The sequence below is a fragment of the Cognatundibacterium griseum genome, assembly GCF_014284195.1.
Lineage (GTDB): Bacteria > Pseudomonadota > Gammaproteobacteria > Burkholderiales > Burkholderiaceae_D > Undibacterium > Undibacterium griseum.
In genome coordinates, this window is the sequence record NZ_JACOGC010000001.1 from 917,776 (window position 1) to 973,998 (window position 56,223).

The 56,223-nt window shown below is 51.8% G+C and carries 60 protein-coding genes (2 of these 60 cut by a window edge); 36 read left to right on the forward strand and 24 right to left on the reverse strand.

Features of this window, described 5'->3' with window-relative positions:
• From H8K27_RS04110 to H8K27_RS04120, 3 genes are all read left to right on the forward strand, one after another.
• Nucleotides 1-322, forward strand: partial view of a S41 family peptidase gene (locus H8K27_RS04110; RefSeq protein ID WP_186861900.1) — the 3' end only. The gene continues 1,127 nt to the left of window position 1, outside the view; the window shows 322 of its 1,449 coding nt (coding positions 1,128-1,449); its start codon lies beyond the left edge, outside the window; its stop codon occupies nt 320-322.
• Entirely contained in the window at nt 319-687 is a 369-nt protein-coding gene (locus H8K27_RS04115) for a hypothetical protein (protein ID WP_186861901.1), read from the forward strand. Before H8K27_RS04110 ends, H8K27_RS04115 begins: the two co-directional genes overlap by 4 nt.
• A gap of 134 nt (nt 688-821) precedes the next feature.
• On the forward strand, nt 822-1,373 hold the full coding sequence (locus H8K27_RS04120) for a DNA-3-methyladenine glycosylase I (RefSeq protein WP_186861902.1): 552 nt from the start codon (nt 822-824) through the stop codon (nt 1,371-1,373).
• Between the two features lie 14 nt (nt 1,374-1,387).
• Here the strand turns inward: H8K27_RS04120 and H8K27_RS04125 are convergent, their stop codons facing one another.
• The 16 genes from H8K27_RS04125 to H8K27_RS04200 all read right to left on the reverse strand — a co-directional run bounded on the left by H8K27_RS04125 (nt 1,388) and on the right by H8K27_RS04200 (nt 20,453).
• Nucleotides 1,388-2,269 (reverse strand): proteasome-type protease, encoded by an 882-nt coding sequence (locus H8K27_RS04125; RefSeq protein ID WP_230418859.1) that lies wholly within the window; start codon nt 2,267-2,269, stop codon nt 1,388-1,390.
• A 75-nt stretch (nt 2,270-2,344) separates the two neighbouring features.
• Nucleotides 2,345-3,157: a transglutaminase family protein gene (locus H8K27_RS04130; RefSeq protein WP_186861903.1), complete on the reverse strand. Its 813-nt coding sequence runs from the start codon at nt 3,155-3,157 to the stop codon at nt 2,345-2,347.
• Between the two features lie 49 nt (nt 3,158-3,206).
• Nucleotides 3,207-4,154: an alpha-E domain-containing protein gene (locus tag H8K27_RS04135; protein ID WP_186861904.1), complete on the reverse strand. Its 948-nt coding sequence runs from the start codon at nt 4,152-4,154 to the stop codon at nt 3,207-3,209.
• Nucleotides 4,155-4,167: 13 nt separating this feature from the next.
• Complete coding sequence (locus H8K27_RS04140) at nt 4,168-5,595, reverse strand: circularly permuted type 2 ATP-grasp protein (protein WP_186861905.1); 1,428 nt, start codon at nt 5,593-5,595, stop codon at nt 4,168-4,170.
• Between the two features lie 77 nt (nt 5,596-5,672).
• Nucleotides 5,673-7,712 carry a sodium:solute symporter family protein gene (locus H8K27_RS04145; RefSeq protein WP_186861906.1) on the reverse strand — a complete coding sequence of 680 codons (2,040 nt, stop codon included), beginning with the start codon at nt 7,710-7,712 and terminating at the stop codon, nt 5,673-5,675.
• Nucleotides 7,713-7,720: 8 nt separating this feature from the next.
• Nucleotides 7,721-7,990, reverse strand: coding sequence for a DUF4212 domain-containing protein (locus H8K27_RS04150; protein ID WP_186861907.1), 270 nt, complete (start codon nt 7,988-7,990; stop codon nt 7,721-7,723).
• A gap of 1 nt (nt 7,991) precedes the next feature.
• Nucleotides 7,992-9,524 carry a sensor histidine kinase gene (locus tag H8K27_RS04155; protein ID WP_186861908.1) on the reverse strand — a complete coding sequence of 511 codons (1,533 nt, stop codon included), beginning with the start codon at nt 9,522-9,524 and terminating at the stop codon, nt 7,992-7,994.
• The gene (locus tag H8K27_RS04160) at nt 9,521-10,234 is read right to left on the reverse strand and encodes a response regulator transcription factor (RefSeq protein ID WP_186861909.1); all 714 of its coding nucleotides are present in this window, start codon (nt 10,232-10,234) and stop codon (nt 9,521-9,523) included. Before H8K27_RS04160 ends, H8K27_RS04155 begins: the two co-directional genes overlap by 4 nt.
• 392 nt (nt 10,235-10,626) lie before the next feature.
• Nucleotides 10,627-11,169: a DUF2846 domain-containing protein gene (locus H8K27_RS04165; protein ID WP_186861910.1), complete on the reverse strand. Its 543-nt coding sequence runs from the start codon at nt 11,167-11,169 to the stop codon at nt 10,627-10,629.
• Nucleotides 11,170-14,250 (reverse strand): efflux RND transporter permease subunit, encoded by a 3,081-nt coding sequence (locus H8K27_RS04170; protein WP_186861911.1) that lies wholly within the window; start codon nt 14,248-14,250, stop codon nt 11,170-11,172.
• Nucleotides 14,240-15,391, reverse strand: coding sequence for an efflux RND transporter periplasmic adaptor subunit (locus tag H8K27_RS04175; protein ID WP_186861912.1), 1,152 nt, complete (start codon nt 15,389-15,391; stop codon nt 14,240-14,242). The genes H8K27_RS04170 and H8K27_RS04175 overlap by 11 nt, the downstream gene beginning before the upstream one ends.
• Nucleotides 15,388-16,770, reverse strand: coding sequence for a TolC family protein (locus tag H8K27_RS04180; protein ID WP_186861913.1), 1,383 nt, complete (start codon nt 16,768-16,770; stop codon nt 15,388-15,390). The genes H8K27_RS04175 and H8K27_RS04180 overlap by 4 nt, the downstream gene beginning before the upstream one ends.
• Nucleotides 16,771-16,894: 124 nt before the next feature.
• Complete coding sequence (locus H8K27_RS04185) at nt 16,895-18,295, reverse strand: sensor histidine kinase (RefSeq protein ID WP_186861914.1); 1,401 nt, start codon at nt 18,293-18,295, stop codon at nt 16,895-16,897.
• 15 nt (nt 18,296-18,310) lie between these two features.
• Nucleotides 18,311-18,979: a response regulator transcription factor gene (locus H8K27_RS04190; RefSeq protein WP_186861915.1), complete on the reverse strand. Its 669-nt coding sequence runs from the start codon at nt 18,977-18,979 to the stop codon at nt 18,311-18,313.
• A 207-nt stretch (nt 18,980-19,186) separates the two neighbouring features.
• Nucleotides 19,187-19,600, reverse strand: a complete 414-nt coding sequence (locus H8K27_RS04195; protein WP_186861916.1) for an SRPBCC family protein — start codon at nt 19,598-19,600, stop codon at nt 19,187-19,189.
• A gap of 232 nt (nt 19,601-19,832) precedes the next feature.
• Nucleotides 19,833-20,453 (reverse strand): carboxymuconolactone decarboxylase family protein, encoded by a 621-nt coding sequence (locus tag H8K27_RS04200; RefSeq protein WP_186862025.1) that lies wholly within the window; start codon nt 20,451-20,453, stop codon nt 19,833-19,835.
• A 323-nt stretch (nt 20,454-20,776) separates the two neighbouring features.
• Between H8K27_RS04200 and recA the strand changes: the two genes are divergently transcribed.
• From recA to tfpZ, 11 genes are all read left to right on the forward strand, one after another.
• The gene (recA, locus tag H8K27_RS04205) at nt 20,777-21,823 is read left to right on the forward strand and encodes a recombinase RecA (protein WP_186861917.1); all 1,047 of its coding nucleotides are present in this window, start codon (nt 20,777-20,779) and stop codon (nt 21,821-21,823) included.
• 59 nt (nt 21,824-21,882) lie between these two features.
• Nucleotides 21,883-22,341 (forward strand): recombination regulator RecX, encoded by a 459-nt coding sequence (recX, locus tag H8K27_RS04210; protein WP_186861918.1) that lies wholly within the window; start codon nt 21,883-21,885, stop codon nt 22,339-22,341.
• A gap of 180 nt (nt 22,342-22,521) precedes the next feature.
• On the forward strand, nt 22,522-23,103 hold the full coding sequence (locus H8K27_RS04215; RefSeq protein ID WP_186862026.1) for a DUF2889 domain-containing protein: 582 nt from the start codon (nt 22,522-22,524) through the stop codon (nt 23,101-23,103).
• A gap of 30 nt (nt 23,104-23,133) precedes the next feature.
• On the forward strand, nt 23,134-24,318 hold the full coding sequence (gene sucC, locus H8K27_RS04220; RefSeq protein WP_268977032.1) for an ADP-forming succinate--CoA ligase subunit beta: 1,185 nt from the start codon (nt 23,134-23,136) through the stop codon (nt 24,316-24,318).
• An 18-nt stretch (nt 24,319-24,336) separates the two neighbouring features.
• Nucleotides 24,337-25,218, forward strand: a complete 882-nt coding sequence (sucD, locus tag H8K27_RS04225; RefSeq protein ID WP_186861920.1) for a succinate--CoA ligase subunit alpha — start codon at nt 24,337-24,339, stop codon at nt 25,216-25,218.
• A gap of 348 nt (nt 25,219-25,566) precedes the next feature.
• The gene (locus H8K27_RS04230) at nt 25,567-26,373 is read left to right on the forward strand and encodes a Stp1/IreP family PP2C-type Ser/Thr phosphatase (RefSeq protein WP_186861921.1); all 807 of its coding nucleotides are present in this window, start codon (nt 25,567-25,569) and stop codon (nt 26,371-26,373) included.
• A gap of 27 nt (nt 26,374-26,400) precedes the next feature.
• Nucleotides 26,401-27,003, forward strand: coding sequence for an FHA domain-containing protein (locus H8K27_RS04235; RefSeq protein WP_186861922.1), 603 nt, complete (start codon nt 26,401-26,403; stop codon nt 27,001-27,003).
• Nucleotides 27,004-27,188: 185 nt separating this feature from the next.
• Complete coding sequence (locus tag H8K27_RS04240; protein WP_186861923.1) at nt 27,189-27,638, forward strand: pilin; 450 nt, start codon at nt 27,189-27,191, stop codon at nt 27,636-27,638.
• Between the two features lie 286 nt (nt 27,639-27,924).
• Nucleotides 27,925-28,377: a pilin gene (locus tag H8K27_RS16470; RefSeq protein WP_186861924.1), complete on the forward strand. Its 453-nt coding sequence runs from the start codon at nt 27,925-27,927 to the stop codon at nt 28,375-28,377.
• 119 nt (nt 28,378-28,496) lie between these two features.
• Nucleotides 28,497-28,973 carry a pilin gene (locus tag H8K27_RS16480; RefSeq protein ID WP_186861925.1) on the forward strand — a complete coding sequence of 159 codons (477 nt, stop codon included), beginning with the start codon at nt 28,497-28,499 and terminating at the stop codon, nt 28,971-28,973.
• A gap of 71 nt (nt 28,974-29,044) precedes the next feature.
• On the forward strand, nt 29,045-29,812 hold the full coding sequence (gene tfpZ, locus H8K27_RS04255) for a TfpX/TfpZ family type IV pilin accessory protein (protein WP_186861926.1): 768 nt from the start codon (nt 29,045-29,047) through the stop codon (nt 29,810-29,812).
• Nucleotides 29,813-29,828: 16 nt separating this feature from the next.
• Here tfpZ and H8K27_RS04260 read toward each other — a convergent pair whose 3' ends face one another.
• Nucleotides 29,829-29,990, reverse strand: coding sequence for a hypothetical protein (locus H8K27_RS04260; RefSeq protein WP_186861927.1), 162 nt, complete (start codon nt 29,988-29,990; stop codon nt 29,829-29,831).
• Here H8K27_RS04260 and H8K27_RS04265 point away from each other — a divergent pair.
• Entirely contained in the window at nt 29,989-31,752 is a 1,764-nt protein-coding gene (locus H8K27_RS04265) for a PglL family O-oligosaccharyltransferase (RefSeq protein ID WP_186861928.1), read from the forward strand. The two genes, H8K27_RS04260 and H8K27_RS04265, sit on opposite strands and share 2 nt — an antisense overlap.
• 22 nt (nt 31,753-31,774) lie before the next feature.
• On the opposite strand, the gene moaC is transcribed toward H8K27_RS04265, so the two are convergent.
• Entirely contained in the window at nt 31,775-32,275 is a 501-nt protein-coding gene (moaC, locus tag H8K27_RS04270; protein ID WP_186861929.1) for a cyclic pyranopterin monophosphate synthase MoaC, read from the reverse strand.
• Between the two features lie 87 nt (nt 32,276-32,362).
• On the opposite strand from moaC, the gene H8K27_RS04275 reads away from it, so the two are divergent.
• The 9 genes from H8K27_RS04275 to H8K27_RS04315 all read left to right on the forward strand — a co-directional run bounded on the left by H8K27_RS04275 (nt 32,363) and on the right by H8K27_RS04315 (nt 41,264).
• A complete protein-coding gene (locus tag H8K27_RS04275; RefSeq protein ID WP_329604335.1) occupies nt 32,363-33,892 on the forward strand; it encodes a M48 family metallopeptidase in 1,530 nt (509 codons plus the stop codon).
• 56 nt (nt 33,893-33,948) lie between these two features.
• The gene (locus H8K27_RS04280) at nt 33,949-34,248 is read left to right on the forward strand and encodes a hypothetical protein (RefSeq protein WP_186861931.1); all 300 of its coding nucleotides are present in this window, start codon (nt 33,949-33,951) and stop codon (nt 34,246-34,248) included.
• Nucleotides 34,173-36,299, forward strand: a complete 2,127-nt coding sequence (locus tag H8K27_RS04285) for an O-linked N-acetylglucosamine transferase, SPINDLY family protein (protein ID WP_186861932.1) — start codon at nt 34,173-34,175, stop codon at nt 36,297-36,299. The genes H8K27_RS04280 and H8K27_RS04285 overlap by 76 nt, the downstream gene beginning before the upstream one ends.
• The gene (locus H8K27_RS04290; RefSeq protein WP_186861933.1) at nt 36,292-37,404 is read left to right on the forward strand and encodes a DegT/DnrJ/EryC1/StrS family aminotransferase; all 1,113 of its coding nucleotides are present in this window, start codon (nt 36,292-36,294) and stop codon (nt 37,402-37,404) included. The genes H8K27_RS04285 and H8K27_RS04290 overlap by 8 nt, the downstream gene beginning before the upstream one ends.
• 32 nt (nt 37,405-37,436) lie before the next feature.
• A complete protein-coding gene (locus tag H8K27_RS04295) occupies nt 37,437-38,135 on the forward strand; it encodes a WbqC family protein (protein ID WP_186861934.1) in 699 nt (232 codons plus the stop codon).
• A gap of 3 nt (nt 38,136-38,138) precedes the next feature.
• A complete protein-coding gene (locus H8K27_RS04300) occupies nt 38,139-39,101 on the forward strand; it encodes a glycoside hydrolase family protein (protein ID WP_186861935.1) in 963 nt (320 codons plus the stop codon).
• Nucleotides 39,102-39,191: 90 nt separating this feature from the next.
• Nucleotides 39,192-40,052 (forward strand): glycoside hydrolase family protein, encoded by an 861-nt coding sequence (locus tag H8K27_RS04305; RefSeq protein WP_222610573.1) that lies wholly within the window; start codon nt 39,192-39,194, stop codon nt 40,050-40,052.
• Complete coding sequence (locus tag H8K27_RS04310) at nt 40,049-40,513, forward strand: GNAT family N-acetyltransferase (RefSeq protein WP_186861937.1); 465 nt, start codon at nt 40,049-40,051, stop codon at nt 40,511-40,513. The genes H8K27_RS04305 and H8K27_RS04310 overlap by 4 nt, the downstream gene beginning before the upstream one ends.
• Entirely contained in the window at nt 40,506-41,264 is a 759-nt protein-coding gene (locus tag H8K27_RS04315; RefSeq protein WP_230418860.1) for a class I SAM-dependent methyltransferase, read from the forward strand. The genes H8K27_RS04310 and H8K27_RS04315 overlap by 8 nt, the downstream gene beginning before the upstream one ends.
• A 36-nt stretch (nt 41,265-41,300) precedes the next feature.
• Here the strand turns inward: H8K27_RS04315 and H8K27_RS04320 are convergent, their stop codons facing one another.
• From H8K27_RS04320 to H8K27_RS04335, 4 genes are read right to left on the reverse strand one after another with little or no spacing between them, the layout of a single operon-like run.
• Nucleotides 41,301-41,921 (reverse strand): DUF2946 family protein, encoded by a 621-nt coding sequence (locus tag H8K27_RS04320; protein WP_186861939.1) that lies wholly within the window; start codon nt 41,919-41,921, stop codon nt 41,301-41,303.
• A gap of 2 nt (nt 41,922-41,923) precedes the next feature.
• Nucleotides 41,924-42,877 (reverse strand): YheT family hydrolase, encoded by a 954-nt coding sequence (locus H8K27_RS04325; protein WP_186861940.1) that lies wholly within the window; start codon nt 42,875-42,877, stop codon nt 41,924-41,926.
• A gap of 14 nt (nt 42,878-42,891) precedes the next feature.
• Nucleotides 42,892-43,323 (reverse strand): YybH family protein, encoded by a 432-nt coding sequence (locus H8K27_RS04330; RefSeq protein ID WP_186861941.1) that lies wholly within the window; start codon nt 43,321-43,323, stop codon nt 42,892-42,894.
• A gap of 12 nt (nt 43,324-43,335) precedes the next feature.
• Entirely contained in the window at nt 43,336-43,536 is a 201-nt protein-coding gene (locus H8K27_RS04335) for a zinc-finger domain-containing protein (protein WP_176803976.1), read from the reverse strand.
• Nucleotides 43,537-43,661: 125 nt separating this feature from the next.
• Between H8K27_RS04335 and H8K27_RS04340 the strand changes: the two genes are divergently transcribed.
• The 9 genes from H8K27_RS04340 to H8K27_RS04380 all read left to right on the forward strand — a co-directional run bounded on the left by H8K27_RS04340 (nt 43,662) and on the right by H8K27_RS04380 (nt 52,909).
• Nucleotides 43,662-44,393 carry an AzlC family ABC transporter permease gene (locus tag H8K27_RS04340; RefSeq protein ID WP_186861942.1) on the forward strand — a complete coding sequence of 244 codons (732 nt, stop codon included), beginning with the start codon at nt 43,662-43,664 and terminating at the stop codon, nt 44,391-44,393.
• Nucleotides 44,380-44,703: an AzlD domain-containing protein gene (locus H8K27_RS04345; protein ID WP_186861943.1), complete on the forward strand. Its 324-nt coding sequence runs from the start codon at nt 44,380-44,382 to the stop codon at nt 44,701-44,703. Before H8K27_RS04340 ends, H8K27_RS04345 begins: the two co-directional genes overlap by 14 nt.
• A gap of 254 nt (nt 44,704-44,957) precedes the next feature.
• Nucleotides 44,958-46,151 carry a phosphoglycerate kinase gene (locus H8K27_RS04350; RefSeq protein WP_186861944.1) on the forward strand — a complete coding sequence of 398 codons (1,194 nt, stop codon included), beginning with the start codon at nt 44,958-44,960 and terminating at the stop codon, nt 46,149-46,151.
• Nucleotides 46,152-46,232: 81 nt separating this feature from the next.
• Nucleotides 46,233-47,669: a pyruvate kinase gene (pyk, locus tag H8K27_RS04355; protein ID WP_186861945.1), complete on the forward strand. Its 1,437-nt coding sequence runs from the start codon at nt 46,233-46,235 to the stop codon at nt 47,667-47,669.
• A 96-nt stretch (nt 47,670-47,765) separates the two neighbouring features.
• Nucleotides 47,766-48,830, forward strand: a complete 1,065-nt coding sequence (gene fba, locus H8K27_RS04360; RefSeq protein WP_176803971.1) for a class II fructose-bisphosphate aldolase — start codon at nt 47,766-47,768, stop codon at nt 48,828-48,830.
• Between the two features lie 85 nt (nt 48,831-48,915).
• Entirely contained in the window at nt 48,916-49,812 is an 897-nt protein-coding gene (locus H8K27_RS04365; protein WP_186861946.1) for a phosphoribosylaminoimidazolesuccinocarboxamide synthase, read from the forward strand.
• A 2-nt stretch (nt 49,813-49,814) separates the two neighbouring features.
• On the forward strand, nt 49,815-50,321 hold the full coding sequence (gene purE, locus H8K27_RS04370) for a 5-(carboxyamino)imidazole ribonucleotide mutase (RefSeq protein WP_186861947.1): 507 nt from the start codon (nt 49,815-49,817) through the stop codon (nt 50,319-50,321).
• A gap of 333 nt (nt 50,322-50,654) precedes the next feature.
• The gene (locus H8K27_RS04375; RefSeq protein WP_186861948.1) at nt 50,655-51,872 is read left to right on the forward strand and encodes a 5-(carboxyamino)imidazole ribonucleotide synthase; all 1,218 of its coding nucleotides are present in this window, start codon (nt 50,655-50,657) and stop codon (nt 51,870-51,872) included.
• On the forward strand, nt 51,869-52,909 hold the full coding sequence (locus tag H8K27_RS04380; protein WP_186861949.1) for an L-threonylcarbamoyladenylate synthase: 1,041 nt from the start codon (nt 51,869-51,871) through the stop codon (nt 52,907-52,909). Before H8K27_RS04375 ends, H8K27_RS04380 begins: the two co-directional genes overlap by 4 nt.
• A gap of 40 nt (nt 52,910-52,949) precedes the next feature.
• On the opposite strand, the gene H8K27_RS04385 is transcribed toward H8K27_RS04380, so the two are convergent.
• The gene (locus H8K27_RS04385) at nt 52,950-53,207 is read right to left on the reverse strand and encodes a SemiSWEET transporter (RefSeq protein WP_329604336.1); all 258 of its coding nucleotides are present in this window, start codon (nt 53,205-53,207) and stop codon (nt 52,950-52,952) included.
• A 12-nt stretch (nt 53,208-53,219) separates the two neighbouring features.
• Nucleotides 53,220-53,729 carry a flavin reductase family protein gene (locus H8K27_RS04390; RefSeq protein WP_186861950.1) on the reverse strand — a complete coding sequence of 170 codons (510 nt, stop codon included), beginning with the start codon at nt 53,727-53,729 and terminating at the stop codon, nt 53,220-53,222.
• A 180-nt stretch (nt 53,730-53,909) separates the two neighbouring features.
• On the opposite strand from H8K27_RS04390, the gene H8K27_RS04395 reads away from it, so the two are divergent.
• The 3 genes from H8K27_RS04395 to H8K27_RS04405 form a co-directional block, all read left to right on the forward strand.
• A complete protein-coding gene (locus H8K27_RS04395; RefSeq protein WP_186861951.1) occupies nt 53,910-54,299 on the forward strand; it encodes a hypothetical protein in 390 nt (129 codons plus the stop codon).
• Nucleotides 54,300-54,375: 76 nt separating this feature from the next.
• Complete coding sequence (gene miaB, locus H8K27_RS04400) at nt 54,376-55,716, forward strand: tRNA (N6-isopentenyl adenosine(37)-C2)-methylthiotransferase MiaB (protein ID WP_186861952.1); 1,341 nt, start codon at nt 54,376-54,378, stop codon at nt 55,714-55,716.
• A protein-coding gene (locus H8K27_RS04405) for a PhoH family protein (RefSeq protein ID WP_186861953.1) crosses the window boundary here: on the forward strand, nt 55,716-56,223 show its 5' portion. The gene runs 593 nt beyond the window's last position; only the first 508 of its 1,101 coding nucleotides appear in the window; its start codon is at nt 55,716-55,718; the stop codon falls past the right edge of the window. The genes miaB and H8K27_RS04405 overlap by 1 nt, the downstream gene beginning before the upstream one ends.

The window sequence follows — 56,223 nt, forward strand, 5'->3', positions numbered from 1 at the left end:
ACGTGGCAAACCGTATGGCTTTGTACCTCAGGATAATTGCGGTTACACCTATTTCAGCATCCAGTTCAAGGGTGTGAATGACAAAGGTTTCGGAGATTATGCAGATGGCTTCACACCGACCTGCAAAGCGGCGGATGACTACACGCATTTGCGTGGTGATACATCAGAAACCATGCTCAAGACTGCGCTGAGTTATCGCCAGACAGGTATTTGCCCGGCCAATACAGCCGGCGCCAGCATCCTGGGCAATGAAGCAGGTTATGAACTGGTGCGTCCGGCAACGCAGGAAATGCGCATCGTCACACCGATGCCACGCTCATGAAAACCGGATCGATATTCAGCCTGCTGTTGCTGGTATCTGCCTGCCAGATGCCGCAACCAGCATCCGGACAGGCGGCAGTCCTGACGGCACCTGATGCAGACGCGCGGCAGGAGTTGCAGCAGCACATACAGACAATGAGCGGATTCAGTCATGTGCTGCTGTCTGCAAATGATCTGGTACAGAGCAGCGAGCTGGTCATTGAGCGCCGACAGCAGGCGACTCCTCAGGGAGACCTGCTGCAGGGCCGGGATCTGGAAATGCCACATCGTTTCCGTTTGCTGGCGCGCGATGGCCAGTGCTGGCTGGTGCATCTGAATTCAGGGGAGCAGCGCTTATTGGCCAGGGCGAAGTGTCACGTACAATAAGTACCGTATTCCTTCTTCAGCAAACCCTCTGTATTCCGGAAATACAGAGGGTTTTTCACACAATGCAGGCGATGGTTTTGTGTGGACAGCCTGAAATGAACAATTTTTGAATGATCCCAAATAGCGAGATAACCATGACAGTCAGACGTTGCGCCTGGGCGAATCCCGCCAATCCTGTATATCTTGATTACCATGACCATGAGTGGGGCGTTCCCTGCCATGACGAACGGCGTTTGTTTGAAATGCTGAACCTGGAAGGCGCGCAGGCTGGTCTGAGCTGGGAAACGATCCTGAATAAGCGGGAACATTACCGGCAAGCCTTTGATGGCTGGGATGCTGACAAAATCGCTGCCTACGATGATGTAAAAGTGGCGGAATTGCTTGCTAATCCGGGCATCGTGCGTAATCGCCTCAAAGTTGCCGCCGCCATTCAGAATGCCCGTGCCTATATTCAGCTATGCAAGGATGAGGGTGGACTGGATGCTTATTTGTGGCGGCATGTGGCAGGACAGCCCGTGCGCAATCATGGTGAGCGGATTGTTACAACCGCGCTGTCCGATCAGATATCCAAAGACCTGAAAAAACGCGGCTTTAAATTTGTCGGCTCCACCATTATCTATGCCTACATGCAGGCAATCGGTATGGTGCAGGATCATGCTGCCGACTGCGACTGGCATCAGCGCTGAATTTTACTCAGCGCTCAGTGCTGGCGCGGTGTGTGCGATTGCTCGGCAAATGATTGCCGGCGGATATCTGATGCAGAATCCGGCGCGGCATTCGGATGCGATACCATGACAGGCCTGCTGTTTGCATTGACTGCTGAAAATAATGTCTGCGTGCCCGGGTCCTGTGCCTGTCTGTTCCAGGCAGGCGCCGCAATCTCTTCAAAGACGGCTTTCAGCTGCTGTCCCCAGGTGTCGCGGATCATCTGAAAATACGCATTCTTTTCATCAATCGTCACAAAGCGGGTGACAGCAAGGCGATTGTTTTCATAGACCAGCAAGTCCAGCGGTAGACCGACAGAAATATTCGAGCGCAGAGTGGAGTCCATCGAAATCAGCGCGCATTTTGCCGCATCGTCCAGACTGGTCTGCGGGTTGACGACGCGGTCAATAATCGGTTTTCCATATTTGGCTTCGCCAATCTGGAAATAGGTATTTTCATCATGCGCTTCAATAAAATTTCCGGCGGCATAAATCTGAAACAGACGGCAGCGTTCGGTACCGATCTGCCCGCCGAAGATCATGCTGACGTTGAAATCGATACCAAATTCGGACAGCGAGCGCGCATCGCGCTGATGGATGGTTCGCACGGTTTCACCGAGGATGCGCGCCGCTTCATACATGTCCGGTACATTCCAGATCGTATTGCCATTGGCATCGGTGTAGTCTGACAGCTGTTCCCGGATCGATTGTGAAATAGACAGATTGCCCGCCGTCATCAGCACCATCATCCGTTCGCCAGGATTTTCAAAGACCGACATTTTCCGGAACGTGCCGACCTGATCCACACCGGCATTGGTGCGTGAGTCTGACAGAAAAACGAGTCCGGCGTTGAGGCGCATGCCAACACAATAAGTCATAAATGCAGTTCATGAAAACGAAAGGGAATGGCAGGATTTTACTCCACGATGCAGGTTTTCTGCGCTGTGGCGGGATCAGCCGGTTGTGACCAGTACTTGCGCAGACATCGTCTCCTGGCCGCCGCCGCGCCGGACCCCGCGCACAGGCGCGGCTGAATCATAATCCCGCCCGATCGCCAGCCGGCAATATCCGGTATCCATCAGTCTGGCATGGGTCACATCTATACTGATCCAGCCGTGGTAATCGCCGTCCTGCACCCAGACATCCACCCAGGCATGGGTTTCCGCATGTTCTCCCGACCCCGGATCAATGTAGCCTGAGACATAGCGGGCCGGAATGCCGCGACTGTGGCAGCAGGCAAGGAACAGATGCGCGTGGTCCTGGCAGACGCCGCATCCCTGCACGAAAACCTCGTCTGCGGTGCTGGTGACCTGCGTGGTGCCGGCGCGGTACAACACAGTCTGCTGAATGTGAATCGCCAGTTGTATGGCTTCTGCTGTGCTGATTTCCTGAAGGCGGGGAACAGATTGCTGCGCAAATTCACGGATAGCTGCACCTGCGGCAGTCAGCGTCGTCGATACTGTAAACAGCAGCGGTGACATTCTTTCCTGATCAAGTATGCGGCCATTCAGAAGCGGATGGATTACAACGGTGCCGCTGGCGAGAATGCTGACCCCCTGATGCGGCTGAGTGATCGTCAGCGTGTGCGACAGATTGCCGTAGGCATCGCTGAATTTGCGCAGCTGGCCATTGGTCTGGATACGCCATTCCAGCGTTTGCTGATGCGTTTCAAGGCGCGGCGTCAGTCTTAGCTGTTGTATGGTGTAGGAGGAAGCAGCAGAGTACTGATAGGTTGTCTGATGCCGGATATGGAGTTGCTTGCTCATTCGGATTCCGATTCATTCCAGAAGGCTGTCCTTTTCCGGTGTGCCGGATTCAGGCTGCAAACGGTACCAGAAAATCGCGGCTGATACGGTTACCCAGTTCAAAAATTGCTTCCAGAAATTCTGTCAGCGTATCGTGCAGGCCGGCACTCAGGATATCTTCAATCCGGGCAAAGCGGAGATCGGCATGCAGTTTTCCTGCAAAACGTTCGGTGTCGGCAGAAATATCATTGCGGATATCCGCCAGATTTTGCACCACTTCGTCCATGCAGGCCAACAGGGAGCGAGGCATATCGCCGCGCAACATCAGCAATTCGGCGATCCGCTCCGGCGTGATCACATCACGATAGACTTTGCGGTAAATTTCAAAACCCGATACAGAGCGCAGCAGGGCTGCCCAGTAATAAAAATCTCTCGGAATCTGTTGCCGCAACTCATGACTCTGAGCGCCGTGAAATTTCACATCGAGAATGCGTGCCGTATTGTCCGCCCGTTCCAGGAATGTGCCGAGCCGGATGAAACTGACCGCTTCATCCTTCAGCATCGTACCGAGCGTCACGCCGCGCGACAGATGAGAGCGGAATTTAACCCATTCAAAAAAATGGCTGGGATCCTGTTCCAGAACACCGCTGCCGAGCTTGTCCTGCATGTCCAGCCAGGTGGCATTTTGTGTTTCCCAGACTTCGGTGGTCAGGGTGCCGCGGACAGCGCGTGCATTTTCCCGGGCTTCCTTCAGGCAGGATGCAATCGACGAAGGGTTCATCGGGTCGCGCACCATGAAATCGAGCACATCGGCTTTGGTCAGCAGGCCGTAGTGGTGATCGTATGCCGATTGCAATTCTGAAATTCCCAACATGGCGCGCCAGCCTTTTTCCGCCGCCTCGGCAGATTGCGGCAGCATCGAGGTCTGCACGTGGACATCCAGCATTCTCGCGGTATTTTCAGCCCGTTCGGTATAACGTGCCATCCAGAATAAATGATCTGCAGTACGGCTTAACATGGCGCTGCTCCGTTCAGTTTTCGAGAATCCAGGTGTCTTTGGTACCGCCGCCCTGCGATGAATTGACCACCAGTGAACCTTCCTGCAAGGCTACCCGGGTCAGTCCGCCCGGCACCATCGATACCGACTGGCCTGACAATACAAACGGCCGCAGGTCGATATGACGCGGGGCAATCCCATTTGCCACGAAGGTTGGGCAGGTTGACAGCGCCAGTGTCGGTTGTGCGATGTAAGCGTCCGGTTTAGCGATCAGACGCTGCCGGAAGGCCTCAATCTGCTGCTGCGTGGACGCCGGACCGACCAGCATGCCGTAGCCGCCCGCACCATGCACTTCCTTGACCACCAGCTCAGGCAAATGGGCCAGCGTGTAAGCCAGGTCTTCCGGTTTGCGGCACTGGTAAGTCGGGACGTTGTTCAATACCGGTTGTTCCGACAGATAAAACCGGATCATGTCCGGCACATAAGGGTAAATCGATTTGTCATCGGCCACACCGGTGCCGATGGCATTTGCCAGCGTCACCCTTCCTGCGCGGTAGACTGACAATAAACCGGGCACTCCCAGCGACGAATCCGGTCTGAACGCGAGCGGATCAAGGAAATCGTCATCGATGCGGCGATAGATGACATCGACTCTTTTCGGTCCGCGCGTGGTACGCATGAACACGGTATTGTCATCGATGAATAAGTCCTGCCCCTCAACCAGCTCGACGCCCATCTGCTGCGCCAGAAATGCATGTTCGAAGTAGGCTGAGTTATACATACCCGGCGTCAGCACCACGACTGTCGGGTTGTCGATTCCCATGGGAGCGACGGAGCGTAAATTATCCAGCAGCATGTCCGGATAGTGATCCACCGGCGCGATCCGGTTGCTGGCAAACAGCTCAGGAAACAGCCGCATCATCATTTTCCGGTCTTCCAGCATATAGGAAACACCGGAAGGCACACGCAGATTGTCCTCCAGCACATAAAACTTTCCCTGACCGGCACGCACAATGTCGACGCCGGCAATATGTGCATAAATGTCGGAGGTGACGGAAATCCCCTGCATTTCGGGGCGGTACTGGGCATTTTTAAAAATTTGCTCCGGCGGGATGATGCCGGCACGGATAATGTGCTGTTCATGATAAATATCATGGATGAACATATTGAGCGCCCTGACGCGCTGCACCAGACCACGCTGCAAATGCGTCCATTCGCCGGCAGGAATAATCCGCGGAATCATATCAAACGGAATCAGCCGCTCGGTGCCGGCATCGTCACCGTACACCGCAAACGTAATGCCGACGCGGCGGAATGTCAGATCCGCCTCAGCCCGTTTTCTGCGCAGGCGTTCTTCAGGCTGCTGGCTCAGCCAGTGGCAGAACTCCCGATAATGCGGGCGGGGGACGGCACCGTTGCCAGCGGATTCATCTGCGGTCATTTCATTAAAAAAAGTCGCCATATCCTGCTCTTCCGCTTGTTCTGGTCAACGTAACTTTATCAAGAAACGTGCCAGATCATTCGCCTCAGCCGGCAGCTTCAGGGGGCGCGGATATAATCAATCAGCTCCTGCACCTGCTGATCCGGTCTGGGCGTCAGCAGGCTGACGATGCAGATGGACAAAAAGCCCGCCGGAACGCCGAATACCCCGGCCGAGATGGGCGCAATATTCCACCACTGATTCAGACTGCTGCCGCCGAACAGGGGATGTGTGTGCACCATATAGAACACGCAGACCACAAAGCCGGCAATCATGCCCGCAATTGCACCCTGGCGGTTCGCACGTTTCCAGAAAATGCCCAATACCAGTGCGGGGAACAGCGTTGATGCCGCCACCGAAAATGCCGCGCCGACCAGTGACAGGATATCTGCCGGTTTCAGCGATGCCACATAAGCCGCAATCAGCGCCACCACCAGCAGAAACAGTTTGGAAATAGTGACCCGTTTCTGCGTGGACGCGGTCGGGTCGACGATTTTGTAATAAATATCGTGAGACAGCGAGTTCGAGATCGTGAGCAGTAATCCGTCCGCCGTCGACAGTGCCGCCGCCAGGCCGCCAGCCGCCACCAACCCTGCCACAACATATGGCAGACCGGCAATTTCCGGTGTCGCCAGCACGATGATATCGCCATCAATCGTGATTTCAGACAACTGTACGATGCCGTCTTGATTGATATCGATAATGCTGACTAAGGGATTAATTTTATCGACGTTCGCCCAGTAGGTGACCCAGGAAGGGAGTTTGGAGAATTCGCTGCCGACCAGTGACGTGTAAATATCGTATTTCACGATAATCGCCAATGCCGGTATGGTGATGTACAGCAGCATGATGAAGAACAGCGACCAGAAGACAGAATCCCGGCTTTCTGTCACAGACGGCGTGGTGTAATAACGGGTCAGCAAGTGAGGCAGGGCTGCGGTGCCCATCATGAGACACAACACCAGCGCCATGAAATTATTCCGTTTGTTGTCCGCTTCCGTTTTATCCTTCGCGGCATACGGGGTGTATTGCGCAAAATTTGGCTGGGACTTTTGCAGATACATATTCCTGGTTTCTGCCCAGCGCAATCGCGCTTCTTCCGGCGAGACCGGATAATTCGCCAGATCGCGGCTTGCTGTTTTGATGTCGATCAGCGAGCCATTTCCGGCTTTCAGTTCATCCAGTTTCTTTTGCAATTCATTGCGTCCGCTCTCCCACGATGCGGGTAACTGCTGGATTTTTTTGTCAAACTCACCTGCCCGGGTCTGGTAGATGGCGCGTACCTGTTGCTCTTTCGGATCGTTGGTGAACTGCTTTTCCTTTTTTACCAGCTCCGGTAAAAATGCGCCATACGATATCTGCGGAACAGGATTGTCACTGTGCTTGGCGGACAGCCAGGCAACCGGAATCATGAATGCAATGATGATGATGATGTACTGCGAAACCTGGGTCCAGGTGACTGCCCGCATGCCTCCGAGAAAAGAGCAGACCAGAATGCTTGCCAGACCGAGGAAAATACCTACCGAAAAATCAACCCCGGTGAAACGTGAAGTGATCAGGCCGACACCGTAAATCTGCGCCACGACATAAATGAAAGAAATAAAGACCGTCGCCAGCACGGCCAGAATACGCACCTGATTTTTATCCTCTGCATCAGAAAAACGGGTGCCTAAAAAATCAGCGATTGTGTACTGGCCAAATTTACGGATATACGGCGCGATCAGCATCGCCACCAGACAAAAGCCGCCAGTCCAGCCGATGATGTAGGCCAGCCCGTCAAAGCCCTGCAAATACAGCCCGCCGGCAAGGCTGAGAAAACTTGCCGCTGACATCCAGTCGGCAGCCGTTGCCATGCCGTTGAATACCGCTGGTACCCGCCTGCCTGCAACATAGTATTCCGTGATGTCGGACGTCCGGCTGACCAGCCCGATTCCGGCGTAAATCACAATTGTGGCGAACATGAACAGGTAACCGATCCATGCCCGCGGCACACCTTCTTTTTCCAGAATCGTCAGCACAATCAGGAAGATAAAAAACAACAGGGTGTACCAAAGATAATAACTGGTCAGTCTTTGCGTAAAGCGCTGTTGCGGAGTCATGCTGAGCCTTATGATGTTGAGCGCTGTATCCAGCGCATGCAGACCGAATAGACCGCCAGGATCAGGACATAACTCAGGGTCAGCCCTTGTGCTGCCAGATAAAAAGACACCGGCCAGCCGAAGATCGTCAGGGTCGATAATTCACGGGCAAAAAACAGGCTGCCAAATCCCAGCATAGCCCAGCAAAGCAACAGGAAAATCGTCAGATGCCGGGTACGTCTCCAGTAGCGGGATGGCGCGGTTGCTGGCGCTGATGGCGGATTCGGTGGCGAATTCATATCATGCGGTCTCGTTGACAAATTCATCGTAGGGATTTAAGCGGAATGCAATCCGGAATACGCAGCCGGGAAACTGCGGATCCTGAGGATGTGGGTTATCCAGAATATCAATCTGTGCGCCATGTTTCTGAACGATTTCCCGCACGATGGCCAGCCCCAGTCCGCTGCCCTGGACATTGCTGCCCAATATCCTGTAAAAACGGTCAAACACATGCTCTCGTTCGGCTTCGGGAATGCCGGGACCGTTATCCTCGACTTCAATCAATGCCAGCTCCTGAGGAGCGCTCACGCTGACTCGCACGGTGACACTGTGTCCCGACGGCGTATAACGCAGGGCGTTATCCACCAGATTGCTCAGCATTTCCCGCAGCATGACCGGATCGGCAAAAATTATGACGGCATACTCGGGCTGCTCAAATCCCAGATCGATTTTTTTTGTAAACGAGGCCGGAATCCAGTCGCGCACTACCTGCATCGCCAGTTCATTCAGATTGACTGGTTCAAAAGGTTTGGTTGCCGTGGTTTGGTTTTCGGCTTTTGCCAGTGCCAGCAGCTGATTGACCAGCCGGGTGGCTGCTTCAGAGCTGGTGGACAATTGCAGCAGCGAGCGCCGGATTTCTTCCTGATCCTGCTGGCGCAGAGCCAGTTCAGACTGCATGCGCATACCGGCCAGCGGGGTTTTCATCTGATGCGCAGCGTCGGCAATAAAGCGCTTTTGTATTTCTATCGTTTGCGCCAGACGGGCCAGCATCTCATTGAGCGAATTGACCAGCGGTGTGATTTCTTCCGGCACCTGGCGCGAATCAATCGGGCTCAGGTCATCCGGTCTGCGGGCCCGGATACGTTGTTGCAATTCCGCCAGCGGCGACAGTCCGCGGCTCAGCGCGAACCAGACCAGCGCTAGCGCAATTGGCAGAATAATGAATTGCGGCAGCACCACGCCTTTAATAATCTCATTGGCCAGCACCGCGCGTTTTTCCAGCGTTTCCGCGACCTGTATCAGAATCAGCCGGTTATCCCCGGCAGGCTGACTGAGCGTGGGCCGGATAACATCGACATAGCTGTAAGCAACGCGGAAATCGATGCCACGCAGGGTCAGATTACGGAACTGAATATTGCCTGACAGTGTTTTATCCTCGTCCGGCGGCAGTGGCAGATCGGCATCTCCGTCAATGACTTCCCCGCGCGCATTTTTCACCTGAAAATGCACATGATCCAGATCATCTGCCCGCAGGATATCCCGCGCCGGTTTGGATAGCTGGGTAATCGCCTGGCCATCAAATTCTTTCACCTGTTGCGCCAGCACCAGCACCTTGTCTTCCAGCGCCCGGTCAAAGGGTTGATTGGCGATCGACTTGGCGACCAGATAGGTGATCGCAATACTCATCGGCCATAGCAGCAGCAGGGGAGCCAGCATCCAGTCCAGAATTTCTCCGAACAGTGAACGCTGTACTTTTTCTTCGGGCTGGCTCAGCAATGAATTTTCCGGCGCTCCGGCACTCGCTTCCTGAGGCTGGCGACGGTCTTCTGTCATGGTGTTCCGGAATCTGCAGGCGCAGCCTTGGCCGTGGGCGCGACAAAGAATTTTTCCAGGCAATAGCCCAGACCACGGACCGTGGCGATACGAACGCCATCGATTTCAATTTTCTTGCGCAAACGGTGTACATAGACCTCAATGGCATTATTGCTGACTTCCTCACCCCATTCGCACAGATGATCCACCAGCTGTTCTTTGGAAACGAGACGGCCCGTCCTTTGCAATAACACTTCCAGCAAACCCAGTTCACGCGCCGACAGATCCAGCATCTGATCGTGGATATAGGCGATGCGGCCAACCTGATCGTAACTCAGCGGGCCGTGCCGGATGACGGTGGGGCCGCCGCCAGCCCCGCGCCGGGTCAGCGCGCGGACACGCGCTTCTAGCTCCGACAGGGCAAAAGGTTTTGCCATGTAATCATCCGCACCCAGATCAAGCCCCTTCACACGCTGTTCCACCGAGTCCGCCGCAGTCAGAATCAGCACCGGCAAATGGGAATTGCGTGCCCGCAAGCGCCGTAACACTTCGAGGCCGCTCATTTTAGGCAGCCCCAGATCGAGGATCAGTAAATCAAAATCCTGTGTCGATAGCGCCGAGTCTGCTTCTTGTCCATTACCGACACAATCGGTGGCATAACCGGACTGGCGCAATGAACGGGTCAGCCCGTCCGCCAGAACGCTGTCATCTTCTGCTAACAAAATTCGCATGATGAATATCTAAGTGAGGAGTTGTCTCTGAATTTATTTTTACAGATTATGCAACTTGTGCCGCCCGCTGGGCAATCAATTCCTTGTAAATCAGCATAAGCACTTTCAGCGCGGCAGATTTCCGTGTTGAACAATTAAGGTTCGCAGCGCATGATTGATCAGATGGAAAATATTTTTATGATGAATTGCAAATTCTTCACTTGTTTTCATCTGTTGATTGACAATGAGTACTTTCAGCATGTCGCTGATATCTGGTTCAGTATCGAAGACCGTACGGATATTTTTTGTGGCCGGCACCCTCACAATGAACGCCTGCTGCCTGTGCCTGACCTGGTGCAGCTGGCAGACTCATGCCGGTCAGGATTACCGGCATAACGTGGCAATATATTTTGCTATTGTTTTTCGGTGGCGTTTAGTTTTCCCGCCTGCAGCCTGACCAGCCTGGCCTGGGCAATTTTATCCTTGGCTTCGGGAGCATGTTTGAAACGGATTTGTTCGTTGTTGTTCCAGAATGAACGTTCCAGATCCAGGCTCAGGAAATAGGTACGGCCTTCCTTCAAGGACCAGATCATGTCATTGCCATGGTCTGTTTTTGCCGTCAGGTGATGTTCTCCCGGTGTCAGTTCAACGGCCATGTAGGTTTCTGGTCCCAGTATTGCGACCAGGTGCTCATCAATGTAAATCTGGCTTTTACTTTTTAATTCATTGGCTTCCGGGCGAACCAAATAGACCTTGGCAAATCCGGAGTGAGGAGGAATGAATTTTTTCTGTTCATTGTCTTCCTCATCGTTGGCCAGAGGAACTTTCACACAGTCGTGCCACTGGCCGCCGATTTTGCAGGGAGTCAGATTCTCTTCGGCGTAAGCTGACGGCAAATACCATGCTGTCAGCCCGAAATACAGGCACCTGAATAACTGAACAACTGACCTTCTCATTTACTCCTCTTTGTTTTTATCTTTAAAGATGGTGTAGCTCAGAGGCAGCAGTAATAACGTGAAAATCGTTGCTGAAACAATGCCGCCGACAATGACGACGGCAAACGGACGCTGGGTTTCCGAGCCGATACCATGCGACAGTGCGGCAGGCAGCAGGCCCAGCCCGGCCATCAGCGCCGTCATCAGAATCGGACGCAGACGGGTGACTGCACCTTCGATGGCACTCGATACCGAAAGCTGTTTCTTTTCCAGATCCAGAATCTGTTCCAGCATGATCACGCCGTTTTGCACAGAGATACCCGCAACCGCGATGAAACCGACTGCGGCAGAAACGGAGAAGTGCAGACCTGTCAGCGCCAGTCCGGCGATGCCGCCAATCATGGTGAATGGCACCATGAGCAGGATCAGCAACGATAGCCGTACCGAGCGGAATGCCCAGAACAGTAATGCGAAAATCAGGAAAATCGTAATCGGAATAATGATTTCCAGTCGTTTCACGGCCCGCTGCTGATTCTCAAACTGACCGCCCCAGACGATGTAATAACCGGCAGGCAGGCTGACCTGCTCGGCGACTTTTTTCTGGGCTTCGGCAACGAAACTGCCCTGATCGCGGCCGATCAGATTGGCTTTGACCGAGGCATTGCGGCCACCTGCCTCACGGCTGATCCGGCTGGCGCCCTGTTTCAGTTCGATTTTTGCGACGTCGGCCAGATCAACGGTGCCGGCACCATTCGGAAGATTCACCTGCAAGGCACTGATGCTGTCGATGGACTCACGGTAATCGGCTTTCAGGCGCAGGGTGATGTCAAAACGCTTGTCCCCTTCATAGAAAGTGGAAACCGGCGCATCTGCCAGCGCAGATTGAATCACATTATTCACATCTGAGACATTAATGCCCAGACGTGCAATTTTTTCCCGGTCGATCACGATATTGAGCTGACTCTGACCGCCGATCTTGACCGTATCAACGTCGGCCGCACCCTGTATGCCTTTCAGGATGCTGGCAATTTGCTCGCTTTTCTGCGTCAGAATATCGAGATCGGGGCCGAACACCTTGATTGCAATTTCGCCTTTCACACCGGACAGTGATTCTTCCACGTTATCCTGAATGACCTGAGAGAAATTGGTCGGTACCCCGGGGATGGAATTAATCTTTGCCGTCATGTTTTCAATCAGGCTTTCCTTGTCCGCAAATTTCCACTCTGAACGCGGTTTCAGATCGGCCAGAATTTCCATGCTGTTCGGGCCTTTCGGATCGGTCCCATCATCTGGGCGACCCACGTCGGAAACGACGGTTTTCACTTCGGGGTAGCTCAGCAGGATCGCGCGTACCTGTTTTTCGATTTCCTTGGTTTTTTCGATCGCGGTCGATGGCGGCAGGCTGATGGCAAGCCAGATGTTGCCCTCATCCAGCTTCGGCAGAAATTCGCTGCCGAGGCGGGGAGCCAGCGCGAGCGTGATGGCAAGCAGGATGGAGGATGCAATCATCACCTGACGCTTTTTCTGTTCCGTTTTTTCCAGCAGGGCGCGATAACTGTTTTGCAGACGCACCATCCATTCGCTGTGTTTTTCTGCCAGACTGTGATGCTTCATGGTCAGCGTCAGCAATGTCGGAATGAGTGTCATCGTCAGGATCAGCGCTCCCAGCATGGCAAAGCTCAGCGTCAATGCTACCGGCGAGAAAATTTTTCCTTCGACGCGCTGAAAAGTAAAGATCGGAATGAACGCCAGAATGATGATGGCTTTCGCAAACAGGATAGGATGCCCCATCTCAACGACGGTATCTTTTAATACATGTTTGCGCCACAGGAACAGGCTTTCGTGGCCGTCATGCTGTTTCAGCGTCAGCTTCACCATCAGCGCCTCGACCAGCACCACGGCACTGTCGATAATGATGCCGAAATCAACCGCGCCCAGCGAAATCAGATTGGCAGGAATACCTTTCAGGTCCAGCATGATAAATGCGCATAGCAACGACAGCGGAATGACGGTCACCACAATCAGCGCAGCCCGCCAGTTACGCAGGAAAGCAATCAGTATCGTTGCAACCAGCAGTGCGCCGACAATCAGGTTTTCTGCAACGGTCATCACGGTGTGATGCAGCAGATCGGTGCGGTCATAAATCTGTTTTAACTTGACGCCGGCCGGCAGCTTGGCATTCACCGATTCAATTTTTTTCTTCAGTTCCTTAATGATCTTGGCCGCATTGCCGCCTTTGGTCATCTGTACGATGCCCAGCACATAACTATCACCCTGGTTGTAAGAGACAATACCTGAGCGCGGACGGTTGCCGATGACGACGTCGGCAACATCGGATACCAGCACGGTTTTACCGTTTTTCGCGCTGATGATCACCCGGCCGATATCGTCTTTATCCTTAAACAATCCGACGCCGCGCACAACCAGACCTTCATCGCCGCGTTTCACGGTGCCGCCACCGACGTTATTGCTATTACTGGCGAGCGCCTGATTGACCTGATCCAGCGTAATGCCGAAACGCTTTAACAGATTTGGATTCACCTGTACCTGGTATTCCTTGACGGTGCCGCCAAAGCTGACCACGTCTGCCACGCCGGGAACGATGCGCAACTCCGGACGCACGACCCAGTCCTGCAGTGCACGCACATCGTTTTCAGACATCGTGGCTGGCGCTTCGATGATGTAACGGTAAATTTCTCCAACCGCAGTGGTCAGTGGCGCGATGCTGGGCTGAATTCCAGGTGGTAAATTGACGCCCTGAAGTTTTTCCAGCACCTGTTGCCGTGCAAAATAATCATCCGTGCCATCTTTAAAGGTCAGTGTGATTACCGACAGACCGGTGATGGAGACCGAACGCACCTGGGTCTGATTCGGAACGCCGCTCATCTCACGCTCAATCGGCAAGGTGACGGTACGTTCTACCTCTTCTGCCGCCTGTCCGGGAAACTGTGTGACAACCTGCACCTGCACGTCCTGCACATCGGGAAATGCTTCGATGGGCAGATTCGTCAGTGAGCGGTAACCGAAAACAATCAGCGCAAATGTCAGCACCAGCACGAACACGCGCTGGGTCAGAACAAAATCAACAAACTTATTGAGCATGGGAAGCCACCTCGGAATTCAACAGCAGTGCGCCTTCAGTCACAATTTTCTGACCGGCGGCCAGTCCCTGATCAACGAAGCTGACGTCTTTGCTTTTACGCACCAGATTCACCCGTTGCTTTTGATATTCCCCCTCACGTTTCTCAATGAAGACGTAGTTATGCAGTCCTTCCACAATCAGACTGGCATTCGGAACACGCAGTGCTTTTTTATTGTCTTCGGATAAGAATGAAACCCGCGCAAACATTTCCGGACGCAATTTTTTGTCTTCATTCGGAACGCTGGCGCGTACCTGAATCCGTCGTGTGTTCGGATCCAGCACCAGACCGACACGGTCAACCGTGGCAGGGAAAATCTGGTCTGGATAGGCGTCCAGTTCCATGCCGATTTTCTGGCCCGGCTGAATCTGGCCGATCAGACGTTCCGGGACATCAATCAGGAGCCACAAGCGGCTCAGATTGGAAATGGTGAACAGCGGTCCCGGTGCGTCGGGGCGCGCTTCCATACCCGGATTGACCTGTTTATCTACCAGAATGCCGGCAATCGGCGCTTTCAGTGCAAACTGCCCGTTTTCATTACCGCTGGCGTTCAGATTGCGCATGCGCAGATTGCTGCGCCGGGTTTCTGCCTGTGCCTGCACGTAATCGGCTTCGGCAGATTCATAATCTTTACGGGCAATGACTTCGTGTTCGAATAAACCTCTGGCGCGGTCAAAGGCCAGCTTCTTTTTATATTCATCGGCTTTGGCTTTTGCCCAGTCAGCATCTGCTGTGGCCAGATCCGGGGAATCTAATTGTGCCAGCGTCATATTTTTCGTCACCACGTCACCGATCTCAACGGGAACAGACATAATCCGGCCGAGCACTGGTGAACTGACGCGTGCTGTAATGTTTTCATTAAATGCCAGTTTGCCGTTCATCGCATCGGCAATCGGCAGATTGACTTCCTTGACCGGTGCTACCTTGATAGAAGCAAGTTGTGGCGCATTGACCGGATAACTGATGCTGCCGGGAGACTGTTTTTTCACGGCAGCAGTTTCGGTATTTGCTTCGTTTGCGGTAACAGTTCGTACAGAGTAGACGGCAATACCCGCGCAGCAGAGCAGGCCAGTGATCAGCGAAAGAGAACGGGTGAGTTTCATGGTTTGGATTCCTGTGTACTGATTTGCCAGGCGGTTTGCGCCTTGGCGAAGTCGGATTGGGCATTGATGGTATCGATTTCTGTGGCGCGGAAAACGCGCCGGGCATCCAGCACATCCATCACGCCAAGCGCACCGTTTTTAAACGCAAATTCTGCGGCATCGGCAGACTGACGGGCAGCGGGTTGTACCTGGCTGGTCAGCCTTTGCAGTATGTCCTGCGCACTGCTGGCGGATTCCCACAAGCCGCGCAGCTCCTGTGCTGCTGCTTCCCGCGTTTTTTCCAGCATTTCCCTGGCGCTGTCGACGGCGATTTCGGCTGCCCGGATTTCACCCTGATATTCATACCGGGCGAATAAAGGGATCTGGACCGAGACGCCGTAACTATTGCCTGATCCTTGTGTGTTGGTGGCGCTGGTCGGGTAGTGTTCAAACTGCACACCAACGGAAACATCGCGCGTTCTGGCTGCCAGCGCCAGTTTTTTCGCTGCCAGCGCTGCATCCAGTTTTGCCTGCGCGGATTGCACGTCCGGGCGCGATCCTATGGCTTGCTGCAGCGTGTTTTCCAGTTCCAGTGTCGCCGGTAATGTTGTTGCCGGCCAGTTGTCGGTTGCGGTGAGTGCTGCGGGGGAAATACGCAGCGACAGCAGATTGATCAGATGGCTTTGCGCATGTAGTAAATCGGCTTGTGCCTGCCGCATGTCGTTCTCTGAACGTAATGCGTCAACCCGGATACGGGCCGCATCGGCGCCAGCAATGTCGCCGGCTTTTTTACGCTGATCTGCTGCGGCCTGTGTCTGGCCAAACAGTTTTCTGGTTTCCTGCAACAGGCGCAGTTTTTGCTGTGCTGCCAGCAGATCAAAATATGCGGCGCTGACTGTGATGCGTGTCTGACGCTCTGTGTCAGTGGCATCGTGTCGTGCTGCCAGCTCGAGATAACGGGCATTTTCTGAACGGTATTCCCGCTTGCCGCCGCGCTCTATCAGCTGATCAATGCGCCATGTGCTGTCGACTGTTTTGTCACGTAATTTTCCGCTGCCGATACCCAGTTTAGGATTGATATTGACGGTTTGTATGGTCAGGGTTGGGTTCGGTGCGGCTGCGGCTGCGGTTCTCATCGCTCCGGCAGTATCAAGCGCAAGACGGCTGAGCCGGATATCGCGGTTGTCTGTCACAGCAATCTGCAAGGCCTGTTGCAGGGTGAGCGATAGCGCTGTTGACGGCGCATTTTCAGCGGCGTTTGCCGGTAACAGTTTCGGCAGATCGGTGTTGATTTGTGCTGACGCCACGTCAGCGCCAAGCGCCAGCATTGCCAGCGCGCTGCCAGATGCCATGCCTATCAGGCAGTGGCGGATATTTCCAATAGTCAGTGCAAACATCATGGTGTTCTTGCAAATAGCGGAATGATTAACTTGCGCAGTATGCAAAACCAAGCTGTCATCAGTGTGACAGTAAGCTGACAAATTGCTGACAACATTGAAAAATGAGCGGAATACCTGTCGGAACTCAGATAGATTCGTGAGGAACCGGCGGAAATTCGACCAGAAAGACCGTGCCGCCATCATGGGCATCCTGTAGCTCGATGCGGGCATCATGATCTTTGGCAATATCGGAAACGATGGACAAACCCAGCCCATTACCTGACACCTGACTGGTGATGGCGGGCCGTTCGTTAATCCGGTAACGTCGCTCGAAGATATGTTTTCGTTCAGCTGCCGGAATGCCGGGACCGTTATCTTCCACCGAAAAGACACCGGCACCGTCTGCATTGGAATGACAACGGACTGTCACGATACCGTTTTCGGGGGTATAGCTGATGGCATTGTCGATAATGTTTTCAATCAGGTCGCGCAGGAGAAACGCATCACCCAGAATCGTCACCGGCTGCAGATCAAAACCGAGGTCGATATGCTTCCTGTCAGCAGCGTTAAAAAAGACATGGATGCTCTCTGCAATGATTTGATTCAGTGATAAGGGTTCCAGTCTTTTTCGTTCAAATTTACCGGGTTCAGCACGCGCCAGTGCCAGCAGTTGATTAGTCTGCCGTATCATTCTCTCGGTGGAAATCATCATTAACGATGCCGAACGCGAGGTTTCCTGATCGCCCTTGTAACGTTCCTGTATCCATTCGATCTGGGCTTTCAGGCCAGCCAGGGGCGTGCGCAGCTGATGTGCAATATTTGCCAGAAAATCCTGCTGGTTAGTGCTGCCGATTTCGATTTTATGCAGCAGGCGATTGATCGCCTGGGTGACCGGATGCAGTTCTGACGTTTGTGCCATTTCCGGGAGCGGGGATAATTCGTCAAAGTTGCGCCGGTTCAGCTCCTGCTGCAAATTCTGTAACGGCGTGAGGCCGCGTGTCACCGCGATCCAGACTACACTGATCAGTAATACTGTGAGGATGATTTCCAGCGTGATTAAGGTAATGAAAATGCGTGACTGAATCGCATTGCGTTTGCTGAGAGTTTCTGCTGCATGAATCACTACCGGCTCATCGCCGATAAGAAATTTGATACTGACGATGCGGATCGCTTCACCGCGCATGCGGCCGTCGGCAAAAATGCTGTCGTTGTAAGTGACTGGCATGGACACTGCCGGAAAATCCTTATCTCCCGCCAGGATATCGCCAGCCTGACTGCGGATCACGAAATAGACGACATTGACATGATCTACCCGTAAAACCTGTTCCACGGAAGAAGGCAGATCTACGCCGATGTGGTTTGCTACCTTGTGCAGGCGGGTACTGAGCGCCCAGCACGTATCGGCAAGACTCTGGTCAAATGCGGTCTGCGCCGGCGTCCAGGCAAGCCAGTACACCAATGCTGCGCCAATAAAATTCACGACCAGTAATGGCGCGATCAGCCATTTCAATAAACTGCGGCGGATGCTCGGTTGGTGTGCAGGCATATGGTTGGTGATGAATCAGTTTTTTTGTTCTTCCAGCATATAGCCGAAACCGCGTATGGTTTTGATGGCGACTTGCGCATCGGCCAGTTTCAGGCGCAGACGGGAAACATAAACCTCGATCGCATTCAACGTCAGGTCTTCCCCATACGGCAGGATCGCGTCGATGATCTGCTGCTTGGAAACCACGCGGGATTCCTGCTGCAGCAGATACTCAAGAATATTCCATTCCCTGACGGACAGATCGACCGGATGTCCGTTGATCATCAGGCGCTTCGTCTGGGAATCCAGTACCAGCAGGCCAAGCCGGGTCTCACTGGTGCGCGGAGCCGTTCTTCTGACCAGCGCCTTGAGGCGGGCGACTAATTCCAGGGTGGAAAAAGGTTTCACCAGATAATCGTCGGCACCGAGATCGAATCCACGCACACGGTCAGAAATCGCATCCCGTGCGGTCAGTAACAGGACAGGCAGAGTGCTGCCTCCGGCACGCAGTTTTCTCAATACTTCCAGACCATCGGTATCCGGCAAACCGATATCCAGCACCATCGCCGAGAGCTGCTGGTGCTGAAGCACAAAGCCGGCATCGCCGCCGGTATGCACCACATCCACTAGCATACCGTTTCCACGCAGCATCTGCGACAAGCCTTCTGCCAGAATTTTGTCATCTTCGACGAGTAATATATGCATAAGTCAATGTGTCTGCACGATCAGGATGCCGGAGAATTTCCCGCACCGAATTCTGAACGTTATAGAACGGGAAAGCAAACCTGAAGCAGTCAGGGGCATATCCGGCTGCAATTTGGCAATGATCTGTCAACGGCGCTTATCATTGTTTTGCACAGGCGACACAGTCCATCATGGTGCAGCAGGGGTATGTCTTTTGATAAATGCGGCTTACTGCGCTGCCTGGGTGAACTTTGCAAAATTATTCAGGATCGATTGCCACCCTTGCTGTTGCTGTTCAACGGAATGTTCGGCTTCGGCGTCAAACGTAATGCGCACGGTCACACCGCCGCCGCCCTCAATGAACTCGGCTGACGCCGTACGCTCGCCGAATGAAAATTCCAGCAATTGATTTGGTACTACCTTGGTGTAGGTTCCTTCAAAATCAAAACCGAAGCTGCCGTCTTTTGCTTCCATCCGGGATGAAAATAGACCGCCGACCCGCAGATCAACCGTCGACCGGGTGGTGTGCCAGTCTTCAGAGGCGGCGTTCCACTGTTTGATATCGTCCGGCGTTGTGTAAGCGGCCCAGACTCTCGCGATCGGTGCATTGATATGTGTTTCGACGGTAATTTTGGTGGTCATCGTTTTTCCTTTGGTTGACAGCAGAGGAGGCCAGTCCGGTTTGGAACTCTTCGCAGATACGTGTCTCTTGGCTCAATCTAAATCATGTGTAACTATTTCTTAGTGCAGCGTGTCTGCGGGAATTCGCGGCGATTTTAAAAATTGAATTCAAATGTTTGATTGTTAGTCTTTATTTCATTGAGTGCTTTTGCATTAAGGCATTAAGCAGATAATTGCTTCTAGGGAAAATATCTTAATCCGGGAAACGTTTGAGTTTTTTTGCATCATTTGGCACGGTATATTCCGCCACATTCATCTCCATTGCCAGTAAGGTGTAGTAAGCCACAATGCCGGCTAAATCAACGGTGCCTTTTTTTCCGAAACGCTGCTCCACACGTTTAAACGTGATATCGGAAACACGCTTATTTTTTTGTAATTCAATGCAAAAGTCGTAAACCATCTCTTCATCATCGGACATGCCTGTTGGCCGTCGTCCATCCGCGATTGCATCGGTCATTTCCTTTTTGATCCCAGCTTTAACCGCAATCGGCTGATGCACATACCACTCATAATCCTGGCTCCATTCGCGGGCAGTGATCAGAATCGCGAGTTCGCTCAAGGTGTTGCCGATAGCAGATTTATAGCGCAGGTAGTCGCCCATGGCCCGAGCCTGGCTCATCATTTGGGGACTATGCATCAATGGCTCGAATGGGCCGAATACAGCGACCTTGCGATGTGCTTCAAATTCGGCCGCAGCCTGTTTTTGTTCGCTGTTGTACTGATCCGGTGGAATGCTTGGCAGCCGCTCTGCGGCTTGCGCACCCATACTGCATATCAACATGACGATGGCGATACCTGATAGCTGTTTTTTCATTTCGTCTCCTGTTATTTTTGAACGTATGTATTTTTGCTGCCTGATTGTTTCCCTGTATTTTTCTCGGTAACGCGTGCTGGCAAAATATCGATTTCCCCCTTTGTTTCGTAGCAAATAGATTTAGAGTCTGAGATTAATATTACTGCCTTAAAATGAAAATCGACAAAAAATCGACAGAAGTTTCATGGCAAGTTAGCCACAAAAAAGAAAATCAAAAATCCCGCTTGCATAAATCACTGTTTTTTTATACAGTAGTGTCCGGTGCAGTGATATTTGCGAAATCCGATATCTAATCGGCCACTTAATGAAGAATGAAAGAATCTATGGACGACAAGAAACCCGACAATAGCTCAGAAAAGAGTAAAGCGCTTGCTGCTGCCTTGGCGCAGATCGAGAAACAGTTTGGTAAAGGTTCGGTCATGCGTATGGCTGACGGTGAGGTGGTGGAAGAGGTCCAGGTCGTTTCCACAGGCTCTCTCGGACTGGATATCGCGCTTGGCGTTGGCGGATTACCACGTGGCCGCGTGGTGGAAATTTACGGACCGGAGTCTTCCGGTAAAACGACGCTGACATTGCAGGCCATTGCTGAAATGCAGAAATTAGGCGGAACCTGTGCGTTTATTGATGCAGAACATGCGCTGGATGTCGGCTATGCGCAGAAGCTTGGAATTAATTTGTCTGATTTGTTGATTTCACAACCGGATACCGGGGAGCAGGCGTTGGAGATTACCGATGCGCTGGTACGTTCCGGCAGCGTTGATCTGGTCGTGGTGGACTCGGTGGCGGCTTTGACACCTAAGGCTGAAATCGAAGGCGATATGGGAGATTCTTTACCCGGTCTCCAGGCGCGTCTGATGTCCCAGGCATTGCGCAAACTGACAGGCAGTATCAAGCGCACAAATACACTGGTCATTTTCATTAACCAGATTCGCATGAAGATTGGTGTGATGTTCGGCAGCCCTGAAACAACGACAGGTGGTAATGCACTCAAATTTTATGCATCTGTCCGCCTGGATATCCGTCGTACCGGATCCATCAAATCCGGTGACGAAGTCATTGGTAATGAAACCAAGGTCAAGGTTGTCAAAAATAAAGTTGCCCCACCATTTAAGGAAGCCCATTTTGATATTTTGTATGGGGAAGGTACATCCCGTGAAGGCGAAATTCTGGATTTGGGGGCGGACGCCAAGATTATTGAAAAAGCAGGAGCATGGTACAGCTACAATGGTGAACGTATAGGCCAGGGCAAGGACAATGCACGCAGCTACCTGAAAGAGCGTCCTGAATTGGCACATGAGATTGAAAATAAAGTGCGTGCCCACCTGGGGGTGCCGACTTTACCTGCCTTGAATACGCAAGTGGCAGAGTAAGTGAGTTCTGACTTTTTGGCCGGCACTTCCGAGAACTGGAAGTGCCGGCTTTTTAATATATGAAACAGAAACTGAGTCTGAAAGCGCGTGCGCTGCGCTATTTATCGTTGCGTGAACACAGTCGCATTGAGCTCGCGAGGAAATTGTCTGTATATGTGCAGGAACAAGATGATCTTGAAGCAGTCTTGAACTGGTTGGAATCTTCGGGATTTTTATCTGCGGAACGTTTTTCTGAATCGTTAATCAACCGGCGGGCTGCCCGGTTCGGTAATTACCGTATTTTGGCTGAATTGCAGAATCACCAGCTTGGCGAAGCTGAAATGATTTTGGCTCGTGAGCACTTGAAAGCGACCGAACTGGAACGGGCGATTGATGTTTTGCATAAAAAATTTCCTCATCCTCCGAGTGATTCTGTTGAAAGAATGAAGCAGAGTCGTTTTTTGCAACAACGCGGGTTTTCGGCGCAGGTAATTCAGATGGCTGTGAAAGCATCCCGTCAGGATGAGGAGGCAGAATGAGTTTTGTCGGTTTTTTTGAGTGATTGATAAAAAATCTGGCACTGGTATGAGTTGTGATTTAGCTGTGTTAGAATTCGCAGGTTTTTTGCAGCGCCGCAGGAGCGGCTGTTATCGTAGAAGCTGCGGTAACGACACGCAATTGTGGCTCTTTTATTCAGAATAGCCGCCAAAAAAGGCATGATGCCACTATCTCAGTCCACCACTGCCCGCACGTTGAAACATACGCGCGCGATCACTATCGAAGCGTTTGCTCGTGATGATGGTTTGTGGGATTTTGACGCTCGCATAACAGATCACAAAGAACGTGATATCCAGCTCGCTTCCGGCACTCGTCCGCAAGGCGCGGCTCTGCACGACCTGACTTTGCGTGTGACGGTTGATTTGCAAATGAATATTGTCGATGTGGCCGCCTGTTCAGATGCAGTTCCATACCCTGGATATTGCGAGTCAATCGGCCCTGATTATAAAAAACTTATTGGTTTGAATCTGATGCGCCAGTTTCGCCAGGGCGTTAAAGACCGGATGTCCGGAATTCAGGGCTGTACCCATCTGACCGAGTTAGCGCAGATATTGCCTACTGCAGCAATTCAAGCATTCGCTGGCGACGTGATCGATACGCGTGACGCTGCCAGCAATTCCACTGATTCCAACCAGCCTTTCCAGCTAGACCGTTGCCACGCATTGCGTTTGGATGGACCGGCCGTTGTTCAGTATTACCCGCGCTGGGCGAAACCTTCGCCTGACGCAAAATCACCCAGCTAGTTTGTTTAATTATTATTTATACCTCAGTGTCTGAAGGGAAGTCGTATGAAAATCCATGAGTATCAGGGTAAAGAAATCCTCCGCAAATACGGAGTGACCGTACCGCGCGGTATCCCATGCATGTCCGTTGAAGAAGCAGTCAAAGCGGCTGAAACCCTGGGCGGACCAGTCTGGGTCGTTAAAGCACAGATCCACGCCGGTGGCCGTGGTAAAGGCGGCGGCGTTAAAGTTGCGAAATCTTTGGAGCAAGTGCGTGAATACGCCGATGCGATTATGGGCATGCAGCTGGTCACGCATCAGACTGGTCCTGAAGGCCAGAAAGTGCGCCGTCTGCTGATCGAAGAAGGCGCGGACATCAAGAAAGAACTGTATGTGAGTATGGTGACTGACCGTATCAGCCAGCGCGTTGTATTGATGGCGTCCTCCGAAGGCGGTATGGACATCGAAGAAGTTGCGGAAAAACATCCGGAACTGATTCACTCTATCGCGATTGATCCAGGTACTGGTCTGAAAGATGCGGAAGCTGATGACATCTCCCGCAAAATTGGCGTGCCTGAAGGCTCCATCGCTGATGCGCGCGTACAGTTGCAAGGCTTGTACAAAGCATTCATGGAAACAGACTGCTCTTTGGCCGAAATCAACCCGCTGATCCTGACCGGCTCCGGTAAAGTCATCGCGCTGGATGCGAAATTCAACTTCGACGCAAACTCCCTGTTCCGTCAGCCAGAAATCGTTGCTTACCGCGATCTGGATGAGGAAGATCCGGCTGAAATCGAAGCGTCTAAATTCGATCTCGCGTACATTTCCCTCGACGGCAATATCGGTTGCCTGGTGAATGGTGCCGGTCTGGCGATGGCAACGATGGATACCATCAAACTGTTCGGCGGCGAGCCAGCTAACTTCCTCGACGTAGGCGGTGGCGCGACAGCAGAAAAAGTGACTGAAGCATTCAAGATCATGTTGAAAAATCCAGGTCTGAAAGCCATTCTGGTCAACATTTTCGGCGGCATCATGCGTTGCGACGTGATCGCAGAAGGTGTGATTACTGCATCTAAGGCTGTTTCCCTGCAAGTACCGCTGGTTGTGCGTATGAAGGGGACGAATGAAGACATCGGCAAGAAGATGCTGGCTGATTCCGGTCTGCCTATCATTTCTGCTGACACGATGGAAGAAGCAGCTCAGAAGGTTGTTGCCGCTGCTGCTGCTCACGCTTAATTATCGCAAGGAATCACTATGTCCATCCTGATTAATAAAGACACTAAAGTCATTACCCAAGGTATCACTGGTAAAACTGGCCAGTTCCATACACGCATGTGCCGCGACTACGCAAACGGTAAAAACTGTTTCGTTGCTGGTGTAAATCCGAAAAAAGCTGGTGAAGATTTCGAAGGCATCCCGATTTACGCTAACGTGACAGAAGCAAAAGCTGCAACTGGCGCGACTGTTTCCGTGATCTATGTTCCGCCAGCAGGCGCTGCGGCAGCGATCTGGGAAGCGGTGGAAGCCGAACTGGATCTGGCGATCTGTATCACGGAAGGTATTCCTGTCCGTGACATGATGATGTTGAAAGACCGCATGGCAAAAGCCGGCAGCAAAACGAAACTGCTCGGCCCTAACTGCCCTGGTCTGATCACACCTGATGAAATCAAAATCGGTATCATGCCTGGTCATATTCACCGTAAGGGCCGTATCGGCGTGGTTTCCCGTTCCGGTACACTGACTTATGAAGCAGTGGGTCAGCTGACCGCGCTGGGTCTGGGCCAGTCTTCTGCGGTTGGTATCGGTGGTGATCCGATCAATGGTTTGAAACACATTGATGTCATGAAGATGTTCAATGATGATCCTGATACCGATGCCGTCATCATGATCGGTGAAATCGGTGGTCCAGACGAGGCAAATGCCGCTTACTGGATCAAAGACAACATGAAAAAACCTGTGGTTGGCTTTATCGCCGGCGTGACTGCGCCCCCAGGCAAACGCATGGGCCATGCAGGTGCTTTGATTTCCGGTGGCGCTGACACGGCTCAGGCAAAACTGGACATCATGGAAGCTTGCGGTATCAAAACAACAAAGAATCCATCTGAAATGGCGCGCTTGCTCAAGGCAATGCTGTAATCGTCGCCAAGCTGATTTGTTGTCAGAAAAGGCCGCGCTTGTCGCGGCTTTTTTCATTTCTTCACTTTGTGTCTGAGTATTTACAGTGCAAACTGAATTTCTTAATGTTAAGCTTGGATAATGTAGAAAATGAATGATATCGGAAGTGGCGACGCTGTATTGCACAGTGTCAGCGTTAGTTAAAAATCATGAAGTCGTCTGCTGACAGGCACTTCAGTTTTTATACTTACCGTTTATGCTTCTCTTTAGATAACAAGAAAACAAAGGTCGCAGCCAGGTCTTTCAGAATAACGTTTAATCATTCATATTCTTATAATAATTAGAATTCATTATTCAGCAATTTAACCAATGTCATATCAGTATGCACTAGAGTTTGCCGCGTTATCTGATCCGGGAAGAGTCAGGGATCATAATGAAGATGCAATTATCGTCTGTGCCGACTACGGATGTGCGGTATTGGCGGATGGAATGGGTGGCTATAAGGCTGGAGAAGTCGCAAGTGCAATGAGTACCCGGATTATTGCCGAATATTTATGTGCAAAACTCGATTCGGCATGGTTGTCAAAACTGGGATTGCAGTTTATTCAATTATCACGTTGGATGAACGAAGCTATCCAGCTTGCTAACCAAAAAGTCTTTCATACTTCCCAAACCAATCTGGACTGCTTTGGAATGGGGACAACGGTCATCGTTGCATGCTGTGCCAATGAGCGGCTTTTATTGGCGCACGTCGGAGATTCCAGAGCTTATCGCTACCGGAATGAGATATTAACCCGATTAACCCGGGATCATTCTGTTTTACAGGAACAAATTAATACTGGTCTGATTACAGAAGAGCAAGCCAGATTTTCGTCTATCAGAAATCTGATTACACGGGCAGTTGGCACCCAGGATGAAGTGGAAACCGATGTCGCCACTTACCCTACCGAAGAGGGTGATTTATACATGCTATGCTCAGATGGCTTGACCGACATGCTGACGCATGATGAAATTCAGGCAGTATTTACCCAGTATCGTCATGATTTGACTGCTTGCTGCAAAATACTGGTTGAGAAGGCAAATGATGCCGGCGGAATTGATAACACATCGGTCGTATTATTCAGAATAAAGAAATCCCCGGATCAGGTGTGGTTTAAAAAAATATTATCCAGATAGCTTGTTTAATTTAATTGATGAGAGATTATGGCGAAAATTATCGTCACCTTTAATGGACTGATACAGCAGGAAGTCAGCATTAATAAATCACGGATCACTATTGGCCGGCGCTCGGGAAATGATATCGTGATTGATCACCTGACCGTGAGCGGCCAGCACGCTGCCATCGACACCACATCAAACGGATCGTTTGTACTGGATCTGGGAAGTACGAACGGCACTATGGTAAATAATCAGCCAGTCAAAAAGCATTTATTGCAACATGACGATGTGATTGATATCGGTAAATATAAATTGCGATATCAGCAAGAAAAAAATATCCAGGTATCTGACGTTTCCGGCAATATTGTTCAAACTGGCTTATCTGCAGTTGCCACAATTCGGGTGGTTAATGGGCCGAATACCGGTAAAGAACTGGTGCTGTCCAAGCCTGTTACCACAATTGGTAATCCAGGTATTCAGGTTGTTGCAATCGCAAAACAGGCAGATCAGTATGTGATTAAACATGTTGAAGGCGCTGAACCACCGAAGGTGAATGGAACACCTGTTTCCGGTGCGCTCCAGATTTTGCGTCATGGCGACATGATTGACGTTGCCGGTACACACATGCAGATCACATTCAAGTCCTGATCTTTTCACTCATCGAGACAAGTTGTGACAAAAAATGAATTTAACTGACAAAAAATGTCATTTTTAAGCAAAGTTTTCAATTTTTGTCTTTTCTCTGGAGTGGTTTATGAGTTCATTGCTCTCTGGCACGCTGTTTGCTCAGTTCAAAGTGGGTCATTTTTAAATTAATTCTCTGGAGTATTAATATGAAAGTAGCAAAGAAAGTACAACAAGGTTTTACCCTGATCGAATTGATGATCGTGGTGGCAATTATCGGTATTCTGGCTTCTGTTGCTTTGCCTGCATACAATGACTACACAACACGCGCTCAGGTTTCTGAAGTAGTTGAACTGATTGGTGGCCTGAAGGCACCAGTTGCCGAATATGGTTACCAGAAAAACGCATGGCCGACGGCATTTGTGGTCTCTACGGCCACTCCTGCTGCGACAGAGTTGACTGCTACATTGACAGGTAAGTATTCCACAGTCACTTCACCGATGACTGGCACCTTCCCTAACGGTACTATCACAGGAACGATGACAGCAGGTCAGGCGAATACTGGCACTATTACATTCATTACTTCTGACGGTGGCAATACCTGGTCTTGCACTGGCGGTACTATTGCCAATAAATATCGTCCAGTCGCTTGTAAGTAATCTGGGTTGATTGTAAGAAAAAAAGACACTCATTTGAGTGTCTTTTTTTATTTTCCTGACAACATGACCAATATAGAAGCTGGGAAGAAATTATCGTCCCCGATGTGCCTATTTATCTTGATTTTGCAGCTTAGGTAAAGAATTGTCACAAATGATAAATTACGTTTCTTTTTTTCCGTACGGAAAACTTGGAGCCATGTTTGATTGACGCTACTATCTTGATACTGGCAACAGATTTTTGAAACTAGATATTTGATGGCCTTAGGCATTTACTCAGGGGAATACAATGAACGCAGCAAAAAAGAAAATGCAACAGGGTTTTACCCTGATTGAATTGATGATCGTGGTGGCAATTATCGGTATTCTGGCTTCTGTTGCTTTGCCTGCATACAATGACTATACAACACGCTCTCAAGTCTCAGAGGTGATTGAACTGATCGGGGGTTTGAAGGCCCCGGTATCGGAGTATGGATATCAGAAAAATGCATGGCCAACAGCTTTTGTCGTTTCCACTGCAACGCCAGCAGCAACAGAGTTGACAGCAACATTGACTGGTAAATATTCTACCGTCACTTCACCGATGACTGGCACTTTCCCAAACGGTACCATTACCGGAACGATGACAGCGGGCCAGGCGAATACTGGCACTATTACATTCATTACTTCTGACGGCGGTAATACATGGGACTGCACCGGCGGTACTATTGCCAATAAATATCGCCCAGTTGCCTGTAAGTAATTTTCATTCTTATAAAGCACTACTTTATTAGGTATTTTTTATTGCTTGACAGATAGGTAAGGCAGGCTTGAAATTTGCTACCCAGAAAAGAATAGTTTAAATCACTTCTGGGGGAAATAATGAAATGCCATTTATTTGCAGTTCTGCACCGCCGCAATCGAGATTTTCAACAAGGATTCACGCTGATTGAGTTGATGATTGTGGTGGCAATTATCGGTATTCTCGCTTCAATTGCCTTGCCTGCTTACAATGATTATGCGACTCGCGCCCAAGTGACAGAGGTTATTGATTTGCTAGGAGGGATGAAGGTAACGGTTTCTGAATATGCTCATCAGAAAAATACCTGGCCAACGGCATTCGTTGCCCCGACATCCAATCCGGCACCAAGCGAGATCGTTGCAACCCTGCAAGGAAAATATGCAGCTGTCAGCTCTACGATGACTGGTACTTATCCTAATGGGACGCTGACTGGAACGCTCACGGACGGGCAGGCAAATGGCTCCAATATCACGTTAGTAACAACTGATGGCGGTGACACCTGGAGTTGCACAGGAGGAACGCTGGCAGCGAAATATCGTCCGGTGGCCTGTAAGTAGGACTTAACCATGAAGGTAAGGGAATTTGCCATATAAAGTGGGCGATAGTTTTTTCTTCTTATTTCTCATCTATGTCAGAATTTCAATTTCGCATTAAAGCTGCGCTGATTCATTTACTGGTTTCTGCGCTGGTTGTTTCTTTGGTTGCCGGACTGATATTGTTGCTCTGGTATCCTTGGCCTTATAGCAGAATGGCTGGTGGTCTCAATTTGCTGGTTCTGGTGGCTACGGTCGATCTGTTTCTGGGACCGATGCTGACGCTGGTTATCTTTGATTCCCGAAAAACCCGCTCTGTTTTATTCAAAGATATTTTAGTGATTGGCTGCCTTCAATTGGCAGGGTTGCTATATGGGGCACATACTGTTTATCTGGCAAGACCCGTTGCGCTGGTGTTTGAAGGAAGCCGGTTTCGTGTTGTTTCGGCGGCTGGCGTGCAGGAAAATGAGTTGCCCCAGGCCTTACCGGAATTTCGCAGCCTGTCAATGATGGGGCCAAGATTAACCGGGACCCGTCCATTCAGGAATCAGCAGGAAAAAATGGAGGCCGCAGATAAAGCCATGGCAGGCGTGGACATTGGTTTGCGTCCGGTTTTCTGGCAAGACTATCGTCTATCTGTACCGCAGGTGCTGAGTGTCAGCAGGCCGGTTGAACTTCTTTACCAGAAATATCCGGCCGATCAGGGGCTGATTGACGAACGGATCAAAGCCACCGGGCATTCCAGGAGCCAGTTGAAATTTTTACCTTTGATTGCCAGAGAGGGGGGGGGCGACTGGCTGGTACTGATTGATGCGATCTCTGCACAACCAGTTGGTTTTATTGAAAAAGACGGATTTTTCTGAAATTTTTCCAACTTCGTTAAATTAAACTACATTTTGTAGCCGCTTTATGTAATGTTGAATGAAAGCGCTGCTGTTGTTCGCTGGATGTGTAAAAGCGCATCAGTGCTCCTATCGCCGGAACCAATTTGTGTTGACGGAAAAATGAGAAAATACCTGATTTCCGTCCAGTGACTTTCATGTTATCTCCATTTTCTTTCCCCAAAAAACAAGAGCAAAACGATGTCTGGGCTTTATTCTGGCTCGGATTTGGTATTGCCGGGGCGTATCTGATCCCGGTTCATCAGCATCCTTTCCGGACTTTCTATAATGAGCTGGCGATTTTTTTTGGGGTGACACTTTCGCTGTTGTTCAGTGCAGAACGTCCGAACAGCATTCAGTCTGCACACTACTCCAGCCTGACCTGGATGCTGCCCGCACCTGTGTTGCTGCCTGTTGTATTTATCCTGACTATCTGTGCGCAATGGATTTTCCAGGCTCGTGATGATGCGTACGATCTGTTTTTCCCTCTGATGTATTTGTTGTATGCGGTACTGGTTTTGATCCTGGGCGCCACGCTGGCAAACAATGCAGTTAAGCGTGAATCTTTGAGTCGGACTTTGGCAATCGTCTTTTTGATTTCTGGTTGGTTGTCGGTTTTGATGCAGGTCGCCCAATTACTGGGGATGGATTTAACCCCGGTGGTGATGTATATGCCTGCTGGTTCATTTTTGCAAAGACCATACGCGAATGTGGCGCAGCCGAACCAGCTGGCTTTATTGCTCTGCTTTTCTCTGGCGGCGACAGCCTGGCTGTTTCAACAAGGAAAGTTGCGAATTCCGGTAGCCATATGTTCGGTGGTTCTTCTGTTGACTGGATTAGTGCTGACGCAATCCAGGATTGGCTGGATTATTATTCCTCTATTTGTTGCCATCCTCGCCCGGAGCGCTCCTGCACGTCAGTCAATCGGCTGGCAAGCGGCGGCATGGTTTGGTTTGGTGTATGCCGCCAGTGTTTTTCTGTTGCCCAAAATTGCCGGGCTGGCCGGCGTGCATGGCGGCTCTGCAGCGGATCATATTGGAGGACGCTCAGAAAGAATGGGGTTATGGCGGCAGGCATGGGATATCGCAGCAAATCATCCCTGGGCCGGGGCCGGATGGTTTCGATTTGGTCCGGAACAGGTGCATATCGCTGCAGATTTTCCTTCCACAACTTATGCAGAGCACGCGCACAATATTGTGCTGAACTTAGCAGCAGAAATCGGATGGTTGTTGACTGGCTTGATGGTAGCAGGCTTGCTTTGGTGGTTTTACCAGGTCTGTATCAAGCCCAAAAAAGACTTATCCATGCAGTTTGCCGGTATGTGCCTGGTTGCCGCATGTGTGCACAGTCTGGTGGAGTTCCCGTTATGGTATGGGTATGTACTGTTTCCGGTTTTGATAATGGCAGGCATGCTCCATCAGCAGAGATGGCCTGTGGCGGCGACAGTCCGGTTGCGTAAGGACGTTGCGGTCGCAGTTACTGCAATTGCGCTTTTCTGCATGATGGGAATCACCTGGGATTATCAACGCGTGGTACGCGGCTTTAATGTCCTGCGCTGGGAGCAGACAGGTAATCAGGTCGATCTGAAGCAGCTGGAGCAACCGCGGCTGACATTATTTCCTCAGTTTTTTGCCTATTTTCATCTGATGAAAATCGCGCCGGCGGAAGGGATGTCTGCCGAGGATATCGCATTTGTCGAACACTGGACGCCGCGTTTCGGGTTTGTCCATATCCTGAATAAGCTGGCTGAAGTGTCTGTATTGAATGGCAAGCGGGAGCAGGCTGTACGTGCGATGCAGACTTTGCAGCGCCTGCACCCTGATCTCTATCCTGAGTATTTCGATTACTGGAAAGCGAAAGGTGCATCGGATGCGCGATATCAGCAGGTTTTCCTCAGCATGCCGCGACGTGATGCACCATAAACCGTATCCTGCCTGATTGCGATCAGTCGATCAGGCTTACCCAGTCACCGGATTTTCCACCGTGTTTTTCCAGCACGCGGATATCGCTCATCACCATGCCCCGGTCAACTGCCTTACACATGTCGTAAATTGTCAGCAGGCCGACCTGAACTGCGGTCAGCGCTTCCATTTCAACCCCTGTCTTGCCGACAGTTTCTACCTGTGCTCTGCATTGCACCGAAGCATCTTCTTCTGTGATGTTAAAATCAACATTAACTCTGGTCAGCGCCAGAGGATGGCAGAGAGGAATCAGATCACTGGTTCTTTTGGCCGCCATGATGGCAGCAATCCGGGCAATACCAAGCACATCTCCTTTTTTTGCATTGCCCTGCCGGATAATGGACAGTGTTTCAGGGCGCATGCGGATAAGGCCGGTTGCAATGGCAATGCGGTGCGTGTCTTGTTTATCAGCGACATCGACCATATGTGCCTGACCAGCCTGATTAAAATGTGTCAGGCCTGCGTGATGGGTTTCAGTAGTCATTTGGATGTACGGAAGGGATAGTTGAATATGTCAGAAGTGTTTCCAGTCAGCGGGAATGATAGCACCGCGCAAGGTCGGTTCGGGCTGGTGACAAAAAAAGTTCTGCGCGCATCGCTGTTGGCGGCGACCTGTTTCGTAGTACCGGAAATATTGACGGTTGACGCCGCTGCGCAAAATCTGCCGACTCTGGGGGATACTTCCAGAGAGGAATTGTCTCCGCTGATGGAGCGCAGGCTGGGTGAGCAGATCATGAACGTCGTGCGCCGTGACCCGGACTATATGGATGATGGCCCGGTTTCGGAATATCTGAACCGGCTCGGTAATAAAATGCTGGATGCGCGTCCGGATGCCCGGGGTGAAGCAGCCTATGATTTTGAATTTTTTGCTGTGCGTGATCCGGTGTTGAATGCGTTTGCTTTTCCCGGCGGGTTTATCGGGCTGCATTCCGGGCTGATTCTGGCTGCGCAGTCGGAATCTGAGCTGGCATCCGTGATCGGGCACGAGATTGGTCATGTGGCGCAACGGCATATTGCGCGGATGCTGACCAGCCAGAAATTTGATTCCCTGATTCCTCTGGCCGCACTGGCACTGGCGGTACTGGCGGCCCGTACCAGTCCGGATGCTGCCATTGCACTGGCGACCGGCGGGCAGGGACTGGCGATCCAGCGGCAACTGAATTTCAGCCGTGATGCAGAGCGGGAGGCTGACCGCGTCGGGTTCCAGATTTTGCGGGACAGCGGCTTTGATACCTCCGGCATGGTGAGCTTTTTTGGGCGTCTCCAGGCGTCGATGCGCAATTACACAGACAACGCGCCTGCCTATCTGCGCAGTCATCCACTGACCAGTGAACGGATTGCCGATATTCAGGCCCGTATGCTCGACCAGCGTTACAAACAACATGCCGACAGCCTGGAGTTTTTTTTAACCAAGGCAAGAGTCCGTGTGCTGCAGGACGCAACCATACAAGGCCTGATGGATGCAAAAGTATTCTTCGAAGGTCAGCTGAAATCGGAAAAAGATGAGGACAAGATTGCCGCGCAATATGGTCTGGCGTTAGTTGCGCTCAAACAGTTTGATTTCGCTGCCGCGCATCGATGGCTGGATGCGGCAAAATCAAAAACCGAAAAACTGACTTCACAAAAGATCGTGCTGACGACCAGCAGCGCTTATGTCAGTGTTGCGATTGATATTCTGATGGCGGAAAAGCGGAATGAGGAGGCGGTTGCAGAAGCGGAAAAAGCGATGCAACTCTTGCCTTTGTCGCGCGGACTGGTGTACCAGTATGTCGAGGCACTGCTGTCTGCGAAAAAGACGGCGGCTGCAGGCGCATTCCTCCGCGATCAGATCAGCTTATACCGGCAGGACGCCAGGCTGCAGAATTTACTGGCCAAGGTATATGATGCGCAGGGCAAACAGGCTCTGCAGCATATTGCGCTGGCAGAGGCGTATGCGATTCAGAACACCTGGACTGCCGCTTTGCAGCAGTTGGAGATTGCCCGCCGTGAAAAAGATGCAGGATTTTACGAACAGTCCGTTATCGATGCCTTCGAGCGGGAATGGAAAGAGAAACACAAAGAAGAGTTGGCGGACGAGAAAAAGCATAAACGAGCTATGTAAATTACAGGCATTAACTTTGCTTGTATTTTCAAAAATAATACAAAAGACAGGAGGGCATGGTGTTCAATTGGTTTAATGCAAAAGAGGAAAAAATATTTGGATCTTCCCTGGCGGATTTTTATCTGGAAAGACACAAGACAGAAGCTATCAATAAAAATAATAAATATGTGGAGAGAAAACAGAAGGAGCTGTTTGTGAAGATGCTCCAGCAATTGGAGAGTTTTAAAGCAAAACACCAATCGAATGTTTATAAAAAAGCGCAATTAGGTAATGCATTTAAGTGGCGCTTGATGGAGTCAGGATTGTCAACAGAACATGTGGATCAATTAACGCGCTGGCTCACACGTCAGCTATAAGTTCAATCAAACATTATCGACAAAGATCAGGTATGACAATACTTAACCGGATTCAAGCCTTATTCAGCGTGACACCAAAATCCTCAAAGGAAATAACACCAATCAGTCAAAGCGAGCAGGCTGTGCAATTGATTGATCGGGGTAATCAATTGGAAGAAAACGGTCAGATGAACGAGGCGCTGAGACTGTATGAGAAGGCCATCGAAATGGCTCCGGCTTTAGCACGTGCCTACCTCAATAAGGGAAATGTTTTATTGCAGATGGAAAAAATTCCGGATGCAGTCACCATGTATCGTAAAGCAGTTGAATTGAATCACGATTATGCCGCGGCGCATTTTAATTTGGGGAACGCACAAATTATTCAGAACAGTCCCGACGCTGCGCTTGATTCTTATGAAAAGGCAATTCAGTTAAAACCTGATTTTGTTGATGCTTACGTGGCCAGAGGTAACGTACTGGGAGATATGAAGCGTTTTCAAGATGCGATTGACAGTTATCAGCAAGCATTAAAACTGGCGCCAGCTTACGCGCAGGTACATGGCAATCTGGCTGCCACATTGAAAGACGCCGGTGATCTGATTTCCGCGATGAAGCACTATCAGGCAGCAATTGAGACTGATGCCGATTATTTGCGCGCATATGGCAATCTTGCCGATGTATACAGGGAACTCGGCCGTATTGATGATGCAGTGGAAATTTGTCGCACCGCATTGCGCAAACAACCTGACATGGTTCCAACATATACACAATTATTATTTTGCCTGAGTCATAGCAACCGTCTCACTGCACAGCAGTTATTTGAGGAGCATAAACGGTTTGGCGATCAGTTTGAAGCGCCATTCCGTGCTATATGGCCAGTACACGATAATGTGAAAGATCCACAAAAGACACTCAGGATCGGGCTGGTTTCCGCTGATTTACGTGCGCATGCCGTTGCTTTTTTTCTGGAACCCGTCTTGGCTGCTTTGCAGCACTCTCAATCGCTGTCTTTATTCGTCTATTACAATCATGAAGCAGAAGATGAGATCACTCAGCGGATTAAAGCAACCATTCCACGTTGGCAGGTGATCGTTGGATTGAACGATCATCAGGTTGCACAGAAGATTCTGGCAGATAAAATCGACATACTGATTGATCTGTCCGGCCATACCGGTAAACACCGGTTACTGACTTTTGCCCGTAAGCCCGCGCCAATACAAGTCAGCTGGGTTGGCTATCCGGGAACCACCGGATTGCAGGCGATGGATTACTATCTGGCAGGACGGCATTTCTTACCGGCTTTTGAATTGGACGATCAATTCACTGAGAAAATTGCCCGATTACCCGTGACCGTTCCTTTCCTGCCTATTTCTGATTCACCCGATGTCAATGCTTTGCCGGCGCTGGAAAATGGCTATATAACGTTTGGCAGTTTTAACAGGATTGATAAAATCGGCAGGGAAGTTGTTGCGTTATGGGCGCAGTTATTGCGGGAAATACCGACGGCGAAAATGTTGATTGCAGGTTTGCCTGCCAATGGCGAATATGAACATTTATGGTTCTGGTTTGAGCAGGAAGGCATACCAAAAACGCGGCTTGAATTTCACAATCGCAGCAATATGCATACCTATCTTGCGTTGCACCACAAAGTGGATGTTTGCCTTGACACCTTCCCATATACCGGCGGCACGACCACTAACCATGCGTTATGGATGGGTGTTCCCACCCTGACTCTGACCGGAACAACCCCGGCAGGACGGCAGTCTTCCGCAAATTTGTCTGACGTCAACCTGATCCAGGAATTTGGAGCAAAAAATCATGCTGACTTCGTTGCGCTGGGAAAGCAGGTTGCTTCTGATTTGGAGAGCTTAAGCAGCATAAGACAAACATTACGTAGCCGGTTTTTAAATGCGCCTTTTTCAAAGACGGATGTTTTTGCGACGAATCTTGAACACATGTTGCGTGCGATATGGCAACGATGGTGCCAGGGATTACCGCCTGCTGCAATAGAAGTAACGACCAATAATCAGGTTATTTTTCCGGTTCCCGGTGATGTGGGTATCTATGAGTAAAGAAAATATTTTTGTTACCAAACCAACTTTGCCGCCACTGAATGACCTGATCCCATATTTGGAAAAAATATGGGAGACCAGAGTTCTGACGAATGGTGGTGAGTTTCATCAGAAATTTGAAGCAGCGTTATGTGATTATTTTGGCGTACATCATATTTGCCTGTTTACGAATGCCACTATCGCATTAGTGACTGCTTTGCAGGCGCTTCGTATTACAGGTGAAGTCATCACAACACCTTATTCTTTTGTGGCGACATCACATTCTTTGCTTTGGAATGGCATTAAACCGGTTTTTGTAGATATTGATCCACACTCATTGAATCTTGATCCTGCGAGGATTGAATCAGCGATTACGCCTCACACGACAGCGATTATGCCGGTTCATTGTTATGGACATCCTTGTGACGTCAATGGTATTCAGAGGATTGCTGATAATTACAATCTGAAAATCATCTATGATGCGGCTCATGCCTTTGGCGTGCAGGATGCCGGCGGCAGTATCTTGCGGTACGGTGATTTATCCGTTTTGAGCTTTCATGCAACAAAAGTTTTTAATACGTTTGAAGGTGGGGCGATTATTTGTCCTGATGAGAAAACGAAGGTCAGGATCGATCAGCTGAAAAATTTTGGGCATGTGGGAGAGACCACCGTTGTTGCGCCAGGAATCAATGGGAAAATGAGCGAATTCAATGCAGCACTTGGCTTGTTGCAGTTACAGCATATTGATTCTGCTTTAGCATGCCGTCAGAAAATTGATGAAGCCTATCGCCTGAAATTAGCCGGTATTCCGGGTATTTCTTGTATTCAGAATTCCGGGGAGTGTGTGGCTAACTATGCCTATTTTCCGATATTAGTACATCAGGAATATTCCATGACCAGGGATGCTCTGTATGCATTAATGAAAGAAAAGGGGATTCATCCACGTCGTTATTTTTACCCTTTGATTTCACAATTTCCTATGTATCGCGGACTAGCTTCCGCACATCCGGACAATTTGCCTGTGGCGCTTGAAATTTCCCAGAAAATTCTATGCCTGCCAATTTATCCCGGTCTTGAGATGTCGGTGGTGGATGAGATTTGTCAGCTGATTGCACATCCCTGCTGAAATGCTGAAACCATTCTGATCAGGGATAGCGCGTGATAGTCTCCATTATGCAGCCTTATTTTTTGCCATACATCGGTTATTTCCAACTGATTAAGGCTGCCGATATATTTGTTATTTACGATCACATCAAATATACCAAGAAGGGCTGGATTAACCGCAATCGGCTGCTGCTGAATGGACATGATGCATTTTTTTCTCTTCCTTTGAAAAAATCTTCGGATACGCTGGATGTTGTCGAGAAAGAATTGGCGAGTGACTATGAACCTGAGAAATTACTTCGGCAATTTGCCGGGGCTTATGCGGGCGCTCCTTTTTTTGATGAAATCTTTCCGTTATTAACTGAAATACTGATGTGTCAGGAACGGAATTTATTCCATTACATTTACCATTCTTTGCAGTTAGTTTGCCGGTATTTAGATATTCAGACTGACATCCGTCTCTCATCGGAATTACCGTTTAATCAGGAGCTCAAAGGACAAGATAAGGTGATTGCCATCTGTCAGGTGCTGAATGCGGATAGATACATGAATGCCATCGGCGGCACCGCTCTCTATGACCGGCAGGTTTTCAGAGAAAATAAGTTGGAGCTTCAGTTTTTGCAGTCTTCTCCTGTTGAATACCAGCAGTTTTCAACACCGTTTGTGCCTTGGCTTTCGATTATTGATGTTCTGATGTTTAACCCGCTTTCCCGTGTTCAGCAGTTGGTTTCTGAGCACTACACAATCATTTAAGCTATGTTCCACTGGAAAAAATTAGGGCAGATATTTGTACCCCAAACTATGCATGGTCCTGAATGGATGGCTGAATTTGCGCAGGCACCGGCAACATTGATGATGGATGATGTGGTGCGGGTTTATTTTTCATGTCGCCCCAAGCCCGATGCCGATGGGAATTATGTCAGTTATTCAGCGTATGTTGATTTGGATCGGAAAGATCTGTTTAAGATCAGGTCTGTTGCGACGAAGCCAATTCTGAGTTTGGGAGGGCTGGGGGAATTTGATGAGTTTGGCACATATCCCGTATCCGTGATTCGCCATGATCAAAAGGTTCGTGCCTATTACGCCGGTTGGACGCGTTGTGAGTCTGTGCCATTCAATGTTGCAATTGGTGTTGCAGAAAGTGATGATGATGGGAGAACGTTTGCAAAATTAGGACAAGGGCCGGTATTGTCCTGTTCTCCCTCAGAACCTTTTATTTTGAGCGGACCGAAAATACGTTATTTCAATGGAACCTGGTATTTATTTTATATTGCCGGTCTCAAATGGAAGATTGTCGATGGACGCCCGGAGCCGGTTTATAAAATCAGAATGGCAGAATCCTCAGATGGTATTTCATGGGTGAAGTGGAATAAAAATCTGATCAGTGACCGTATTGAGGAAGATGAGGCGCAGGCCAGTCCCGATGTATTTTATGCGAATGGGCTTTACCATATGTTTTTTTGCTACCGATACAGTGAGGGCTACCGGAGTAGCCAGAAAGGCTATCGTATCGGCTACGCCTATAGCCACAATTTGAAGGACTGGACACGAGATGACAACCGTGCCGGTATCGACGTGTCTGCATTGGGCTGGGATGCTGAAATGATCAGCTATCCGCATGTATTTGAACTGGATGGACTGACTTATCTTTTGTATCTTGGAAATCAGGTCGGACGATTTGGATTTGGAATTGCTGTGCTGGATGGGACATTGGAATAAATCATGCGATGGCGTAAATTAGGAAAAATTTTTGATCCCTCTGATTTTCCGGGACACCGTTTGCAATTTGCACAATCGCCGCAAACCTTGTTGTTTGATGATTTCATCCGTATTTATTTTTCTACCAGATCAACGGATGGGAATGGAAAATTCCGAAGTCATATCGCATTCGTTGATATGACCAGAAATTTACAGCAGATACGCCGCGTCTCAGAACATACGGTCATGCCATTGGGAGCATTGGGATGTTTTGATGAACATGGTATTTTTCCTATCAATGTAGTTCGTCATAATGGACTGATATATGGTTACACGTGTGGCTGGAGCCGTCGTGTTTCTGTATCTGTTGAAACGGCTATCGGGCTGGCAATGAGCCGCGATGAGGGTGAAACATTTGAGCGAATCGGTGATGGCCCTATTCTTTCCGCCTCTTTGCGCGAACCCTGTCTGGTCGGTGACGGCTTTGTGAAGGTGATCGGTAATCGTTTCCACATGTGGTATATCTTTGGTACAGGATGGAAAAAGTACTCTCCGGATGCTCCGCCAGACAGGACCTATAAAATAGGTCACGCTGTTTCCGATAATGGAATTGACTGGATCAAAGAGGATGGGCATCAGATTATTCCTGACCGGTTAGGATGGGATGAAAGCCAGGCTTTGCCATCGGTGATTCAAATGGGAGACCGTTACCATATGTTTTTTTGTTACCGGGAATCGTTTGATTTCCGTAGTAATGCGACGCGTGGTTACCGGATCGGCCATGCCTGGTCAGATGATCTCTGTCACTGGAGCCGGGATGACGCCAGTCCCGAACTGATTGGCACGCCCGGGGCATGGGATAGCGACATGCAGTGCTATCCACATGTATTCGAATGCGATGGAAATATCTATCTGCTTTATAACGGTAATGAGTTTGGCCGTTTCGGATTTGGTTTGGCTGTACTGGAATGACTGCTCATCATTTTATCTTCAGGCAAAATACGGCAACACAGCAGGATGTGCTGCAGCACTTTACGCAATGCGACCGGGAATTTTTTACGCAATTACAACAACGCGTGGATATCGGATCGTATATAGAAAAAATTTTGTCTGCTGCTGAGCGGTTTGAAATCTGGGATGGCGCTGAATTAAAAGGATTGCTGGCGGCATATTGCAATTGTGAACAGCGCCAGAATGTATTTATTACGAATCTCAGCGTCACGCTCGACTCGCAGCGAAAGGGGCTGGCGTCGCAACTGCTGCGTCGATGCATACTTCATGCGGAGAAAGAAGCTTATGTCGGAATTCAACTACAGGTTAATGTGACGAATAATGCCGCATACCAGTGCTATATTCGGCACGGGTTCCGGGAAACACATATCAGCGAGCATGACCGAACGATGTATTTATCTCTGGGAGTCAGTATTGTCTAGTATTGAACGTAACTATGATGTTGAAATCAAAGATGTGGCAGATCATCAATACGCTTACAACTTTGATTTTGATGTGATCCATCCCTATATGATCCAGTCATTTCGCCCATTTCTGCAGGCTGGACGGACGCTGGAGCTAGGCAGCTTCAAAGGCGATTTGACAAAGCGATTGATGGCGCATTGTGACAACATTACCTGTGTTGAGGCATCGGCAGAAGCTATGGGCGTGGCGCAGTCAAGCTTACCTCAACAGATTCAATTTGTTCATACTACTTTTGAACATGCGCAACTGCCTCAGAAATATGAAAATATCGTCATGACGCATGTATTGGAACATCTGGATGATCCCGTGCATATATTGAGACGGATCAATGATGAATGGTTGAGCGAATATGGCCGGTTTTTTTTAGTCTGTCCGAATGCCAATGCGCCATCACGGCAGATTGCGGTAAAGATGGGGCTGATCTCACATAATACGGCAGTGACGCCTGCTGAATTGGCGCATGGGCACCGCCGTACTTATACCCTGGATACTCTGGAACGTGATGCCGCCGCCGCCGGGCTCAAAGTGATGCATCGGTCAGGTATTTTTTTTAAAGCGATGGCCAATTTTCAATGGGATCGCTTACTCAAGACCGACATTATTTCCAGGGAATATCTGGATGGCTGTTATGCGCTGGGGCAGCAATATCCTGATTTGTGTTCCAGTATTTTCCTGCTATGCGAACGCGGAGCGCATCCCGCCGGATAAAGCTCGCAAACTTGGCCAGAACGGTGAATGTCCATCTTATCCGCAACTGTTTTCCGGCTTGCGAGGGCGTTGCACATAGCCTGCCTGTTGCATCAGTTCGCTCAGTTGGGTTTTGTTGAGTGTCAGGCGGGATGAATTGGAGGAAAACGGAAATTCAATTTGTAATTCAATTGAATCATGTTCCCCGGCCAGCCATGCTTCCAGCAGATCATCGGCCGGGAGCGCATCTTGCAGCCTGAGCCAGGTAAGGCATTCTGTTAAATCGCGATCATCCACCCGCGCAACAACTTGTCCTGCAACAAAATACAAAATACCTGCATTATCCATATATGCTGAAGTTGGCGCGCACAGAGGTTTGCCGGTATGCAGTACAAGTCCCTGATGATCTGTCCGTGCGATATACGGTGTTGCTTCCAGATCGACGTACACCCGCTGAGGACCATTCTGAAAATACCATTGGCCGTCCTGATCGTGCAGGTAATTGCGGTGAATGAAATCCAGTAAGGCCGGGTGGCGGATGATGTCGCCCTGCAGGTTCAGCCCCTGGCAGCGTTCGTCGCGCATGCGCCAGTTGCCGCGGGCATCCAGCGCCAGCCAGCCGTAGCAATGCGGCACATTCGGCCATTTGGCGATGGCGGCCCTGACGATGTCATCCATGTTTATCTTTCGTTAAAAAAATGCAGGATTTTCCGTGGCAGCCAGTCCAGCCGGCCTGGCAGGTGACCGGTGGCAAAACCGACATGGCCGCCGTGCTCCGGGTAATCGAGTTGCACACAGGATGCCGCAGTTTGCGGCAAATATCGGCCAGGGAGGAAGGGATCATTCCTGGCATTCAGAATCAGTGTGGGAACGGTAATGTCATGCAGTACATGTCTGGCGCTGGCACGATGCCAGTAATCATCGGTATCCAGATAGCCGTGCAGCGGCGCGGTCACGACATTATCGAATTCATATAAATTGCGGGCTTCCAGCAGCCGGTTTTTATCGAATAAACCCGGAAACTGATCCAGTTTTTGCAAGCACTTGGGCTTGAGGGTTTTCAGGAACATGCGGGTGTACAGCATGTTCAACCCGCGCGATAGCGAAGCGCCGCCTTGCGTCAGATCGAGCGGTGCAGAAACTGCGCAGGCTGCCGTGACAAATTCGGCCGCATGCTGCGATTCCCCCAGCCAGCGCAGCAGCGCATTGCCACCCAGTGACACGCCTGCTGCAAAGAAGGCTCCGGCGGCTGACCGGGAGGTATGCTGCGCATGCAGACACCGCAGTATCCAGTTAATTTCCCCGGCATCACCGGAATGATAAAAACGTGGCGCACGATTCAGTTCGCCGGAGCAGCCGCGGAAATGCGGAATGGCGCCAGACCAGCCGCGTTGCCGGAGTGCGTCCATCAGCGCCCGCGCATAATGGCTGTCGCTGGAGCCCTCAAGCCCATGGAACAGCGTCAGAAATGGTTTTCCGGGTTCGCCGTCGATGAAATCAATATCGACAAAATCGCCGTCCGGCGCATCCCAGCGTTCGCGGCGGAAAGCTACGTCGGGTTTCCTGATCCAGAGTGCCGGATAAATGGTTTGCAGATGTCCGCCGGGAAGCCAGGCTGGTGATTGGTAATTCATTCAGGCATGTCTGATCAGTGCAGCACACTGGCTTTGAACAGGTCCAGCGGCGCTTTGCCGGCGGCAACCGAAGCATGGTGCATGGTAATACGCCAGCCGTGCGGTGTTTTCACATACACATTCGTCGCCAGAATGTGTACGTCCGGCATGGCGTCACTCTGGCGTGGAATCTGCTCAATCACGCTGTGCACAGCGGTCAGCATATTGTGCGTGGCATGCAATTGCGAGGCAGCAATCTGCACGCTGCCGCGCTCAAAGATCACTTCAAACGAGGCTCGTATTGCGGCATGGCCGATCAGACGCGATCCGCCGGGATGAATACAGACGATTTCCTCGTCGTCGGCCCACAAATGCATCAGGCCATCCAGATCCGCGCGGCTGATGGCGTCATAGAAGGCGGATTCCACCTCATCCGCGCTGCCGTTGAGCTGCTTTTCCGCAGACATGATGGTGCGGAATCAGTGACCTTTGATGACTGTCCCCGGCGCGAGCTGGTATTGCGTGCCGCAGTAAGAGCAGGTTGCTGTGCCGCCATGGGACAGGTCAAGGAAAACACGGGGGTGAGATGACCAGAGCGGCATTGCAGGATTCGGGCAATGTGCCGGTAAGTCTTTGGCTTGCAATTCAACCACTTGTTTGGCAGCGTTTGTTGTGCTCATGATGATTCCGTTCAAGTCTGTAAAACAAATGGCGATTTTAACGGATTCCGGCAGCTTGCTGTCAGGACTCAGCGGCCTTTTTGATTTGCCGGTAGAATAATTTACTTATCCTCAGAGAAATTTTCATGTCTTTTGAGTCGGATCAGGCTGCCAGAAAAGGGGCACTCAAGGATGGCGCGCCGACCTGGTTTGGCGTCGGGGCCTGGGGACTGGTGGTGGGCGTTGCCATGATCAAGGCTGGTCTCAGCATTCCGCAATCGCTGGGCATGACTTTTCTGGTGTATGCGGGTTCAGCGCAACTAGCATCGCTGCCCCTGATCGCCGTACATGCTCCGCTATGGGTGATTTTTGCGACCGCGGTGGTGGTGAATCTGCGGTTCGTGATTTTTTCAGCCATTCTGGCCCCGCATTTCCTGTACCTGCCGTGGCGCAGCCGTTTATGGCTGGGCTATCTGACAGGAGATATTTCCGTTGGTCTGTTTATGCAGCGCTTGCCTGATTTTCAGCATGCGAGCGCTAAGCTGGCTTATCTGAAGGCGGTCATTTATCCAAACTGGACTGCATGGCAGGCCGGGTCGGTCATCGGGATTTTGCTCGGAAGTCAGATTCCGGCCAGCTGGGGTCTGGGATTTGCCGGTACGCTGGCGATTTTGTGCATTATGCTGCCACTGATGCTCAACCGCGCTGCGGTGGCTGGCGTGCTTGTTGCCAGTATCGTGGCGTTGCTGGCACTGAATTTTCCTTACAAGCTGGGTTTGTTGCTGGCAGTGGCTGCCGGAATGAGCGCGGCGATTGCGTTTGAAGAGTGGCTGGAACCGTTGCTGCAGCGGAACAGGAGCAGTGATGAGCGATCTTGAAATCTGGGGTGTGATACTGCTGTTGACGCTGGCCACCATGATTGCCCGCAGCGGATTCTGGCTTGCCGGTAACCGCATCAATTTACCGAAACGGGTGCAGGAAGCACTGCGCTACGCGCCTGCCTGTGCGCTGGCTGCGATCATTGTGCCGGATTTACTGTTTTATCAGTCCCAGATGAATTTCACCATTAACAATCCACGGCTGGTGGCGGGCGTGATGGCGACGATTTATTTCTTGCTAAGAAGAAATATGCTGCAAACGATTTTTTTCGGCATGGCGGTGTTTACCGTTGTCCGTCTGGCGGCCTGAATCTTCCTGCGTCTTGCAGGAAACTTTTCCGCACTGAGTAAAACCTTCCTTGATCTCAATGTCGAACAGTCTGTCCGGATCCGGGTGGTCTGGTAATAAATCCTGTGGAAAACGCTGTGGCGCGGGCGGCGGCTTTGGTAAAATAGCGGTTTTACTCCGATGAATGACAAAACAGATCATCTGTTCATGATGATCGGTATAGCTGCCGGAGTAACGCAGCACCTCTCTTTTAACTTTGCCAATTCTATATCACGATGCAATTCAACCGACTCAGTGACCTGATCGCAGGTAAGCAGCTCCAGGGAAAACGTGTTTTTATCCGTGCCGATCTGAATGTTCCTCAGGACGACGCCGGAAACATTACCGAAGATACCCGCATCCGTGCGTCGGTACCGGCCATTCAGCAGGCCTTGCAGGCTGGCGCTGCGGTCATGGTGACCTCGCATCTTGGCCGGCCGACAGAAGGGGAATTCAAGCCGGAAGATACCCTGGCCCCGGTAGCTGTGCGCCTGTCGGAATTGCTGGGTGTTCCGGTGACACTGAAGCAGAACTGGGTGGATGGCGTGGAGGTTGCTCCGGGACAGGTCGTGTTGCTGGAAAACTGCCGCGTCAACAAGGGCGAAAAGAAAAACGATGATGCGCTGGCGCAGAAAATGGCCGCTTTGTGCGACGTGTATGTCAATGATGCATTCGGCACCGCACACCGTGCTGAGGCGACGACGCATGGCATCGCCAAATTCGCGGCGATCGCCTGCGCCGGACCATTGTTGTCCGCTGAACTGGATGCGCTGGGCAAAGCGCTGGGGCAGCCTGCACGCCCGCTGGTGGCGATTGTGGCTGGCTCCAAAGTGTCCAGCAAGCTCACTATCCTGAAGTCGCTGGCCGATAAAGTCGATAACCTGATCGTCGGCGGCGGCATTGCGAACACTTTTATGCTGGCTTCCGGTCTGAAGATTGGCAAATCGCTGGCAGAAGCCGATCTGGTGGACGAAGCGAAGGCGATTATTGATCTCATGGCGCAGCGCGGCGCCTCGGTGCCGATCCCGGTGGACGTGGTGTGCGCAAAAGAATTTTCTGCCACGGCTGCAGCTACCGTGAAGTCCGTGGCGGATGTGGCCGATGACGACATGATCCTCGATATTGGTCCGGTAACGGCGGCGAAACTGGCGGAACAGATCAAACAGTCGGGTACGATCGTCTGGAACGGCCCGGTCGGCGTGTTTGAATTCGACCAGTTCGGCAATGGCACCAAAGTGCTGGCACAGGCGATTGCCGACTCCTCCGGTTTTTCGATTGCCGGTGGCGGTGATACGCTGGCGGCGATTGCCAAATACCACATTGGCGATCAGGTTGGTTATATCTCGACCGGCGGCGGCGCCTTCCTTGAATTCCTCGAAGGGAAGGTATTGCCGGCAGTCGATATTCTGTTGCAACGCGCTGCGCGCTGAGAACAGCAGGAAAAACTGTTTTGCCGTAAGCAAAGCAGTCTGTATCGCATATTCGTGAATAAAAATCAGCCAGGAGATCCGATGTTACGTGCTACCAAGATTGTTGCAACGATAGGTCCCGCATCCAATGATGTGGAAACGCTCAAGTGCATGCTGAATGCGGGCGTGAATGTGGTCAGGCTGAATTTTTCGCATGGCAAGGCACAGGACCATATCGACCGTGCAGCGATGGTACGGCAGGCTGCGGCAGAGTGCGGCCGCGAAGTCGCGATTATGGCTGATTTGCAAGGACCGAAAATCCGTATCGGAAAATTTGAAAATACGCGCATTCAGATTGCGAACGGCGACAAATTCATTCTCGATGCGGATTGCACGCTGGGGAATCAGGAGCGGGTCGGGCTGGATTACAAGGCCCTGCCGCGCGATGTGAAACCGGACGACGTGCTGCTCCTGAATGACGGGCTGATCGTGCTGGTCGTGGAAAAAATCTCAGGCAATGAAATTCACACCGTCGTGAAAATCGGTGGTGAATTGTCGAACAACAAGGGCATCAATCGCCAGGGCGGTGGCCTGACAGCGCCGGCGCTGACCGCCAAAGACATGGAAGATATCAAGACTGCGATGTCGTTTCAGGCGGATTACATCGCCGTTTCTTTCCCTAAAAATGCGACCGATATGGAAATGGCGCGCCAGCTGTCCAATATTGCCGGCGAGCCGTATAACCACAAGCCGATGATGATCGCCAAGATCGAGCGCGCAGAAGCGATTCCGGTGCTGCAGGAAATTCTCGATGCGTCGGATGGCATCATGGTTGCCCGTGGTGATCTGGCCGTGGAAGTGGGCAATGCCGCCGTGCCGGCGCTGCAGAAGCGCATGATCAAAATGGCGCGTGCCTCAAACAAGCTCGCGATCACCGCAACCCAGATGATGGAGTCGATGATTGTCAATGCGGTGCCGACCCGTGCCGAAGTCTCCGATGTCGCCAATGCGGTGCTTGACGGCACAGATGCCGTGATGGCTTCAGCAGAAACCGCATCCGGCAAATATCCGGTGGAAACCGTGGAAGCCATGTCGGCGATTTGTCTGGAAGCTGAAAAATTCCAGGAATACAAACTGGATGCCGATTTCCTGAATCTGGCGTTTACCCGGATCGATCAGTCGATTGCTTACGGCACCTTGTTCACGGCGCATCACCTTGGCGTCAAGGCGATTGTAGCGCTGACTGAATCCGGTTCGACAGCCTTGTGGATGAGCCGTCACAGCATCAATGTGCCGCTGTTTGCACTGACGCCGAGTGTCGCAACCCAGCGTAAGGCTGCGTTGTACCGCAATGTCCGCACCTTCACCCTGCCGTATTCGCCGGACCGCGACACGGTGCTGAAGTCGGCGGAAAGTGTGCTGCTCGATAACGGCGTGGTGAATCATGGCGACATGATTGTTGTGACATGGGGCGAACCGATGGGACAGGTCGGCGGCACCAATGCACTGAAGATTGTGAAAGTCGGTGATAACTGCTGACGCAGGCCAGCTCGCCGGATTGAAGCGGTTCATCGTGAACCAGCGTGGCAAACCATCACGCACCAACCATTTTTTATTGTACTTCTGGAGTTAATTATGCCTCTCGTATCCATGCGTCAATTGCTGGACCATGCCGCTGAAAATGGCTATGGTTTGCCGGCCTTCAACGTGAACAATCTCGAACAGGTGACGGCGATTATGCAGGCTGCTGACGAAGTCGGCGCGCCGGTCATCATGCAGGCATCTGCCGGTGCCCGCAAATACGCCGGTGAAGCTTTCCTGCGCCACCTGATCGAAGCCGCGGTCGAAGCGTATCCGCATATTCCGGTCGTCATGCATCAGGATCACGGCCAGTCGCCGGCAGTCTGCATGGCAGCGATCAAATCCGGCTTCACCTCGGTGATGATGGACGGCTCGCTGATGGAAGACGGCAAATCGGTTGCGAGTTATGAATACAACGTTGAAGTGTCGCGCGAAGTGGTCAAATTCTCGCACTCCATCGGTGTGACGGTGGAGGCAGAACTCGGCGTGCTCGGTTCGCTTGAAACCATGATGGGCGATAAAGAAGATGGTCACGGCGCTGACGGAAAAATGACCCGCGAACAGTTGCTGACCGATGTGCAGCAGGCCGCGGATTTCGTCAAGCAAACCCAGTGCGACGCGCTGGCGATTGCGATCGGTACGTCCCACGGCGCCTACAAATTCTCGCGCAAGCCAACCGGCGATATTCTGGCGATTGATCGCATCAAGGAAATCCACGCACGCATTCCTAACACCCATCTGGTGATGCACGGTTCCTCATCCGTTCCGCAGGAATTGTTGGAAGAAATCCGTCAGTTCGGCGGCGATATGAAAGAAACCTACGGCGTGCCGGTGGAAGAAATCGTGATCGGCATCCAGAACGGTGTGCGCAAGATCAATATCGACACCGATATCCGTCTGGCGATGACGGGTGCGATCCGCCGCTACATGTTTGAAAATCCGGGCAAATTCGATCCGCGCGATTACCTGAAGCCGGCGCGCGAAGCAGCGAAACTGGTCTGTAAGGCACGCTATCTGGCGTTCGGCTGCGAAGGCCAGGCTGCGAAAATCAAACCGATGGCACTGGAAAAAGTCGCCGAGCAGTACAAAAAAGGCGCACTGGCGCAAATCGTGAACTAAGCTGGTGTCAGCAACAGGGCGCAGACAATGCGCCCTGCGCATTTATGCTGTGCCGGACCGCTGTATCAAAAAGTATTGAAAAACCATGACTACCCAAATTCATTCCACTCTTCATTCTCTGCCGCTGCTGGGCCGTGGCAAAGTCCGTGACAACTACGCGGTCGGCGACGATAAATTGCTTATCGTGACCAGTGACCGTTTATCCGCGTTCGACGTCATCATGGGCGAGCCGATTCCCGAAAAAGGCCGTGTGCTGAACCAGATGGCCAATTTCTGGTTTGAGAAGCTCGGCCATATTGTACCGAATCATCTGACTGGTATTGCACCGGAAAGCGTCGTCGCCGCCGATGAGGTGGAGCAGGTGCGCGGCCGCTCGGTAGTGGCAAAGCGCTTAAAGCCGATCATGGTGGAAGCGGTGGTGCGGGGATATATCATCGGTTCCGGCTGGAAGGATTATCAGGAAACCGGCGCTGTCTGCGGCATTACTTTGCCGGCAGGTCTGCCGCAGGCGGCGAAACTGCCTGCGCCGATTTTCACGCCGGCAGCGAAGGCCGAAATGGGTGAACACGATGAAAACATCAGCTTTGCCGAAATGGAAAAACGCATCGGCGCTGAACTGGCTGCGCAAATCCGCGACATCAGCATCCGTCTGTACAGCGAGGCGTCCGAATATGCGGCGACCCGCGGCATCATCATTGCCGATACCAAGTTCGAGTTCGGCCTGGATGAGCATGGCGTGCTGCATCTGATGGATGAAGTGCTGACGGCCGATTCCTCGCGTTTCTGGCCTGCGGATTCCTATGCGACCGGCATTTCGCCACCGTCTTTCGACAAGCAATTTGTGCGTGACTATCTGGAAACCATCACCAGCTGGAACAAGACGGCACCTGCGCCGGTATTGCCAGCCGAAGTCGTGCAGAAAACCTCGGCCAAATACCAGGAAGCGCTGGAGCGTCTGACTGGTGAAAAACTGAAGGCATGATCATGACTCAGCAAAATCAGATACTGGTCGGCGTGGTCATGGGTTCATCGTCCGACTGGGACGTGATGCAGAATGCGGTTGCGATTCTCAGGGAGTTCGGCATCGGCTTTGAAGCGCAGGTCGTGTCGGCGCATCGTATGCCCGATGAAATGTTCAGCTATGCGGAAACCGCCAGAGCGCGCGGCATCCGCGCCATCATCGCCGGTGCTGGCGGTGCGGCGCATCTGCCCGGCATGATTGCAGCAAAAACGATCGTGCCGGTTTTCGGTGTGCCGGTACCGTCCCGCTATCTGCGCGGCGAAGACTCTTTGCTGTCGATTGTGCAGATGCCGAAAGGCATTCCAGTGGCGACATTTGCGATCGGTGAGGCTGGTGCTGCGAATGCGGCGCTGGCTGCCGTGGCGATGCTGGCGACGACCGATGAAGCGCTGGCTCAGAAATTGATCGAATTCCGTGTGCGTCAGACTCAGGCGGCACGCGACATGGTTTTGCCGGTAACAGCAGCCTAATGCTGAAATCCGCCGGCGGCCGGGGGTGTTGCGCATGCTCAGCTTGAGATGGCATCAGCCGCACTGCGAACGATGCCGTCGTGCGATGGTTGCCGGAGCAGTGCACCGGTCATTGTCTGTATGTAAAACGCTTGTCCGCTGGCTGCTTCAATACATACTCCCGGGAGTATGTATTGAGAGCCTTGATTTACCTGGGGAATAGGGTATTTTCCTTCGATATGAGGGGGAGTATCTGTATTTTCTCTTATCTGCTTATTCTTGCAATCTTCCTGCGATATGCCGGTCTGCGATAGACAGGCCACGCCGGACGTTATTTCAATTTGGTTTGACATCATGAATATCGACAAACAAACACATCCGCGTCAGCCTTTACAGCCAAACACGCCGCAGAGCTGCCTCGGCATCATGGGCGGCGGCCAGCTTGGGCGCATGTTTGCCCATGCCGCCCAGTCTCTGGGATACCGGGTCGCCGTGCTGGAACCGGAGGCGGGTTGTCCGGCAGCGCAAGTGGCCGAGCATCATGTTTGTGCGGGCTATGAAGATCCGGATGGGCTGGCAGCGTTGTCGGCACTGAGCCGGTATGTCACGACAGAGTTTGAAAATGTTCCCGCCGACAGCCTGAAAGCGCTGTCAGCGCGGGGTTTTGTTGCTCCGGCAGGCGACTGCGTATCGATCGCCCAAGACCGGCTGGTGGAAAAGCATTTCTTCACCCGTTGCGGCGCCCATACCGGCGTGTATCCTGCGCCGCACTGGGGGATTGCCGATCAGAAGGATGTGGCGGGCGCCAGCGAGACATTATTTCCCGGAATCCTGAAGACAGTACGCATGGGGTATGACGGTAAAGGCCAGGTGCGCGTGCGTGACCGCGAGGAGCTGGCTGCTGCCTTTGCTGCGATGCGCGGGCAGGTCTGCGTGCTGGAAAAAATGTTGCCGCTGGCTTATGAAGTATCCGTTCTGACTGCCCGTGGTGTCGATGGGGCTGCCGTGGTGTACCCGATTGCGGAAAACGTGCACCGCGACGGCATTCTGTTCACAACGCTGGTGCCCAGTCCGCATGTTTCGCCGGACGTCGCAGAAAAAGCGCAGAAGGCCGCGCTCGATATCATTAGCGAATTAGGTTACGTCGGTGTGTTGTGCATTGAATTTTTTGTACTGCAAGACGGCAGCCTGGTCGTCAACGAAATGGCGCCGCGTCCGCATAACAGCGGCCATTACACCATTGACGCCTGCGTTACCAGCCAGTTTGAGCAACAGGTCAGGACACTGGCGCAACTGCCGCTGGGTGATGTGCGCCAGCATTCACCGGCAGCGATGCTCAATCTGCTGGGGGACGTCTGGTTCGAGCCGGGCAGCGAAATCGCACGCGAACCTGCGTGGGACAAGGTGTTGGCCTTGCCGGGTGCGAATCTGCACCTGTACGGCAAAGCAGAAGCACGGCGCGCACGCAAAATGGGGCATATCACATTTGTCGCCGCGACGCTCGCCGAAGCGCAGCTTGCACTGGCACAGGCATGCGACATCCTGGGCATTGATGCGCCGGAGTGGGCATGAGGGCGCAGGCCTGCACCCCTTGCGCTGTGGCGGAGGCAGCTGAAGCGCTGGAAGCCGGCCGGCTGGTGGCATTTCCCACGGAAACCGTTTACGGACTGGGAGCCGATGCCGAAAACCCGGTTGCCGTGGCAAAAATTTATGCGGCCAAGGGCCGTCCGCAAAACCATCCGGTGATTGTGCATGTGGCACCAGAAGCGGACATCCGGCACTGGGTCAGCGCAGTGCCGTCTGAAGCGGAGCGCCTGATCGCTGCATTTTGGCCAGGGCCGCTGACGCTGATCCTGAAACGCGCTGCGCATATCCCTGATACGGTGTCCGGCGGCCAGGACACCATCGGTATCCGTTGCCCGTCGCATCCGGTGGCGCAGGATTTGCTGCGGGCTTTTAAAGGCGGCAAGGGCGGCGTTGCCGCACCGTCAGCCAATAAATTCGGCCATGTGAGCCCGACCATGGCGGAGCATGTGCTGGAAGAGTTTGAGCAGGAAACCCGTCCCGGCGGGCTGATTGCCGCCGTACTGGACGGTGGACAGAGCGAGGTCGGTATCGAATCCACGATTCTCGACCTCAGCCGGCTGACGACGCATGGCCCGGTTTTGCTGCGTCCCGGCCATATCAGCGCTACCCAGATCGAAGCCGTGCTGGGTGTGCTGCCCGCCAGTCCGGATGCCGCTGCACCGCGTGCCTCCGGCACACTGGACGCCCATTATGCACCCAGCACTCCCGTGGTTCAGGTGTCTTCCGAAGCACTGGATCAGGTGGTGATCCGCTTGCAACAAAAAGGCAAAAAACTGGCGCTGATGAGTTATCAGGCGCATCCTGCGATTCATGCCAGCGCCTGGCGTCACTTGCCGGCAGAACCTGCCGGATACGCCCACGACCTGTATGCCGGTTTGCGCGAACTGGATCATGCCCATGCCGATGTGATACTGGTCGAAGCATTGCCGCAGGAAAAAGACTGGCAGGGTGTGAATGACCGCCTGCGCCGCGCTGCATTTGATTCGCAGGGCGTGTTAGCGCAATTGCTGGCTGGCGACTGAAAAAGTCCTGGTGCGGTGATATCCGCAGATTGTGAATCTGTTACTTATAAATCAGCTTCATGCCGAGTATGAACAGCGCCAGTAACATGGTGATGATGTTGGCAATGATGACGGGCCAGGCTTGCAGCAGGATGCCGTAAGTGAGCCACATGAAAATACCGGTGACCATCAGCACATACATACCGAGCGAAACGCCTTCGGCACGCTTGCGACGCCAGGTCATCCAGGCCTGGGGAATGAAGGCGCCGGTCGTCAGGCAGGCGGCAATGTAGCCGATCAGGTCGGTGGTCTGCAGCATGGTGAGAGAAATCTATTTGGTCAGGGAATGAAGGAAGCGACCCGAATGATACACCAGCGGCGCTTGCGGGTTGACTTCGCAGTGCTCCACCTCACCGACGAAGATGACATGATCGCCTTCCGGATAACGGCTGCGGTTATGGCATTCAAACCAGGCAGCGGCACCGCTGATGACCGGCAGACCGGTACGTGACAAGGTGTAGTCCACGCCTTCAAACCGGTCAGTGCGGCGGCTGGCAAACTGCTCCGCCAGCCAGGCCTGATCGGCGGCCAGTACATTCACCACATAATGCGAGTTACCGCTGAAAACGGGCAGACTGTTGGCTGCATTGCCGAGGCTCCACAGGATCAGCGGCGGCTCCAGCGAAACGGAGTTAAACGAACTGGCAGTCAGCCCGAGAAACTGACCATTGGCAAGTCTGGTGGTGATGACCGTCACGCCGGTCGCAAACTGCGACAGCGCCTGGCGGAACTCGGATTGATCAAATTCGCGTGTTTCTGCACGCGGGGAAAGGGTGTGCATCGGGGAATCCATGATTTTGTGCCAGCATTATCCCAGATTTTCCGGTTTCAGTTCATCACGCCCGGTCAGACATGATGCAGATGACGGTCTGTGTTAAACTTGCGCCCTTGGCGGGAAATATTTTGATAGTTTAAGTAATTGATTTATCTGGATTTTTTTATTTCATGGATGAGGTCTGAGATGCGCCTGACACGACTGGTTTGCCAACGCCTGATGGGATTGCTGGTCATGCTGGCCCTGACGTATCCCGTTCTGGCGCAGGTCGCCCCGGAACTGCGTCAGTTTCCGCCGAATACCTTGCGCGGCGTGCTGGATATGTCTGCGTATCCGGATGTCAAAATGGACGGCAAGCCGCGTTACCTTGCTCCATCCAGCAGGATCTACGGCACCGACAATCTGATTGTGCTGCCCAGCACATTGAACGACAGCCAGATTCAGGTCAATTACACAGAAAACCCGTTCGGGGATGTAGAAAAAATCTGGATACTCACCCAGACCGAAATCGGGCAGACGCTGCCTGTGCCGGAAGTGTGGAAACCGATTCCGTTCAAGAATCCTGAAATTAAGTAATGTATGAAGGGCATGCCGGAGCCTGATAGCCCGGCATCCTGCCATAGCGAATAGCGAACTGCCAGACAGAAAAAAGATGCAAAAAAAAGTATTTATCAAAACCTTCGGATGCCAGATGAATGAGTACGATTCCGACAAAATGGCGGACGTGCTCAATGTTGCCGAAGGACTCATCAAAACGGACAAGCCCGAAGATGCCGACGTGATTCTGCTCAATACCTGCAGCGTGCGCGAAAAGGCGTCGGAGAAAGTGTTTTCCGATCTTGGCCGCCTGCGTGAACTGAAACGCCATAAGCCGGATCTGCTGATCGGCGTCGGCGGCTGCGTCGCGTCCCAGGAAGGGGAGGCGATCATCAAGCGCGCACCTTATGTGGATGTGGTGTTCGGGCCGCAGACTTTGCACCGCTTGCCGCAACTGATCGATGCGCGGCGCAGCTCTGGCCGTTCACAGGTCGATATCAGTTTTCCGGAAATTGAAAAATTTGATCATCTGCCGCCCGCAAAAATCGAAGGTGCGACAGCCTATGTGTCGATCATGGAAGGCTGCAGCAAATATTGCAGTTACTGCGTGGTCCCTTATACCCGTGGCGAGGAAGTGTCGCGGCGTTTTGAGGACGTGCTGGCCGAGGTCGCAGGGCTGGCTGAGCAGGGCGTGAAAGAAATCACTTTGCTGGGACAAAACGTGAATGCCTACCGCGGCGAGATGGAAGATGGTGAGATTGCCGACTTCGCTTTGCTGATTGAGTACATTGCAGAATTCCCGCAGATTGAACGCATCCGTTTCGTGACCAGTCACCCCAAGGAATTCACCCAGCGCCTGATCGACTGCTACGCCAAAGTACCGAAACTGGTGAACCACCTGTATCTGCCGGCGCAGCATGGTTCAGACCGGATTTTGTCTGCCATGAAGCGCGGCTATACAGCGCTGGAATACAAGTCGGTACTGCGGCGGTTAAAACAGGTCCGCCCGGATATCGCTGTATCGTCTGACTTCATTGTCGGTTTTCCCGGCGAGACCGATGAAGATTTCAATGCGCTGATGAAGCTGATCGACGATGTCGGTTTCGATAACAGTTTCAGCTTTATTTTCAGCCCGCGTCCCGGCACGCCAGCCGCGAATCTGGCGGATGATACGCCGCAGGAGCTGAAATTGCGCCGCCTCCAGCATTTGCAGGCGGTGATCGATGCCAACACCAAAAAATACAGCAATGCCATGATCGGTACGGTACAGCGTATTCTGGTGGATGGTCCATCCGTAAAAAATCCTTCCGAATTGCAGGGACGGACAGAGAATAACCGGGTGGTGAATTTTGCCGGACCAAAAGAGCTGATCGGGGCGCTGGTGGATACCCGTATCACCGAATCCTACAATTACTCCTTACGCGGCGAACTGATCGCAGAAACAGTGGCCGCATAATGGCAAAAACACCTGTGCCCGTCTCACATTTTGTACCACAGCCGCTGGACAACACCCGCCTGGCGCATTTGTGCGGCCCGCTGGATGAGAATCTGCGCCAGATTTCCTCCGCACTGGATGTGACGATTTTCCGGCGCGGAGAGAAATTCATCATCAGCGGCCATAACGCAGAGCGCGCACTGGAATTGCTGGAGCATTTTTACGCCCTGGCCAAAAAAGTGATTTCGATTGATGAGGTGCAGCTGGCGCTGGTGGAGCAGCGAGCCAACCAGAGCCTGACAACGCCGGCAATGTTGCCTGTTGCGGCCAATGAAGCCGCCGCCATACCGGATGCCGACACAGGTGTGCTGGAAGAGGTGGAAAGCCCGGTACTGAAAACACGGCGCCACGATTTGCGCGGCCGTACTCCGCATCAGAATCAGTATCTGCAGGCGATTGTCGGGCACGACATTACATTCGGTATTGGCCCGGCCGGTACCGGAAAAACTTACCTCGCGGTCGCCTGTG

What these genes read in the sequence shown, in the direction of transcription:
- H8K27_RS04165 (WP_186861910.1), bottom strand. Translation starts at nt 11,169, where the DNA reads ATGAGAAGGTCAGTTGTTCAGTTATTCAGGTGCCTGTATTTCGGGCTG.
- H8K27_RS04155 (WP_186861908.1), bottom strand. Translation starts at nt 9,524, where the DNA reads ATGACAGAAGACCGTCGCCAGCCTCAGGAAGCGAGTGCCGGAGCGCCG.
- purE (WP_186861947.1), top strand. Translation starts at nt 49,815, where the DNA reads ATGACTCAGCAAAATCAGATACTGGTCGGCGTGGTCATGGGTTCATCG.
- H8K27_RS04345 (WP_186861943.1), top strand. Translation starts at nt 44,380, where the DNA reads ATGAGCGATCTTGAAATCTGGGGTGTGATACTGCTGTTGACGCTGGCC.
- H8K27_RS16480 (WP_186861925.1), top strand. Translation starts at nt 28,497, where the DNA reads ATGAAATGCCATTTATTTGCAGTTCTGCACCGCCGCAATCGAGATTTT.
- H8K27_RS04330 (WP_186861941.1), bottom strand. Translation starts at nt 43,323, where the DNA reads ATGTCTGCGGAAAAGCAGCTCAACGGCAGCGCGGATGAGGTGGAATCC.
- H8K27_RS04135 (WP_186861904.1), bottom strand. Translation starts at nt 4,154, where the DNA reads ATGTTAAGCCGTACTGCAGATCATTTATTCTGGATGGCACGTTATACC.
- H8K27_RS04185 (WP_186861914.1), bottom strand. Translation starts at nt 18,295, where the DNA reads ATGCCTGCACACCAACCGAGCATCCGCCGCAGTTTATTGAAATGGCTG.
- H8K27_RS04190 (WP_186861915.1), bottom strand. Translation starts at nt 18,979, where the DNA reads ATGCATATATTACTCGTCGAAGATGACAAAATTCTGGCAGAAGGCTTG.
- recA (WP_186861917.1), top strand. Translation starts at nt 20,777, where the DNA reads ATGGACGACAAGAAACCCGACAATAGCTCAGAAAAGAGTAAAGCGCTT.
- recX (WP_186861918.1), top strand. Translation starts at nt 21,883, where the DNA reads ATGAAACAGAAACTGAGTCTGAAAGCGCGTGCGCTGCGCTATTTATCG.
- H8K27_RS04230 (WP_186861921.1), top strand. Translation starts at nt 25,567, where the DNA reads ATGTCATATCAGTATGCACTAGAGTTTGCCGCGTTATCTGATCCGGGA.
- H8K27_RS04200 (WP_186862025.1), bottom strand. Translation starts at nt 20,453, where the DNA reads ATGAAAAAACAGCTATCAGGTATCGCCATCGTCATGTTGATATGCAGT.
- H8K27_RS04170 (WP_186861911.1), bottom strand. Translation starts at nt 14,250, where the DNA reads ATGCTCAATAAGTTTGTTGATTTTGTTCTGACCCAGCGCGTGTTCGTG.
- sucD (WP_186861920.1), top strand. Translation starts at nt 24,337, where the DNA reads ATGTCCATCCTGATTAATAAAGACACTAAAGTCATTACCCAAGGTATC.
- H8K27_RS04365 (WP_186861946.1), top strand. Translation starts at nt 48,916, where the DNA reads ATGACTACCCAAATTCATTCCACTCTTCATTCTCTGCCGCTGCTGGGC.
- H8K27_RS04145 (WP_186861906.1), bottom strand. Translation starts at nt 7,712, where the DNA reads ATGACTCCGCAACAGCGCTTTACGCAAAGACTGACCAGTTATTATCTT.
- H8K27_RS04150 (WP_186861907.1), bottom strand. Translation starts at nt 7,990, where the DNA reads ATGAATTCGCCACCGAATCCGCCATCAGCGCCAGCAACCGCGCCATCC.
- H8K27_RS04375 (WP_186861948.1), top strand. Translation starts at nt 50,655, where the DNA reads ATGAATATCGACAAACAAACACATCCGCGTCAGCCTTTACAGCCAAAC.
- H8K27_RS04235 (WP_186861922.1), top strand. Translation starts at nt 26,401, where the DNA reads ATGGCGAAAATTATCGTCACCTTTAATGGACTGATACAGCAGGAAGTC.
- H8K27_RS04215 (WP_186862026.1), top strand. Translation starts at nt 22,522, where the DNA reads ATGCCACTATCTCAGTCCACCACTGCCCGCACGTTGAAACATACGCGC.
- H8K27_RS04320 (WP_186861939.1), bottom strand. Translation starts at nt 41,921, where the DNA reads ATGGATGACATCGTCAGGGCCGCCATCGCCAAATGGCCGAATGTGCCG.
- H8K27_RS04350 (WP_186861944.1), top strand. Translation starts at nt 44,958, where the DNA reads ATGCAATTCAACCGACTCAGTGACCTGATCGCAGGTAAGCAGCTCCAG.
- H8K27_RS04175 (WP_186861912.1), bottom strand. Translation starts at nt 15,391, where the DNA reads ATGAAACTCACCCGTTCTCTTTCGCTGATCACTGGCCTGCTCTGCTGC.
- H8K27_RS04395 (WP_186861951.1), top strand. Translation starts at nt 53,910, where the DNA reads ATGCGCCTGACACGACTGGTTTGCCAACGCCTGATGGGATTGCTGGTC.
- H8K27_RS04325 (WP_186861940.1), bottom strand. Translation starts at nt 42,877, where the DNA reads ATGAATTACCAATCACCAGCCTGGCTTCCCGGCGGACATCTGCAAACC.
- H8K27_RS04380 (WP_186861949.1), top strand. Translation starts at nt 51,869, where the DNA reads ATGAGGGCGCAGGCCTGCACCCCTTGCGCTGTGGCGGAGGCAGCTGAA.
- H8K27_RS04310 (WP_186861937.1), top strand. Translation starts at nt 40,049, where the DNA reads ATGACTGCTCATCATTTTATCTTCAGGCAAAATACGGCAACACAGCAG.
- H8K27_RS04335 (WP_176803976.1), bottom strand. Translation starts at nt 43,536, where the DNA reads ATGAGCACAACAAACGCTGCCAAACAAGTGGTTGAATTGCAAGCCAAA.
- H8K27_RS16470 (WP_186861924.1), top strand. Translation starts at nt 27,925, where the DNA reads ATGAACGCAGCAAAAAAGAAAATGCAACAGGGTTTTACCCTGATTGAA.
- H8K27_RS04160 (WP_186861909.1), bottom strand. Translation starts at nt 10,234, where the DNA reads ATGCGAATTTTGTTAGCAGAAGATGACAGCGTTCTGGCGGACGGGCTG.
- H8K27_RS04385 (WP_329604336.1), bottom strand. Translation starts at nt 53,207, where the DNA reads ATGCTGCAGACCACCGACCTGATCGGCTACATTGCCGCCTGCCTGACG.
- H8K27_RS04125 (WP_230418859.1), bottom strand. Translation starts at nt 2,269, where the DNA reads ATGACTTATTGTGTTGGCATGCGCCTCAACGCCGGACTCGTTTTTCTG.
- H8K27_RS04140 (WP_186861905.1), bottom strand. Translation starts at nt 5,595, where the DNA reads ATGGCGACTTTTTTTAATGAAATGACCGCAGATGAATCCGCTGGCAAC.
- tfpZ (WP_186861926.1), top strand. Translation starts at nt 29,045, where the DNA reads ATGTCAGAATTTCAATTTCGCATTAAAGCTGCGCTGATTCATTTACTG.
- H8K27_RS04240 (WP_186861923.1), top strand. Translation starts at nt 27,189, where the DNA reads ATGAAAGTAGCAAAGAAAGTACAACAAGGTTTTACCCTGATCGAATTG.
- fba (WP_176803971.1), top strand. Translation starts at nt 47,766, where the DNA reads ATGCCTCTCGTATCCATGCGTCAATTGCTGGACCATGCCGCTGAAAAT.
- H8K27_RS04280 (WP_186861931.1), top strand. Translation starts at nt 33,949, where the DNA reads ATGGTGTTCAATTGGTTTAATGCAAAAGAGGAAAAAATATTTGGATCT.
- moaC (WP_186861929.1), bottom strand. Translation starts at nt 32,275, where the DNA reads ATGACTACTGAAACCCATCACGCAGGCCTGACACATTTTAATCAGGCT.
- H8K27_RS04260 (WP_186861927.1), bottom strand. Translation starts at nt 29,990, where the DNA reads ATGAAAGTCACTGGACGGAAATCAGGTATTTTCTCATTTTTCCGTCAA.
- H8K27_RS04290 (WP_186861933.1), top strand. Translation starts at nt 36,292, where the DNA reads ATGAGTAAAGAAAATATTTTTGTTACCAAACCAACTTTGCCGCCACTG.
- H8K27_RS04390 (WP_186861950.1), bottom strand. Translation starts at nt 53,729, where the DNA reads ATGCACACCCTTTCCCCGCGTGCAGAAACACGCGAATTTGATCAATCC.
- H8K27_RS04180 (WP_186861913.1), bottom strand. Translation starts at nt 16,770, where the DNA reads ATGATGTTTGCACTGACTATTGGAAATATCCGCCACTGCCTGATAGGC.
- H8K27_RS04265 (WP_186861928.1), top strand. Translation starts at nt 29,989, where the DNA reads ATGTTATCTCCATTTTCTTTCCCCAAAAAACAAGAGCAAAACGATGTC.
- H8K27_RS04340 (WP_186861942.1), top strand. Translation starts at nt 43,662, where the DNA reads ATGTCTTTTGAGTCGGATCAGGCTGCCAGAAAAGGGGCACTCAAGGAT.
- H8K27_RS04300 (WP_186861935.1), top strand. Translation starts at nt 38,139, where the DNA reads ATGTTCCACTGGAAAAAATTAGGGCAGATATTTGTACCCCAAACTATG.
- H8K27_RS04130 (WP_186861903.1), bottom strand. Translation starts at nt 3,157, where the DNA reads ATGAGCAAGCAACTCCATATCCGGCATCAGACAACCTATCAGTACTCT.
- H8K27_RS04115 (WP_186861901.1), top strand. Translation starts at nt 319, where the DNA reads ATGAAAACCGGATCGATATTCAGCCTGCTGTTGCTGGTATCTGCCTGC.
- miaB (WP_186861952.1), top strand. Translation starts at nt 54,376, where the DNA reads ATGCAAAAAAAAGTATTTATCAAAACCTTCGGATGCCAGATGAATGAG.
- H8K27_RS04120 (WP_186861902.1), top strand. Translation starts at nt 822, where the DNA reads ATGACAGTCAGACGTTGCGCCTGGGCGAATCCCGCCAATCCTGTATAT.
- pyk (WP_186861945.1), top strand. Translation starts at nt 46,233, where the DNA reads ATGTTACGTGCTACCAAGATTGTTGCAACGATAGGTCCCGCATCCAAT.
- H8K27_RS04195 (WP_186861916.1), bottom strand. Translation starts at nt 19,600, where the DNA reads ATGACCACCAAAATTACCGTCGAAACACATATCAATGCACCGATCGCG.